The following is a 57,671-nucleotide window of genomic DNA, read 5'->3' as shown; positions in this document are numbered from 1 at the left end:
GGCCGAGGAGGTGCTCCGGGACTTCATCCCGGACGGCTCCGGGCCGGAGATCACCGCCGACCAGATCATGGCGTCGACCGCCGACTACTTCGGCGTCAGCCTCGACGACCTGAAGGGCCACTCGCGGTCCCGGGTGCTCGTCAACGCCCGCCAGGTGGCCATGTACCTGTGCCGCGAGCTGACCGACCTCTCCCTGCCCCGGATCGGGCAGGCGTTCGGCGGCCGCGACCACACCACAGTCATGCATGCAGATCGCAAGATTCGTCAACAGATGGCCGAGCGTCGCTCCCTCTACAACCAGATCGCCGAGCTGACGAACCGGATCAAGCAGACGACCTGAGGCGATCCGTCGTCCCTCGCCGTTCTCCACACCCTGTGGATATCGGCTGGGGACAGCGCTGTGGATGTATTCGATGAGTATCCATCAGGTGACCGCAAAGTGACTTCCATCAGGGCTGATGCGGTGGACAACGGGTGTGGATAACCGTGTGTAACGGTGGACCGAGGGTGGACAGCGTGTTGAAAACTTCTGTGGATAACTCGCCCTGTGGATGGAGAGGGGTCCTATGCACGGGGTTGTACACAGGTCGTCCACCGGCCCCATCAGGCAACGACCTGCATCAACGGCTCTTGTCCACAACATCCACAACACTGATGATGACGATGTTTTGATCTCTTATAGAAAAATCAAAAAACCATCTGTGGGTGGATAACTTCGGGTGTGCCAACCCGAGGGGTCCGTTGCACAGACCGTCCCTCGACGCCCTAAGGTGCGAGGGGCACAATTTGCAGCGAGTGCTCCACGGGGTTGTCGAGGTGCCCGGGGCGTTCCCACCGGCCTTCCGACCCAAACCTTCCCAGTCCCACCGTGACGCTGAGGATCCGCGATGAAGTTCCGAGTCGAGCGCGACGCGTTTGCCGACGCGGTCGCGTGGACCGCGAAGAGCCTGCCCAGCCGGCCGTCGGTGCCGGTCCTGGCGGGTGTCCTGCTGCGGGTGGCCGACAACCGGTTGCAGGTCTCCGGTTTCGACTACGAGGTGTCCAGCCAGGTCACCGTCGACGTCCAGGCCGATGCCGACGGCGCCGCCCTGGTCTCCGGCCGCCTGCTCGCCGAGATCACCAAGTCGCTGCGTGCCCTGCCGATCGACGTCGCCGCGGTGGGCTCGCACGTCGAGCTCACGTGCGGCAGCGCCCGGTTCACGTTGCCGACGATGCCGGTCGAGGACTACCCGTCGCTGCCCGACATGCCGGCCACCGCCGGCACCATCGAGGCCGCCGCGTTCGCCGCCGCCGTGCAGCAGGTGGCCATCGCCGCCGGGCGCGACGACACGCTGCCGGTGCTCACCGGCGTCCGCCTGGAGCTCACCGGCAACACGCTCACCATGCTCGCCACCGACCGCTACCGGCTCGCGATCCGCGACCTGGAGTGGCACCCCGACGACCCGGGCGCCGACATGGCCGCCCTGGTGCCGGCCCGCACCCTGCACGACACCGCGAAGACGCTCGGCCCGCTGGGCGGTTCGGTCACCGTGGCGCTGTCCCGGGGCGGCATCGGCGAGGGCATGATCGGGTTCTCGGCGGGCACCCGGCGCACCACGTCCCGGTTGCTCGACGGCGAGTTCCCGAAGGTCCGGGCGCTGCTGCCCGACACGCACAACGCGCAGGCGCGGGTGCCCGTCTCGGCGCTTACCGAGGTGGTCAAGCGGGTCGCGCTGGTGGCCGAGCGCGCCACCCCGGTGCGGCTGTCGTTCGGCGACGACGGCCTGGTCGTCGAGGCCGGCGGCAGCGAAGACGCGCGGGCCAGCGAGGCGATGGACTGCGAGTACACCGGCGAGCCGATGACGATCGCGTTCAACCACCAGTACCTGCTCGACGGGCTGGCGGCGCTCGACGGGCCGGTGGCCGTCCTGTCGTTCACGGAGCCGAAGAAGCCGGCAATCCTGTCGCCCGCGGGAGAAGATGGGCAGGTGTCGTCGAGTTACCGGTATCTGATCATGCCGGTACGAATCGGCGGCTGAGCCGCGCTGACGGGAGGCCGGCTCGCAGGGCCGGTCGGAAAGGCCGGCGGCCCCGCACGGGGGCTACCGGCGCCGCAGGCCGCCGGGCTCGCAAGAGGAGGAACACCATGCAGCTTGGTCTGGTCGGTCTGGGCAGGATGGGCGGCAACATGCGCGAACGGATTCGCGCTGCCGGCCACGAGGTCGTGGGTTTCTCGAACGATCCGGCCGTGGCCGACGTGAACAGCCTCGCCGCGATGGTCGAGAAGCTCACCGACACCCCGCGGGTGGTCTGGATCATGGTCCCGGTCTCGGCCACCGAGGCACTGGTCGACGAGGTCGGCGCGCTGCTGTCGCCCGGCGACATCGTGGTCGACGGCGGGAACTCCAAGTTCGACGGTGACGGCGCCCGCGCCGAGCGCCTGGGCAAGCGCGGCGTCGGCTACGTCGACGTCGGCGTGTCGGGCGGCATCTGGGGCAAGGACTACGGGTACGCGCTGATGGTCGGCGGCGAGAAGGCCGACGTCGAGCGGGTGAAGCCGGTCTTCGACGCGCTCAAGCCGGCGGGCGAGTTCGGCTACGTGCACGCGGGCGGGCACGGTGCCGGCCACTACGCCAAGATGGTCCACAACGGCATCGAGTACGGCATGATGCACGCCTTCGCCGAGGGCTACGAGCTCATGCGGGCGGCCGAGATCATCGACGACGTGCCCGGCATCATCAAGTCGTGGCGTGAGGGCTCGGTGGTCAAGTCGTGGCTGCTCGACCTGCTCGACAAGGCGCTCGACGAAGACCCCAACCTCGACAAGATCCGTGGCTACGCCGACGACACCGGTGAGGGCCGCTGGACCATCAACGAGGGGGTCCGGCTCGCCGTGCCGATGAACGTGATCGCGGCGTCGGTGTTCGCCCGCTTCGTGTCGCGCCAGGAGGACTCGCCGGCGATCAAGGCGATCGCGGCCCTGCGCAAGCAGTTCGGCGGGCACGCGGTCAAAGACGCGTAGATGTTCGTCCGCCGCCTCGAGCTTGTCGACTTCCGCAGTTACCAGCGGGTGCTCGTCGAGTTCGAGGCGGGTCCGGCCGTCCTGGTCGGCCCCAACGGCGTGGGCAAGACGAACCTGGTCGAGGCGCTGGGCTACCTGGCGACGCTGGGTTCGCACCGGGTGGCCACCGACGCCCCGCTCGTACGCTCCGGCGCCGAGCGGGCGGTGGTCCGGGCCGAGATGGTCAACGAGGGCCGCGAGCTGCTCGTGGAGCTGCAGATCGAGCCGGGCCGGGCGAACAAGGCGCGGCTGGGCCGGGCGCCCGCCTCCCGGGCCCGCGACATCCTCGGCGCGGTGAAGCTGGTGCTGTTCGCACCCGAGGACATCGCGCTGGTGCGGGGCGATCCCGACGGCCGGCGCCGGTTCATCGACGAGCTGCTGGTGGCCCGCCAGCCCCGGATGGCGGCCGTGCGGGCCGACTACGAGCGGGTCGTGAAGCAGCGCAACGCGTTGCTGCGCACGGCCTACCTCACCAAGCGGGTCCGGGGCGCCGGCGGCGACCTGTCCACGCTCGACGTCTGGGACACCCACCTGGCCCAGCACGGCGCGAAGCTGTGGGCGGCGCGGCTGGAGCTGGCGGCGACGCTCGGGCCGCTCGTCACCACCGCGTACGAGGCGGTGGCGGCGGGCCGGGGCGCGGCCGGGCTGGCATACGTCTCGAAAACGCCGGCGCCGGAAGGCGCCGACCTTGAGAAGGCGCTCGCCGAGGCGATCGTGGAGCGGCGGCCGGCCGAGATCGAGCGCGGCGTCACCCTGGTGGGCCCGCACCGCGACGACCTGGCGCTGACCCTGGGCGACCTGCCCGCCAAGGGCTACGCGAGCCACGGCGAGTCCTGGTCGGTCGCGTTGGCGCTGCGGCTGGCCGCGTACGAGTTGCTGCGCGACGGCGGCGCCGAGCCGGTGCTCGTCCTCGACGACGTCTTCGCCGAGCTCGACTCGGGCCGCCGCGAGCGGCTCGCCGACCTGGTGTCCGGCGCCGAACAGGTGCTCGTCACCTGCGCGGTCGACGACGACGTCCCGGTCCGCCTGCGGGGGGCCCGATATCTTGTCCAGGACGGCGAGGTGCGACGTGGCTGAAGAGTCGAAAGACAACAAGGGCGTTCCCGGCGTCCCCGAGGGCCTGGCCGGTCCGGAACTGGCCCGCGCCGCGCTCGACGCGGCGCTCGCGCGGCGCAAGGTTCCGCCGCGCCGCCGGGCCGTCGGTGACGGTGGTTCGAATGGACGCCGGCTGCGCGGCTACTCGGGCCCCGGGCCCGACCCGCGCGATCCCCAGCCGTTCGGAGCGCTGCTCGCGAAGCTGGTCAAGGCCCGGGGCTGGCAGAAGCCGGCCGCCGAGGCGCGGATCTTCGGCGAGTGGGCCACGGTGGTCGGCGCCGACCTGGCCGAGAAGTGCCGGCCGGTGAAGCTGGAGAACGGCGAGCTGACCATCGAGGCGTCCTCGACCTCGTGGGCCACCCAGCTACGGCTGCTGGCCGGGAAGCTGATCAAGACGATCGCCGCCGAGGTCGGCGACGGTGTGGTGCGCAAACTGCACATCCACGGCCCGGTTGCGCCGTCGTGGTCGCGGGGCCCGCGCCGGGTGCGTGGTCGGGGCCCCCGCGACACGTACGGGTGAGATCCGGCCTAGAAATCCGCGTAGACGGCGAAGCCGCGGTCGGCGCACCGCCGGTAGAAGGCGGACAGCACCGTGAGTTCGGTGAGCGTGAAGCTCCACTGCGGCGGTTCGCCCGATTCGTCGCGTAAAGCGTCGAGACGACCGTCGAGCCAGCGCAGCTGCTGCTCGGCGAGCCGGGTGCCCTCCAGGGCCTTGCGCATCACCGCGCCGACCGACTCGAACGTGACCTCCTCGCCGTGGTCACGGTGCCCGGCGAGGAAGCGCTCCAGGCCGCCGGCCACCCAGGCGCACTGGTCGGGGTCGAGCACCGGGTCCTCGTCCTCCGCGCTGGCGTCAGTGGCGTAGAGCACACTGCCGAGCCCGAGCAGGAGGTCGACGAGTTCGCTGTAACCGGTGGCGCGCACCGTGCCGGTCTTGGCGATGTGGTCGGCGAGCGCGGCCGCCGGGCCGGGCATCGTCGGGCTGCTGTCGGCCATGGCCTCGAAGTCGACGAACTCGGCCGGGGCGACAGGATCGTAGAAGCGACCCGTGCGGGGCCACTGAACCGCAACGTTGTCCAGCCCCATCCGCCCGTTCACCTCGCTCTTCGTCCCCATCGTGCACCGTGCGCCGCACGAATGACGCTCACCGCGTCCCCTTAATACGGTCGTGTCCCGTTCAGTGGTACCTGCCCATCCACCGCGCGCGGAATCTACGCTAACGGCGACAGTTTGGCGAGCCGTCCTCCCGGCGCGGGTCCGCCGGCCCCGGCCCCGGGTGCGCAGCGCCTCACGGGCGCCCCGGCTCCCCGGCCCGCGTGGGGGGAGATGCGACGGGGGACTTTCTCCCCGCTACGCGCGCCACAGGTGCCTGCGAGGCGCATTCTGTCGTCCGTACCCAGTAAGATTGACGGAGCACTCCATAAGCGTGCGTCGCGGTCGCCAGTCGGGGCATCCACCAGGATCCGCTACCCGGTACTTCCGCGCGTCCGCCCGACCCTGCCCGGCTCCCGGCCGGGCAAGAAAGCGACCGAGAGTGGCATCGCCGAAGCAGCAGTCCGAGTACACCGCCTCCACGATGACAGCGCTGGAGGGCCTGGAGGCTGTCCGTAAGCGACCAGGTATGTACATCGGCTCCACCGGCGAGCGCGGCCTGCACCACCTCGTGTGGGAGGTCGTCGACAACTCCGTCGACGAGGCGCTGGGCGGCTTCTGCGACAGCATCGACGTCACCATTTTGCCCGACGGCGCGATCCGGGTGATCGACAACGGCCGTGGCATCCCGGTCGACGTCAACGCCAAGACGAAGAAGACCGGTCTGGAGATGGCGCTCACCATGCTCCACGCCGGCGGCAAGTTCGAGGGCAAGGCGTACCAGGTCTCCGGCGGTCTGCACGGTGTCGGTGTCTCGGTGGTGAACGCGCTGTCGGTCAAGGTCGAGGTCGAGATCCGCAAGGACGGCCACGTCTACCGGCAGACCTACCTCAACAGCAAGCCGGCCGCGCCGCTGGAGAAGGGCGAGGCCACCCAGGAAACCGGCACCACGGTCACGTTCTGGCCCGACGACAAGATCTTCGAGACCACGGTCTTCAACTACGAGACGATCTACCGCCGGCTCGAGGAGCGGGCGTTCCTCAACCGCGGCCTCACGATTGCGCTGCGCGACCTGCGCCCTGGCACCGAGGGCGAGGAGCAGAAGGCGCGTGAGGTCACCTTCTGCTACAAGGGCGGCATCGCCGACTTCGTGCGGCACCTGAACAAGACCAAGACCGCGATCCACAAGTCGGTCATCGAGTTCAGCGCCGAGGGCGACGGCATGGCGGTCGAGGTGGCCATGCAGTGGAACGAGTCGTACGGCGAGAGCGTGTTCACATTCGCCAACCTGATCAACACGCACGAGGGCGGCACGCACGAGGAGGGCTTCCGTACCTCGCTCACCGGCATCGTGAACAAGTACGGGTCCGACAAGAAGATCCTCAAGGGCGACGAGAAGCTCTCCGGTGAAGACATCCGCGAGGGGCTCGCGGCGATCATCTCGGTGAAGCTGCGCGAGCCGCAGTTCGAGGGCCAGACCAAGACCAAGCTCGGCAACACCGAGGTTCGCAGCTTCGTGCAGAAAGCCTGCAACGAGTGGCTGGCCGACTGGCTGGAGCGCAACCCAGCCGAGGCCAAGATGATCATTACCAAGGCCACGCAGGCGGCCCGCGCCCGGATCGCGGCGGCACAGGCCCGCAAGTTGGCCCGGCGCAAGTCGCTGCTGGAGTCGGGCTCGATGCCGGGCAAGCTGGCCGACTGCCAGTCCACCGACCCGCGCGTGTCGGAGCTGTTCATCGTCGAGGGCGACTCCGCCGGTGGCTCGGCCAAGCAGGGTCGCGACCCGGTCACCCAGGCGATCCTGCCGATCCGCGGCAAGATCCTGAACGTCGAGAAGGCCCGCATCGACCGGGTGCTGAAGAACAACGAGGTCCAGTCGCTGATCACGGCGCTCGGCACCGGTATCCACGACGAGTTCGACATCGCGAAGCTGCGGTACCACAAGGTCATCCTGATGGCCGACGCCGATGTCGACGGCCAGCACATCCAGACGCTGCTGCTCACCCTGCTGTTCCGGTTCATGCGCCCGCTGGTGGAACTCGGTCACGTCTACCTGGCCGCGCCGCCGCTGTACAAGATCAAGTGGAACAAGAAGGGCGACGACGCCCAGTACGCGTACTCCGACCGCGAGCGCGACGGTCTGATCCGGCTGCGCCAGGAGAAGAAGGCCAACGCCAAGCCCGACGACATCCAGCGGTTCAAGGGTCTCGGCGAGATGAACTACCCGGAGCTGTGGGAGACCACGATGAACCCGGCCACCCGCACGTTGCGTCAGGTCAACCTCGACGACGCCGCAACCGCGGATGAGCTCTTCAGCGTCTTGATGGGTGAAGACGTCGAAGCACGCCGGTCGTTCATCCAGCGCAACGCGAAGGACGTGCGCTTCCTGGACATCTGATCCAGATGCTTACAGCCCCGCCCGGCACCTTCGACAGACGAGTAAGGAAGATCAGTGACAGAGCCTGATGGCGCGCGTCCCGACGACAGTGCGGGCGATGGGGCCACCGATGAGGCCACCGGCGGTCAGTCCGATCCCATGAGCGGGCCGGTCGGCGCCGGTGCCGGCGAGACCCCCACCGAGGCCGGCCTCGTGGGCGCGGCCGCCGGCAACGAGGGCGACGGCACCGGCAGCCGCATCGAGCCGGTCGGCATCGAGGTCGAGATGCAACGCTCGTACCTCGACTACGCGATGAGCGTCATCGTCGGCCGGGCGCTGCCCGACGTCCGCGACGGCCTCAAGCCCGTGCACCGCAAGATCCTGTACGCCATGTTCGACTCCGGCTACCGGCCCGATCGCGGGTACGTGAAGTGTTCCCGGGTCGTCGGCGACGTGATGGGCCAGTTCCACCCGCACGGTGACTCGTCGATCTACGACGCGCTGGTCCGCATGGCGCAGCCGTGGTCGCTGCGCTACCCGCTGGTCGACGGCAACGGCAACTTCGGTTCGCCGGGCAACGACCCGCCGGCGGCCATGCGGTACTGCGTCACCGGCGACACGCTCGTGCGCACCGTCGAGGGCACCGTCCGCATCGGCGACATCGTGCCGGGCGCCGAGCCGAACTCCACCCACGACATCGACCTCAAGGTGCTCGACCGCAGCGCCAACCCGGTGCGGGCCACGAAGTTCTTCCACTCCGGCAGCCACCCGACGCTGACGCTGCGCACGCGCGACGGCTACGAGGTCACCGGTACGCACAACCACCCGGTGCTGGCCCTGGTTCCGGTCGGGGGAGTGCCGACGCTGCTGTGGAAGCTGCTCGAGGAGGTGCGGCCGGGCGACCGGGTGGTCGTCCAGCGCACCCCGGCGGCCGAGGTCGGCCTGGCGGCCGGCAAGGAGCTCGACGCCGCCATCGTGGCCGGCGCGTTCACCGCGGCGGGTTGGGTGTCCGGCGACCACGCCGGGTTCTGCACCACCGACGAGGAGTACTTCACCCGCGTCCTCGCCGCCTACGACTCGGCGGTCGGCACCGGGCGCACGGTCACCGAGCGGCCGGGTGGCCTGTTCGAGATGGACGTCCAGCCGCTGGGTGATCTCGTGGCACCCGACCGGGTGCCCGGCTTCATCTGGGGTGCGGCGCCGGTGGTCAAGGTGGCGTTCCTGCGGGCGCTCTTCGAGGGCGACGGCGTCACGAATGTTTCACGCGAAACCATCCGGGTCTCGTACCCCACCCGGAGCGTCCGGTTGGCCCGTGAGGTGCAGCAGTTGCTGCTGGAGTTCGGGGTCGTCAGCCGGATCAGCCGGCGGGGTGGCACCGGGTTCGCCGTGGTCGTGGGGTACGGCGAGGTGCGCTCATTCGCGTCCAATGTGGGCTTTTTGGGCCGCCGCCAGCGCAAGCTCCAGGCGGAGCTCGGCCGCGCTCGCGGCCGTAGCGCCGCGGTGCGTGGCGCCCGCGTGCCCGGCATGGCCGCGTTCACCCGCGAGCTTTCGGCGCACCTGAGCGAGAGCGACCTGCGGACGGTCACCGAGCCGCTGGCCGACGGCCGGTTCCACTACGCCGAGGTCATCGGGGTGACGCCGGCCGGCACGCAGCCGGTGTTCAGCATCCGGGTCGACACCGACGACCACTCGTTCATCACGAACGGGTTCGTCAGCCACAACACCGAGTCGCGGCTCGACCCGCTGGCGATGGAGATGCTGCGGGACATCGACGAGGACACCGTCGACTTCCAGCCCAACTACGACGGGCGGGCGCAGGAGCCCACGATTCTCCCGTCGCGGATCCCGAACCTGCTGGTGAACGGGTCCGAGGGCATCGCGGTCGGCATGGCCACCAAGATCCCGCCGCACAACCTGCGCGAGATCGCCGCGGCCGTGCAGTGGTGCCTCGAAAACCCGGACGTCGACGAGGCGGCCACGCTCGACCACCTGATCACGATTGTCAAGGGCCCCGACTTCCCGACCTACGGCCTCATCGTCGGCCAGCAGGCCATCAACGACGCCTACCGCACCGGCCGCGGCTCGATCCGCATGCGCGCGGTCGTCGACGTCGACGAGGACCGGCGCGGCCGCGCGACGCTGGTCGTCACCGAGCTGCCCTACCAGGTCAACCCCGACAACCTGGCCGAGCGCATCGCCGAGCTGGTCAAGGAGGGCAAGCTCGCCGGAATCGCCGACATCCGCGACGAGTCGTCCGGCCGCACCGGCATGCGCATCGTGATCGTGCTCAAGCGCGACGCGGTGGCCAAGGTCGTGCTGAACAACCTGTACAAGCACACCCAGTTGCAGGAGACGTTCGGCGCCAACATGCTGGCGCTGGTCGACGGCGTGCCGCGCACGTTGAACCTGGCGCAGTTCGTGCGGTACTACGTGGCGCACCAGGTCGAGGTCATCGTCCGGCGCACCCGGTACCGGCTGCGCAAGGCCGAGGAGCGGGCGCACATCCTGCGCGGTCTGGTCAAGGCGCTCGACGCGCTCGACGAGGTCATCGCGTTGATCCGGCGCTCGCCCACGGTGGAAGAGGCGCGCGGCGGCCTGATCCGGCTGCTCGACATCGACGAGGTGCAGGCCGTCGCGATCCTCGACATGCAGCTGCGCCGGTTGGCCGCACTCGAACGTCAGAAGATCATCGACGAGCTCGGCCGCATCGAGCTGGAGATCGCCGACCTGCAGGACATCCTCGCCAAGCCGGAGCGGCAGCGGAAGATCATCTCCGACGAGCTGGCCGCGATCGTCGAGAAGTGGGGCGACGAGCGCCGCACGCAGATCATTCCGTTCGACGGCGAGGTCTCCATGGAAGACCTCGTCGCCCGGGAAGACGTGGTGGTCACGATCACCCGCACCGGCTACGCCAAGCGCACCAAGGTCGACCTCTACCGCTCGCAGAAGCGCGGCGGCAAGGGTGTCTCCGGCGCCACGCTGCGCCAGGACGACATCGTGAGTCACTTCTTTGTCACCTCGACCCACGACTGGATGCTGTTCTTCACGAACAAGGGCCGGGTGTACCGGGCCAAGGCGTACGAGCTTCCCGAGGCGCAACGGGTGGCCAAGGGCCAGCACGTGGCCAACCTGCTGGCGTTCCAGCCCGAGGAGCACATCGCCCAGGTCATCCAGATCAGCAACTACCAGGTGGCTCCGTACCTCGTGCTGGCCACGAAGAACGGCCTGGTCAAGAAGACCAAACTCGAAGAGTTCGACTCAAACCGGTCAGGCGGCATCATCGCGATCAACTTGCGCGACGATGATGAACTGGTCGGTGCGGCACTGGTCGGCCCGGACGAGGATCTGTTGTTGGTGAGCAAGCACGCGCAGGCGATCCGCTTCACCGCCAACGACGACACTCTCCGGCCGATGGGGCGGGCCACCTCCGGAGTGATCGGAATGCGCTTCACCGACGGTGACGAGTTGCTGTCGATGGAGGTGGTTCGGGACGGTATGGATGTTCTGGTAGCTACAGACGGTGGATTCGCGAAACGAACTCCGATCGAGGAGTATCCGGTACAAGGGCGCGGTGGCAAGGGCGTCCTGACCGCTAAAATCACCTCCCGCCGGGGTGGGCTGGTCGGAGCAGTCGTCATCAATCCAGATGATGAACTGTTCGCGATCACCTCGAACGGGGGAGTGATCAGAACCCCGGTCAAACCTGTACGTCGAACACGAGACCGGAACACAATGGGGGTCAAGCTCATGGACCTGCCCTCGGGCGTGACCCTCATCGCCATAGCCCGCAACGCCGATGAGCCGGACGAACAGGACTAGCCGATGACCGAAACTCAGGCGGCCGCCAACGCACGGGCGGCCGAAGCCGCGGCAGGAAAGGCCGGCACGTCCGACCAGGAACCTCCCACCGCGGCACGCGGCACCGGGTCCGGCGCCTCGCCGGGCGCGGCGTCCGGCGGCTCGCCTGGGTCCGGGCCGGGCAACCGCCCGAGCCTCGCGAAGCCGGAAGACCGGCCGTCCGACGGCGCCCGTTCGGGCCCCCGGCCGGCCGGCCCGGGCGCTCCGCCGCCGTCCTCCGCGCCGCCTGCCGCCCCGCCGCGCAGCGACTTCGGGCGGCCGGTCGGCACGGTGCCAGCCGCTTCCGGGCCGCCCGGCACCGGTCCGATCGCGCCTCCGGTGGCCGGGCCGGTGTTCTTCCCGCCACCACCGGCCGGCGCCGCATCCGGTTCGCCGGCGCCGACGTCCGGGCCGCCGCGCCCGGTGTCCGGTTCCGCGGCCGGTCGGGCCGTCGTCGGTCGGGCGGTCGTCGGTGAAGCTACCGGGTCCGCTCCGGCGTTCACCCGGGCGCCCGGCATGGCACCCCCGCCCGACGTGCTGGTGCCGTCCCAGGGCGGCGACTCCGTGGGCACCCAGGCACTGCCGACGGGCGTCGGTGCGGCCGGCCGTCCCGTCGGGGCGTCGGCACGCGGCGCGGCGAGCGTCGGTGCCCGTCCACCCGGCACCGAGCACGACCGCGAGACCACCGGCCCCATCACGGGCGCCGCCCGGGTCACCGAGGCCGTGCGCGCCGCCCGGGCAACCGTCGCCGGTGCCGCGTCCAGTCGCGCCGGCGCCGGCGGCACCCGACGGGCCCGCCTCCACATCAAGCGGATCGACCCGTGGTCGATGATGAAGTTCTCGTTCGCGGTGTCGCTGGTGCTGTTCTTCGTGGCCGTGGTCGCCACCTCGGTGCTGTACCTGGCCCTCGACGCCATGGGCGTCTTCGACGAGGTCAACAAGGCCCTGGCCGAACTCGTCGGCAACGCGGGCGGCACCGCCGGCGACGGCTTCAAGATCACGGCTAAGGGCGTCGTCGGCGGCTCGGCCCTGCTGGGCGCGGTCAACGTGGTCCTGTTCACGGCACTCGCCACGCTCGGCGCGTTCATCTACAACGTGTGCGCCGACCTGGTCGGCGGCATCGAGCTGACGCTGGCCGAGAAGGATTGACCCCTCGTCGATAGTGAAGGCCCGCCGATCGCGTGGGCCTTCAAGATTGCCGGACGGGATACCGGTTTGAGGCGTGCGGGGGGCGTGCGGTAACCTTGCTCGTCGCTGCTGAGAGTGCTTCGGGGCTATAGCTCAGTCGGTTAGAGCGCAGAGCTGATAACTCTGAGGTCGATGGTTCGATTCCATCTAGCCCCACCAGTTGAATCCTTGAGGAGACACGCCATGCTGAAGAAGCTTCTCATCGTTGCTGGCGTGCTCGGAGTAGCCGCAGTGGTGTTCCGCAAGGTGCGCTCGGCCAACGAGGAGCGCGCCCTCTGGCACGAGGCCACCACCGCTCCCGACCTGCGCTAGTCCGGTTCTCCACTGCCGCAGCGGCCGATTGCCGTTGGGTGGCGGCCGAGCGATCATTGACCGGTAACGGTGCTGGAGTTCTGGCACGGTTGCCACCGGGGGCGTAGCTCAACTGGCAGAGCACTGCCTTTGCAAGGCAGGGGTTAGGGGTTCAAGTCCCCTCGTCTCCACGAGGCGATACTTGGTCTGGTCTAGGGCCGGGTGCAGCCATTCGTACAGCCAAGCCGTCAGGCTGGCTCCTCTCCGAGCAGGCGATCCGTTGCCTCGGCGGCGTTGCGCGCCCGGTGCTGGCAGGACGTGTCCGTAGGTGTCGGCCGTGAGCCGGATCGTGGAGTGGTCTGTCACAGTTTCGTCGTCGCGGTGGCGCTAGCGCCCGCCTGCTCCCTTGCAGGTGGGTCGACGGCAGACAGGACGGTCAGGGTGGAGGAGTGTCACGATCAGCGGGACCTGGCCGATGGGGCCGACCGTTTCGAGGTCACCGAGCACCACCCTGCGTTGATACCGTCTATCTATGAGCCAGCCGTCGTCGGAGCGCACAGAGCCCAGTGCCAGTGCCGAACGCCTGCGTGTCGCGCTGGGGTGGGAACGTTTGCCGGAGACCACTCCAGAGGAGCAGGCGGAGTTCGACGCCGAGCTAGCCCGGCGTGACGAGGAGATCCGCCGCTATTACGGCAAGCCCGCCGCGTGATCGAGACCCGCGTCTTCGACCACACCGCCATCGTCGCTCTCTTCCAAGGCAACACCCCGGCCTTTCGAAGGAGGCCGACGCTGGCCGGCTCAAGCGTGCAGCGAAGGATCAAGATCCCGGACGCGGCGCGTAAGGCGTCGCGACAAGGACGACGCAATACCGGGCACTCACATACGTAATTCGACCGCGATTACGTACCTCCGTGCCCGCCTTGTTGAAGAGGCGCCCGCGATCGTCGTGGATCAGGTCGACGGGATGAGTTGGCCGTAGGACCATCCCGAGATGTCGGCCAGCCTGCCCCGCCAGTACAAGTCTCCGCTCGACGGCACCGGCTGCGGCATGAACACCCGGCAGTTCTTCAGGTGAATGAACGCCGGCTGGGCCAGCGCCTCCTCGTGCTGCTCCGGCGTCAAGTCGGTCGGACCGCGATCGCGGAGGTGGCGGACCCGGTCGCGCTTCTCCTTCAGGATTTCGGCGATCATGGCCTCGGGGGCGCCCGGGTTCAGGTTGGCCTGCTCCTCGAACCATTGCCAGTCGGGGATGATCTGGCCGCTCAGCAGGATGCCGCGTACGAACAGGTTGATGGGTGAGCCGTCCTGGATCGGGTTTACCAGGCTGTTGATTCCCTCGACCATGAGTAGCAGGACAGTGTCCAGCGGTGCCTCGATCTGGGCTTCGGGCTCGGCCAAATATACTGTCATGGCCTCAAAATACCCAAATCGGGCTCGGGTTCGTGCGGATGTCGGGGATCTGCCGGCCGGTGGTCACCGGAGACGCTGAACCAGCGGCCGTGCATGCGCCGTCGACGCATTGGCGGTGATCACCGTCGCTTCATTGACTTCTGCGGCGTCGCCGTGCTGATCGAGTGTGGACGGGGTCGCCTGTGCGCTTGAGGTTTGGCGCCGAACTCGATGTCGCCGATGGAGCACCGGCCGACGAACGGCCGTGGCAATTCGTGCATCGTGATATTTAGACCAAACGGGTCATTCAGTCACCGGGCCGAAGCCATCGATCACCGCAAACCGAGCCGGCCGCGAACAGCATTGAGCATGACAGCTCGCGGCCGGGCGATTACCGTCGAGTGATGGGCTCGGCGCTTGCTTCTCTCCTCGGTCTGATCTTCACCGCAATCGCGCTGTATGGCTTCTACTGGGTGATCCGGTTGGCCGTCCGCGACGGCATGCTCGAAGCCGATCGCCGCCGCCAGCGGCAGGTATCCGTGCCCGAGGACTAGCGCCTGAGCACCACCTGTTCCACGGCCGTCCATGTCACCGACGTCAGCAGATAGACGCCGGCCGCAACCGGCATTACCACCGCCGGCACCACCGTGAGGTACGGCAGTGCCAGCGTCCACCGGGGTTGCCCGGCCCGGAGTGTTCGCAGCGCCGACACCGTGGCCACCGCCAGCAGCCCGCCCACCAGCGCGACGAGCAGCCATCCCGCCGCGAGCCCGTGCGCGGTCAGCGGAATGCCGAACAGCGTCGCCGACAGCAGCGCCCCGGTGCCGGTGAACACGTGGTACAGCACGATGAACGCCGGCGCCTGCAGCAGCGCCGGCAGGAACGGAGCGAGCGGACTGGTGCCCGACTCGGCGTACAGGTTGGTCATTTCGGTGCGCAGCCGGTCCGGCTCCGACCGGTGCTTCTGTTGCAGTTCGCGCAGGCGCGGAAGCAGCGCGGTCTGCGCCTTCTGCGCCCGCACCTGCCGCTTCGACAGCGGCACCAGCGCGAGCCGCACCAGCGCGGTGAACAGCACGATCGCGATCACGGTGGCGGCGCCGCCGTCGATCGGTGAGAGCGCCGCGGTCAGCGCGGCGAGCAGGTCGTAGGCAACGTTGGTGGCCGCGTCGAGCGGCGCGAACGAGGGCATGGTCAAAGACATCGCGAACCTCCGGGTTGTCGGCTGGACAGCACGGGAGGCCGCGCGGCAGGCGCGGTTTTGTCGAGGTCGGGCGGCTGCTACGCGGCCGGGCTCGCGGTGGGCGCGCGCGGCCGCGGCCTTCCGGCCGCGTCCGGATCAGAATGCCGGGGGACGCCGTGCGTCCACCCCGGAGCGACCACCACCGCCGTGCGTGGCCCGTTCGCGTTGCCGCCGACAACGGCGGCCCGGCGCAGAGCGCCGGCGGCCAGGACCGCGAGCACGGCGATGGCCGCGATCGCGGTGAGGGACACCATGTCGTTGGCCGGCCAGCAGCCCGCCACGAGGGTGCTCAATGCCTGGAGCACCCGCCAAGCGTAGCCAACGCTCCTACGGCGTGCGGAGTTCGATGTTGCTGAATCCGACCCGCCCGGCGCCGAGATCACGGGCGACCGCGATGCCGAGCGCCACCCGCCCGTCGGCGAAGGCCGCATCATGGTGCGCGCCGACGAACCTGTCGTCCAGGTACAGGGAGATGTCGCCACCTCGGACCGCCAGCCCGACCACCGACCGCGTGCCGGTGCCCAACTCGTCGATCCGGAACCGGGCAAACTCGGCGATGTTCCCGTCGGCATGATGATGCCCGAGAACCAGTTCGGTGCGGCAGATCTTCAGCACGTAGCTGGAATCCTTGCCACCCTCGTGCGTGCCGCGCCGGAACCAGATGCCGGCGCAGGCCTGCCCGTCGAGCAGGAACACGTCCATCCGCAGGGCGAAGTCGGTGAGCTCGTCGCGCTGGCCGGGGCAGCGGAAAATGCCACCCTTGCGCATATCGATCTCGAGCCGCCCGTTCCGGAAGACACACTCGACCTTCTCGTTCAGATCTGCCGTCGCCGACCAGCCCCGCTGCGTGGCGAGCGAGTCCGCGTACCGCACCGCCCACGTCGGAAACGCCGGCCCGGCCGACGGCGACGTGGCCCCGAACCGGTCCCGCCCGGTCGGCACCGTGACAATCAACGTGACCGCCGCTGCCGCAAGCAACACAACGACCGACAACAGCGCGATCGCCACCCGCGCCCGCCCCCGCCGCGCCGACCGTACCCGCGCCTGGCCCTCCTGTGCCTGGCCTTGCTGTGTCTGGCCTTGCTGTGCCCGCCGTGCCTCGCCCTGTTGTGCCCGGCCCTGCTGTGACTGCTCCTGCTGTGACTGCCCCGGCTGTTCCTGGCCCTCTTGTGCCTGGCCCTGTTGTGCCTGGCCCCGCTGCGCCGACCGCCCTCGCGTCGGTGGCGCCGGCTCGGCCTCGACCGACGCCGCCGCTCGCACCGGCCGCGCCTGCCGCGGCACCACCGGCGGTCCCGGCGGGGCCGGGGGAGCCGACGCTGCAGGCCAGGTCGGGGAGTCCGCCGGGGCCGCGGGGGCGGACGCTGCGGGCCAGGTCGGGGGGTCGGGTGGGGTTGCGGGAGCGGATGCTGCTGGCCAGGTCGGGGGGTCGGGCGGGGCCGGGGGATCCGACGGTGCTGGCCGGGCCGGGGAGTCCGGCGGGGCCGCGGGAGCCGACGCCGCCTGCCAGGCCGGCCAGGCCGGTGAGTCCAGCGCGGCCGGGGGAGCCGACGCCGCCGACGGCGCTGGGGGAGCCGAGGGTGCCATCGGGGCCGATAGAGCCTCCGGGGAGCCGAGCGGGGCCGGGGAGTCCGGCGGGGGAGGCGGCGGCTTTGCGGGCGAGGTGGACTTGCCGCCGGTGCTGGCCGGCCGCTTCTCGGGGGTGCCCGGGTCGTCCCGCGGGGGCGTGAGGCTCGGCCAGTTCCGGTTGGGCGCTGTCGTCGGTCCGAGGCTCATCTGGCGAGCCGGGCCGGCGTTGCGGGGCGTGCCCTGCGTGGCGGGGATCAACCGCGCGGTGTCGGCCGTCGACTCGGGGGTGGCCGCCAACGGATGCGACGCGATGGTGGGCGGCAGCGGTGGCCACAACAATCCGGTCGCCACGCTTGCTTCGCCGGCGCGGGCCTCCGGGATCGTGCCCGGCGGAAGTGCGCTGGCCGGCAGCGTCGCGACCGATGCGGTCCGCAATCGGGCGCTCGGCGCGGCTCCCGGGGACGGTGCCGGCGACGGCGACGGCAATGGTGCCGGCGACAGCGGCGACGGCGCTGATGCTGGTGCGGGCGCGCCGCCCTGGCTGGGCACCGCCGGCAGCACGCTGCGACCGAGCGGCGCGGCCGGTAGCGCGCCGGGAGCCGGTTCGAAGTCGCCGGTGAAGGGTTCGGTGGTCAGGCCGGCGCCGATCGGGAGCACGGTGCTCAGCGCGACCGGGTCGTGGTCGCCCTGGATCAGAGCGGTGGCCGGTGGATTCGGCGGGGGGACGACGGGCGCGAACACGCAGCCCTCGGCCACGACGGTCTCGGGCTGCTCGGTGACCGTCGGCGCGACACCGAATGCCCGGTGCAGCGCCGTCGCCACCAGCGGGATGCGGCTGGACCCGCCCACGAGCAGCACCTGCGCCGCCGTCACCGCGCAGTAGCGGGCCAGGCCCTGTGCAGTGCGGACGGTGCGGTCGATCAGCGGCTGGGTGATCCGCTCGAACTCGGCGAGCGTCAGCGGGATCTCCTGGTCGAGCAGCGGCGGGCGCATCAGCACGGCCGCGGTGCGCGACAGCATCTCCTTGGCGACCCGGGCCTCCGCCCACAGGTCCAGCCGGAGCCGGCGGTCCTCGTCCGACACCGGTCGGGTCAGCCGTTCCCAGGTGGCGTCGTCGTACTGGTCGCGCAGCCAGGCGACCACGGCGGCGTCGACGTCCAGGCCGCCGACGTCGTCGAGGCCGTCGCTGCCGAGGACCTCGAACGAGGAGCCGGCGCGCAGCACGGTGACGTCGAACGTGCCGGCGCCGAGGTCGTAGACGAGCAGGGCGGCGCCCGCCGGCACGCTGCCGCGCAGCACCGACGTGAAGTACATCGCCGCCGCCACCGGTTCCGGCACGAACACCGGCTGCGGCAGCCCCACAGCGTCGGCCGCGTCGCTCAGCGTCAGCCGGCGGACCGGCCCCCAGCCGGCCGGGTGCGACAGCACCAGCGTCTCCGGGCGGTGGCCGGCGACGCGGGTCGCCTCGTCGGCCACCCGGCCGAGCACCGCGCCGACCAGATCGGGCACCGCGCAGCCGACGCCGCTGAGCAGCACGGTTCCGTCGTCGATGCGCCGTTTCGGGTTCGGTTCGAGACCGTCCGGCCGGTGCCGGCCGTGGTGCAGGGCGTCCCGGCCGACGAACAGCGTGCCGTCGGGCGCCGCGAACACGGCCGACGGCAGCACGGGCGTGCCGTCGAAGAGCAACGGAGTGACCCGCCCGTCGGGCCGGCGCAACATCGCGACCGTGTTCGACGTGCCGAAATCGACACCGAGGACAAAACCGTCACCCCCCGTCATGACCCGCACTCTACGTACGCCAGTTGCGCAGTTACAGAGCGTGTCCCTCTTGCGGGTAACGCGGGTAATGCAGCCCACACGGAAACCCGGTGTTGGTCTGTACCACCGGCTGTAAGGATGAACGGATGCGGTGGCGCAGTTACGTCGCGCTCGGCGACAGTTTCACCGAGGGCATGGACGATCCGTATGAAGACGGCCGTGGGTACCGGGGCTGGGCCGACCTGGTGGCAGCTCAGCTGGCCAAGACCGGCGACGAGTTCCGGTACGCCAACCTCGCCGTTCGGGGTCGCCTGTTCCCGCGCGTGGTCGAAGAGCAGGTACCGGCCGCCGTCGCGATGAAGCCCGACCTGATCACGTTCGCCGCCGGTGGCAACGACGCGCTCCGGCGCGGGTTCCAGCCGGAGGTGTTGATCCAGCGGTTCGACGACACCGTCCGCGACCTGCGCGCCACCGGCGCCGACGTGGTCCTGTTCCGGTGGGCCGACATCACCGCCCGCCTTCCCGGCGGTCGCATCGTCGGTCCGCGCGTCGAACTGATGAACCGTGCGGTGTCGGCCACCGCCGAGCGCCACGGTGCGCTGGTGGTCGACCTGTGGGGCGACGAGGCGTTCCGCAACACCCGCATGTGGAGCGTCGACCGGTTGCACCTGTCGGCGGGGGGTCACCGCCGGGTGGCCGCCCACGTCCTCGGTGCGCTCGGTGTGCCGGCGGAACCGGGCTGGCTGGCGGCCGTCCCCCCGCCGGAACGGCTGAGCTGGACGCGGGCGCGGGCCGCCGACGCCCGCTGGGCCACCCGGCACCTGGCGCCGTGGATCAAGCGGCGCCTCACCGGCAGGTCGTCCGGTGACCTGGTGGAGCCGAAGCGGCCGGCCCTTGAACCGCTGGCCTGACCACTCCACGATGAGGGCATGGTCACCCGGCGTGGATTGATAGCCACCTCCGCCCTGATCGCCACCACCACCGCCTGCACCGTCGACAAAGAGAACCGCCCGGGCGCCAATGCCTTGAAGGATCTCGACCCGTCGAGCTGGGCCAGCGTCAAGGCGCAGTTCCCGCTCAGCGGCGCCGACGCGAACTTCGCCGCCTTCGTGTTCGCCAGCCATCCGGCGTCGGTGCGGGAGGCGATCACCGAGTTCGCCGCGAAACTCGACCGCGACCCGGTCGGCTTCCTCGCCAGCGACGAGAGCCGGCTGGAGGCCGAGGTCGCCGAGGCCGCGCACACCTACCTCGGCGGCGACGAGGGCGGAACCGCGTTCACCGACTCCACCACCGCCGGCCTGGGCCTCTTGTACAGCGGCCTCAAGCTCGCACCCGGCGACGAGATCCTCACGACCGAGCACGATTTCTACGCCACCCACGAGACCCTGCGACTGCTCGCCGTCCGCACCGGATGCACCGTGCGCCGCGTCCGGCTCTACCGCGATCCGGCCACCGCCACCGAAGACGAGATCCTGTCCGCGTTGGGCGCGGCGTTGTCGCCGCAGGTCGCGGTCGTCGCTTTGACATGGGTTCATTCGGGGACGGGCGTGCGCCTGCCCGTCGCGGCGATGTCCGACCTGATCCGGTCGCGTACGCGGGCGCTTGTGTGCGTCGACGCGGTGCACGGGTTCGGGGCGCGCCGCGAACGCCCCGGCGACCTGAAGGTCGACTTCTTCGTCTCGGGTGGGCACAAGTGGCTGTTCGGCCCGCGCGGTACCGGCGTGCTGTGGGGGACGAAGGCCGGCTGGGACCGGTACACGCCGGTGGTGCCGTCGTTCAGCCGTGCGGCGATCGGCTCGTGGATCACCGGACGCCCGCAGCCGGTTCCGCCCGGCGACCTGGCCACGCCCGGCGGCTACCACACGTTCGAGTACCGCTGGGCGCTCACCGCCGCGTTCGACCTGCACCGCCGCATCGGCGCCGACCGGATCGCCGACCGCACCGAGCAACTGGCGACCAGACTCAAGGACGGCATCAAGGACCTCGGTCACGTCACCCTGGTGACGCCGCGGTCACCGGCGCTGTCGGCCGGCGTGGTGTGCTGCACCGTCCGTGGCAAGACGGCCGACGCCGCCGTGCGTGAACTGCGCGACCGCCACCGGGTGGTGGCCAGCGTGACCCCCTACCCGACGGCGCTGGTGCGCTTCGGCACCAGCATCGCCACCGACGAGGCCGACGTCGACCGAGCGCTGACCGCCCTGAAGGCGTTCGCCTAGCGCGGCTGGCCAGGCGCGGCGGCCAGGCGCGGCGGCCAGGCGCGGCGGCCAGGCGCGGCGGCGGCCAAGGGGCGCCTAGGCGGCCGGCGCCGCTTTGGCCAGGTCCTCGACGATCTGGGCGCCGGGCAGGTCGGCCAGTGCGGCGCCCGGCAACTCGATCTTGCTGCCGCGGATGCCGCTGCCGATGATCACCCGGGCGGTGGCGGCCACCCGCGAGTCCACCAGGACCGGCCACTCCGCGGGCAGGCCGATGGGCGTGATGCCGCCGTACTCCATGCCGGTCAACTCGACCGCCTCGGCCATCGGCGCGAAGCTGGCCTTGCGGACGTCGAGCATCCGGCGGACGACGCCGTTCACGTCGGCGCGGGTGGTGGCGAGGATGACGCACGCCGCGTACCGCGTCACGCCTTCGCGTTTGCCGGCGACCACGACGCAGTTCGCCGACTCCTCCATCCCGACGTCGTAGGCGGCGCAGAACGCGGCCGTGTCGGCGAGGTCGGGGTCGATCGGCGCGACGAGCACGTCGTCGACGGACCAGGTGGCCAGTGCCTCGACGACGGGTGGCGCGAGCAGGTCGGCGCGGTCGCGGGCGGGTTCGGTGGTGAGCTTTCCGAGCACGCACCCATGTTGCACGTGAAACATCATCCGACGAAATCCGGATCCAGATTCACCCGCGGGGTGACAACCCGTACGGCCGCATAGGACGTCTACTAAATGTGGCCCCGTCGTGTGCGGGGCCACGCCAGACGTCCTTCCCAGTCAGGTAATGCGGAACGGGCCCCGCTCCAGTGAGGCGGGGCCCGTTCCGTTTCTTCCAGGGGGAGGAAGAGCCTCTAGTTGTTCGGGTCGGCGGAGCTGATGCCGCCGAGCACCGATTCCGGGTCGATCCGCTCGGCGAGGTCGCCGATCGACACGACCCCGACGAGCCCCTGGTCGTCGTCGCACACCAGCAGCCGCCGCACCGCGCGGTCGCGCATCAGCAACGCCGCCTGCTGGATCGTGTCCTCTGGACGCACGGTAACCAGTTCGCGCGTCATCACCTCACCGACCGTTGTGGCCTCCGGGTCGCGGCCCTCCGCCACGGCCCGCACCACGAGGTCGCGGTCGGTCACCATGCCGGCGAGGCTGGGCCCGTCTGCCACGACGACGTCGCCGATGTCCTGCTCACGCATGGTGCGAGCCACCTCGGCAATCGGGGTCTCGCTCGGCAGGTAGACGACGCCGGTCGTCATCACATCTTTGACCGTCTGCATGCGGCAACGGTTACCCAGTGAGGTCGGCCACTAATCGAGCGACGGGCACCTCGGCACGGCGTCCGCTCGCCCGGTCGCGCACCTCGACGTCACCCTGATCGAAACCGCGGCCGACCACGACGGTGGCCGGCGCCCCGATCAGCTCGGCGTCGGCGAACCGGACCCCGGCCGAGAGCCCGGGCCGATCGTCGAGAAGAACCCGCAGGCCGGCCCGCTCAAGCTCGGCGGCCAGCGCCGCCGCGGCGTCCAGTTTGTTTTTTCCAAGAACAAGCAGGTGGACGTCCACCGGAGCGGCCGATTTCGGCCACGCCAGCCCGTGCTCGTCGGAGTACACCTCCGCCAGCGCGCCGACCAGCCGCGAGATGCCGATGCCGTACGAGCCCATCGTGATGCGGATCGGCTTGCTATCGGGGCCGAGCGCGTCGAGGCCGAACACGTCGGCGTAGCGGCGGCCGAGCTGGAAGATGTGCCCGAGTTCGACACCGCGGCGCAGCGCGAGCGGGCCGGCGCAGGTGGGGCAGGGGTCGCCGGCGCGCACGTCGGCGGCGTCGATGGTGCCGTCGGGCGCGAAGTCGCGACCGCACACGACGTCGGCCGCGTGCTTTCCGGCCTCGTTGGCGCCGGTGACCCACGCGGTGCCCGGCGCGACGCGCGGGTCGACCAGGTAGCGCAGCTTGATGTCCTGCGGACCGATGTAGCCCTTGACCAGGTCGGGCCGGCTCGCGAAGTCGTCGAACATGGTGACGCGGGCCGGGTGCAGGGCGGCCTCGACGCGCTTGAGGTCGACCTCGCGGTCACCGGGGACGCCGATGGCGAGCAGCTCCGGTTCGCGTCCCGGAGCCTCCACCCGGACCACCACGTTCTTGAGCGTGTCGGCGGCGGCCCAGTCGACGCGGCCCGAGGTCCTCAGCTGGTTGAGCCGGTCGACGAGCGTCTCGATGGTCGGCGTGTCGGGCGTGTCGAGGACCGTCAGCGGACCGTGTTCCGCGGCGGCGGGCGTCGGTGCGGGGACGGCGACCGCCTCGATGTTCGCGGCGTACCCGCACGCGGCGCACGACGCGAACGTGTCCTCGCCGGCGTCGATCGGCAGCAGGAACTCCTCCGACCGGGACCCGCCCATGGCACCGGCCATCGCACTCACCGGGACGACGGGCAGGCCCAGCCGTTCGAAGATCCGCTGGTACGCCTCGCGGTGCAACCGGTAGGAGCGGTCGAGGCCGTCGTCGTCGAGGTCGAACGAGTACGAGTCCTTCATCAGGAACTCGCGGGCGCGCAGCAGGCCGGCGCGGGGCCGCGGCTCGTCGCGGAACTTCCACTGCGTCTGGAACAGGATGACGGGGAAGTCCTTGTAGGACGCCAGCACGTCGCGCACGAGGAGCGTGAACAGCTCCTCGTGCGTGGGCGCGAGCACGAGACTCCGGTCCTTGATCGCGAAGAGGTCGAACTCGTCGGTGCGGCCGGTGGCGTCGTAGACGTCGCGCGGGATGAGCGCCGGGAACAGCACCTCCTGGGCGCCGATCGCGGCCATCTCCTCCTTGACGACCCGGGTGACCCGGTCGAGCACCAGCTTGCCGAGCGGGAGCCAGCTGAAGCCGCCCGGCGCGGCGCGACGGATGTACCCCGCGCGCACCAACAGCCGGTGGCTGCGGATCTCGGCGTCGGCCGGATCCTCGCGGAGGGTACGCACGAACAGTGTGGACATGCGCAACATGCGCCGTACCCTACTTTGTTCAACAAGAATTCAGGCTATGGAATAAATACGACGATTAGGAACAAACGTCGCTACCGTGGACGGGTGGACGGAAAGGTGAGCCCGCAGCTCGGTTACATCTGGGCGGCGCCGGATCCCATCCTGATCGTCGACGCCGACGGCCTGATCGAGTTCGTCAACATGAGCGCGCTGCGGCTGTTCGACTACACCGCGCCCGAACTGATCGGGCAGCCCGTGAAGGTGGTCCTGCCCGACCTGCGCATGCCGCCGTTCGGGCCGCCGGTGTGCGAGCAGCACGCGCTCCGCCGCGACGGGTCGCCGCTGCCGGCCGAGGTCACCGTCAACCAGGGCGACGGCGAGCCGGCGATCGTCGTCGTCCGCGACCGCACCGATCGCAAGCGGGCCGCGGCGGCGGAGGCCCGCCTCGCGCTCATCGTGCGGTCGTCGCACGAGGCGATCATCGCCCGCAACCTCGACGGCATCGTCACCGACTGGAATCCGGGCGCCACCCGCCTCTACGGGTTCCGGCCCGAGGAGGTGATCGGCCGGCGCGGTGCCGACCTGGTCCCCGAGCATCGCCGCGTCGAGGAAGAGACGATCATGGCCGCCGTCGGCCGGGGTCAGGTGATCGACCGGCACCGCGCCGTGCGTCACCGCAAGGACGGCACCCCGATCCAGGTGTCGATCACGATGTCGCCGATCACCGACGACGACGGCGAGATCGTCGGGGTGGCGTCGATCTCGCAGGCGGTCAGCGCCGACGAGCTGGCCGACGCGAAGATCGTCGGGGTGCTGGAAGCGGCGCCGGACGCGATCGTCGTCACCGACGCCAAGGGCTTCATCGTGCTGGTCAACGCGCAGACGTCGCGCCTGTTCGGCTATCACCGCGACGAGCTGGTCGGCCAGCCGGTCGAGATGCTGGTGCCCACCGACCGGCGCCGGGCGCACGTCGCCCACCGGACGAGGTACGTCGCCAGGCCGTTGACCCGGCCGATGGGCGACGGCGACGAGCAGCTGATGGCACAGCGCAAGGACGGCATCCTGGTCCCGGTCGACATCAGCCTGTCGTCGGTGCAGACCGACGACGGCCTGCTGGTGGCCGCGGCGATCCGGGATGCCACCGACCGGCTGACCGCCCGGGCCGAGAACGACCGGCTGACGGCGATCGCCGAGCAGGAGCGGCTGGGCCGGCTCCTGCAACAGAACCAGCGGATGGAGTCCCTGGGTCAGCTGGCCGGTGGGATCGCGCACGACTTCAACAACCTGCTCGCGGTGATCGTCAACTACGCGGCGTTCGTGGCCGAGGCGGTCGGCTCGGCCGGCGAGGCTGAACCGGACCGGTGGGGACCGGTCACCCGCGACGTCGAGCAGCTCCGGAGCGCCGCCGACCGCGGCATCGCGCTGACCCACCAGCTGCTCGCGTTCGGCCGCCGGGAGGTGTCGCGGCCGCGGCCGATGACGGTCAACGCCGTGGTCAACGACGTGTACCGGCTGCTCGGCCGCTCGCTGGGCGAGCATGTCGGGCTCCGCTGCCGCCTCGCCGACGACCTGTGGCTGGTCCGGGCCGACCCGGCGCAGATCGAGCAGGTGCTGGTGAACCTCGCCCTCAACGCCCGCGACGCGATGCCCGGCGGCGGCACGATCACGATCACCACCGAGAACGAGGTGTTCACCGAGCACACCGACGTGGTCTGGCCGGGCCGGTACGTGCGGATCCGGGTGACGGACACCGGCGCCGGCATGCCGCCCGAGGTGATGGCCCGGGCGTTCGAGCCGTTCTTCACCACCAGGCAACGCGGTGAAGGCAGCGGGCTGGGGCTCGCCACCGTGCACGGGATCGTCACCGAGGCGGCCGGGAGCATCCGGATCAGCTCGCGACCGAACAACGGCACGACCGTCACCATCCTGCTGCCGGCCACCGACGAGCCGTTGCGCACCGGGGAGAAGGGCGCCGTCCTGCGCAGCGCCGGCTCCGGCGAAACCGTGCTGATCTGCGAGGACGAGCCGGCGATCCGCGAGGTCGCCCGGCGCATCCTGGCCCGCAACGGTTACGAGGTGATCCTCGCCGACGACGGGCTGCACGCGATCCGGATGGCCAGCGCCCACACCGGTCCGCTGCACCTCCTGCTCACCGACGTGGTGATGCCGCAGGTGCTGGGCAAGGACGTGGCCGGTGCGGTCCGCGCGGTGCGCGGCGACGTCAAGGTGCTGTTCATGTCGGGCTACGCGCGGCCGGTGCTCGCCGGGAGCGGCACGCTGGAGGCGGGGGTCAGCCTGCTGGCGAAGCCGTTCTCCGAGGAGGACCTGCTGGCCGCCGTGCGGGAAGTACTAGACGCCTGACAGCGCCTGCTTCACGGCCTCGGCCAACTGGTCGGGGAGGAACGGCTTCTCGAGCATCGCGCAGTCGGGCGGGACGTTGCCGGCACTCTGCGCGTGCGCGCGACTGTGGCCGGACACGTACAGCACCGGCACGTCGCCCACCTTCTCGTGGACCCGCTCGGCCAGGTCGATGCCGCGACCGTCGGGCATGTTGATGTCGGTGATCAGCAGGTCGGGCGCCGCGGGCATGGTGGCCAGCGCGTCCAGCGCGGCGGTGACCCCGCCGGCCGTGGTCACGGCGTAGCCGCGGCGGCTGAGGATGCGGTCCATGAGGATGCACAGATCAGCCTCGTCGTCGACGGCCAGGATCACCGGATCGCCCATAAGCGAAAATCCTACGCAATCCAGCGGCGTGTCATGCACGGAATAGGGTTCGCGCATGCTCCGGTGTGGCGCGGTCGACGTTTACTACCCGGAAGACGGGGGAGCGACGGCGGCGCTCGTGGTCGCCGCCAGCCCGATCTTCGATCCGATCACCGAAGAGCACGTGATAACGCAGGAGATCGCATTGCCCTACAAACCGGGCGCGTTCTTCGAGCGGGAACTGCCACCGCTGCGGGCGGTGCTGGCCGAGACCGCCGGCCTCGACCTGCTGATCGTCGACGGCTACGTGACCCTGGATCCGGCCGGCCGCCCGGGCCTCGGTGCGCATGTCCGGGCCGCGCTCGGCATCCCCGTGATCGGCGTGGCGAAGACCCCGTTCCAGCCCGCCACCCATGCCGTCGAGGTGTATCGCGGCAGCTCACGACGTCCCCTGTATGTGACCGCCGGTGGCCTCGCGCCGGCCGACGCGGCCGACCTGGTCCGGGCCATGGCCGGACCGCACCGGATGCCCGACGCGCTCAAGCGCGTCGACACGATCAGCCGATCGGGTTCATCCGTTTAGACATGTTTTGTTGTTTTTCAGGTAACAATCTGCCCATGCAACGTGCTGCTGCTCCGACCCGGCTCGGCATCGTCTCCACCTACCTGCCGCGCCGCTGCGGGCTGGCGACCTACACCGCTGACCTGCGGGAAGCCCTGACCGACGGGCTCGACCCGGTCGTCGTCGCCATCGACCGCGACGGCCTGACCTACTCCGACGAGGTCGTCGCGGTGATCGACCAGGACCGCATCGCCAGCTACGTGACCGCCGCCGACGACATCGCCGCCGCCGGCGTCGACGCGGTGCTGATCCAGCACGAGTACGGCATCTTCGGCGGGCCGGACGGCTCGCACGTGCTGCACCTCACCCGCGCGCTCACCCGCCACGGCATTCCGTACCTGGTCACGCTGCACACGCAACTGACCCACCCGACCACCGGGCAGTCGGCGACGCTGTCGGCGCTGTGCGCCGGCGCCGCGCGCGTCACCGTGTTCACGGAAACGGCCCGGCACCTGGCGATCCGGGCCGGCATCGCGACCGGTGAACAGCTCACGGTGGTGCCGCACGGCGCGCCGGAGATCCTGCGCGCGGTGCCGCCGCGCGGCGACCTTCGCGGCCACGTGACCGAGGTGCTCGACCAACTCGGCGACGATCCGGTGCTCACGACGTTCGGGCTGGTCAGCGCCGGCAAAGGGCTGGAGGACGCGATCGGCGCGCTGGCCCGGGTGGTGGAACGCCAACCGGGGACGCGATACGTGATCGCCGGCGCCACCCACCCGGAGATCGTGCGGCACGAGGGCGAGTCGTACCGGCAGAGCCTGCACCACCTGGTGAACCGGCTCGGGCTGGCCGGCAACGTGCACTTCATCGACTCCTTCCTCACCCCGGCCGAACTGTCGGCCCTGCTCCGCCGCACGACGATCTTCGTGACGCCGTACGTGTCGCCGGAGCAGATCTGCTCGGGCGCGCTCACGTTCGCGGTCGCCGCCGGCTGTCCGGTGGTGTCGACCGACTACCACTACGCCAGCGACCTGCTCTCCGACGGGACCGGCGTCCTCGTGCCGTGCCGCGACGTGCCGGGGTTGGCGGCCGGCATCAGCGGCCTGCTCGACTCGCCGCCGGCGCTCGCCGCCACCCGCGCGGCCGCCGACCGTCGCGGTTCGCGCCTGACCTGGCCGGCCGTCGGGCTCCAGGCGGCGGAACTGATCCGGGACGTCGTGCGCGAGGCCCGGGCCCGCGGCAGCGGACGGTCGACGGTGCCACCGGTGCCCGTTCCCCGGCTGCGCCTGCACCACCTCGGCCGGCTCACCGACGAGTTCGGCATCGTGGAGTTCTGCCGGGGCAGCGACCCCGTGCTCGACCACGGGTACAACGTCGACGACGTGTCGCGGCTCGCGATCGTGTCGGCCGGGCTGCTGGACCTTTCGCCGCCGGCGGCGCCGCACGTCACCAACCTGGCCCGGCGGTGGGCCGGAATGTCGGTGCGGTTCCTGGCGGCGGCCGTCCGCGCGGGTGTGATGCACAACCGCATGTCGTACGGCGGCTCGTGGACCGACGACCCGCATCCGGGCGACCACGTCGGCCGGTCGGTGTGGGCGCTCGGGGTGCTGAGCGCGGGTGCGGGAGTTCCGCCGGAGACACGCCGGCAGGCCCGCGCGCTGCTCGCCGGCCTCGCACCCGACACGCCGGCCCTGGCGTCCTGCGGCCTGCGCAGCGTGGCGTACGCGCTGCTCGGGTGCGCCGCCGGCCAGGTCGGTCCGGTCGCCGAGCTCGTGGCGGTTCTGGACCGGGCGCTGGTCGGCTCCGCCGGCGCCGGGTGGTACTGGTTCGAGCCGGAACTCACCTACGACAACGCGCGCCTGCCGCACGCGCTGCTCGCCGGTGCCGAGGTGCTCGGCGACCGCGCCGTCGCCGCCCGCGCGCTCACCGCGCTGGACTGGTACGCCGACCACGCCGGCCTGTCCGCCGGCACGCTGCGCAACGTCGGCAACCGCTGGCACCACCGGGACGCGCCCGACCGCTGGGCCGACGACGGCGACGAGCAGCCGATCGACGCCGCGTCGGCGGTGGAGGCGATGGTCGAGGCGTGGCGGTACACCGGCGACGCCCGGTACGGCAGCCTCGCCGGGGTCGCGTACGAGTGGTTCCACGGGCGCAACCGCATCGGCGTCCCCCTCTATGACGCGCGGACCGGCGCCTGTCACGACGGCCTGGAGCCCGACGGCGTCAACGCGAACCAGGGCGCCGAGTCGACGCTCGCGCACCTCCAGGCGGAGCTCGCGTTGCTGACCGCCGGCCTCGCCGCGCTGCCCGACCGGGTGCCGGTCGAACCGTCGGCGGATGCCCGGGCCGCTGTGGCCAAACCAGAGCGAAAAGGCACATTACTGGCAGCCGACCGGGCAAAATCAAAGCCTGGCCGTCGCGCCGGAACCCGCTCGACCTGGAAGGACCAGCACGATGCATGAGGAAGCCGAGCTGTTCCACCGCCATCCCGGAAACCCCGTGCTCAGCGCGGCCGACTTCCCGTATCCCATGAACAGCGTGTTCAACCCGGGCGCCGCGCTGCTCAACGGCGAGACCGTGCTGCTGGCACGGGTCGAGGACCGGCGCGGCATCTCGCACCTCGCCGTCGCGCGCAGCGAGAACGGCCGCACCGGCTGGCGGGTCGAGCCCAAGCCCCTGATCGCCGACGACCCGGCCGACCCGACCACCTGCTGGGGTGTGGAGGACGCGCGCATCACGCCGCTGCGGGAGCTCGGCGGGTACGCGATCACCTATACCGCCTACGGTCCGAGCGGCCCGTGTGTGGCGCTCGCGGTGACCGAGGACTTCAGGTCGGTCGAGCCGTACGGCGTGATCATGCCGCCGGAGGACAAGAACGCGTCGCTGCTGCCGCGCAAGATCAACGGACAGTACGTGCTGTTCCACCGGCCGGTCTCGGCGACGTCGCACCGGGCCGACGTCTGGCTGTCGCGCTCGGCCGACCTCCGGTCGTGGACGGCGTCGGAACCGGTGCTGCAGAGCCGGACCGGCCCCTGGTGGGACGCCACCCGGATCGGCATGGGCCCGCCCCCGATCGAGACGCCGCACGGCTGGCTGTGCTTCTACCACGGCGTCAAGCAGATGGTGGCGACCTCGATCTACCGCGTCGGCATCATGCTGCTCGACCTGGAGGACCCGACGAAGGTGCTGCGCCGCACGCCCAGTTGGGTGCTCGGCCCGGACGCCTCGTACGAGCGGATCGGCGACGTGCCGAACGTGGTCTTCCCCACCGGGCTGGCCTACGACGAGGAGGCCGACGACCTTCGCCTCTACTACGGCGCGGCCGACAGCACCATCGCCGTGGCGACGGCGAAGTACTCCGAGGTCATGGATTACCTGCTGAACCTCCCCGAGGAGGTCTGAGGGCCGGTCGCTTCACCGGCGCTACGCTGTGCCGATGACTGTGGACGCCGGTACTCCTGCGCGCCGCTCCAGGTCCCGCAGAGACGAGATTCTGCAGATCGCCGTGGTGCTGTTCGCCTCGCGGGGCTACCACGGGGTGTCCATGGACGACATCGGCGCCGCCGCCGGTGTGACCGGCCCCGCCCTCTACCACCACTTTGCCGGCAAGGACGCGATGCTGGTCGCCGCCCTGATCCCGGTGAGCGACCGGCTGCTCACCCGGGGCCGGGAGTGCGTCGACCGGCATCCGGGCGACCCGAAGGCCGCGATCGAGGAGTTGGTGGAGTTCCACGTCGACTTCGCGCTCGACGAGCCGGCCGTGATCGCCCTCCACCTGCACGAGCTCGACCGGCTGCCGGAGGAGCCCCGGCGGAAGATCCGCCGGTTGCAGCGGCTCTACGTCGAGGTGTGGGTCGAGGTGATCAACGCGCTGCATCCGCACCTGACGACGGACGAGGCCCGGGTCCTGGCCCACGCGGCGTTCGGCCTGATGAACTCGACCCCGTTCATCGGTACCGGTGTGGAGCGTATTCGTCGCGCTGCGTTACTACGGACCTCGACGCTCGCGGCGCTCAACCACACGGTCCTGCCCGGCCAGCCGCAGGGGCAGGCTCAGCGGCAGGGAAGCGCGGAGACACCGGGAGAGCCTGCGTGACGGGTTATCCACACCCGGTTAGCACTCAGGTCCACAGTGTTATCCACAGGCTCCCATAGAAGGGCTCCGAATGATCGAGTCGCTCCTCGTCGCCAATCGGGGCGAAATCGCCCGCAGGGTCATACGCACAGCGCGTCGACTGGGAGTACGTACCGTAGCCGTCTACTCCGACGCCGACGCGGATCTTCCCTTTGTCCGGGAAGCGGACATGGCTGTACCCATCGGGTCCGCCAACCCGGCGCAGAGCTACCGTAACGGACAATTAGTACTTAATGCCGCAAAATCCACGAAAGCTCAAGCGATCCATCCCGGGTACGGCTTCCTCTCTGAAAACGCCGAGTTCGCCGAGGCGGTTACGGCCAACGGTCTGATCTGGGTCGGCCCGCCGGCATCGGCGATCGCCGCGATGGGCGACAAGATCCAGGCCCGCAACCTGATGGCCGACGCCGGTGTGCCGGTGGCACCGGGCACCCGCGAGCCGGCCCCCGACGCGACGACCGCGCGGGAGATGGCCGAGGCGATCGGCTACCCGATCATGCTCAAGGCGGCCGCGGGTGGCGGCGGGATGGGCATGGCCGTCGCCGCGGACGCGTCCGAACTCGCGGCGGAGTACGAGAAGGTGCGCGCTTTCGCCGAGCGGATGTTCGGCAGCGGCGACGTGCTGCTGGAGCGCTACTTCCCGACCGTGCGCCACATCGAGGTGCAGATCCTCGGGCTGGCCGACGGCTCGGTGGTCGCGCTCGGCGAGCGGGAGTGCTCGGTGCAGCGGCGCAACCAGAAGGTGGTCGAAGAGTCCCCGTCGCCCGCGCTCGACGACCAGCAGCGGCGCGACCTCCTGGCCGCCGCGGTGCGGGCCGGCCAGGCCGTCGGCTACCGGAACGCGGGGACGGTCGAGTGCCTGTTCGACCCGGCCAGCGGCAACTCGTACTTCATGGAGATGAACACCCGCCTGCAGGTCGAGCACCCGGTCACCGAGGCGGTGTTCGGGCTCGACCTGGTCGAGGAGCAGTTGCGGATCGCATCCGGGCTGGCGCCGACGTTCGGCGCGGTGCCGCCGGCGCCGCGCGGCCACGCGATCGAACTGCGGATCAACGCCGAGGACCCGAGGCGCTTCCTGCCCGGTCCCGGCGCCGTCACCGCCTGGGTGGAGCCGGAAGGTGACGGCGTGCGCGTCGACTCCGGCTATGCGGCCGGAACCACCGTCACGCCCCACTACGACTCCCTGATGGCCAAGCTGATCGTCTCCGGTGCGACCCGCGACGAGGCGATCGAGCGGGCGAAGGCGGCCGTGGCCGCGTTCGAGATCGTCGGGCCGAAGCACAACCTGCCGTTCCTCGCCGAGGTCCTGGAGTTTCCGGAATTCGTGAGCGGTGCCTACGACACCGGCCTGGTGGGCCGGATGCGGCCGGCAAAGCGCAGGTAACCGCGTCTCCTCCGACCCCCGCCCGGCGTTGATCAGATGGCGCCGGGCAACGGTCTGTGCACGAAATGTCCCTTTTGGGTTACATGAGTTGCGTGTCCCCAAGCCAGATGGTTCGTTCCCCATATCGGTACGGTCAGTGACCAAACCGGCGTAACCGGTAACCGAGGGGGTGGACATGACGGGGTATTCCTGCCAGTCTGCCCGGTTCCGATACGCGCGACGACTAAGGACTGCGGCGGTCGGCCAGACGTTGCAGGTCCGATCGGGGCGGCCACGGGGACGCCCGGGTCCACATCTGCCGATGCGGCGATCCGGCCGCGTCCGGTCCCCTGTCTTTCCTGGCTAGCCGTGAGCTCGCCGACCCGTCATGCCACGACGGTCTCGGTGTTGCTGCGCCCGCCATCAGCGACCTGACTCGCTTCATCTCAACTCAGACTCCGAAAGGCACTACCAACACTATGAAGACGTGGGTTCGTAGGTCCCTCAACGTCGGTGTGCTGGGCGCCGGGTTCCTGCTTGTCGGCGGGACGGCGGCTCAGGCCGACATGGTGAGCGGCCCCAACGCCGGTGTTGCCTCCGGCAACCAGCTCAGCAGCGTTCTGCAGATGCCGATCGACATCAGCGGCAACGCCGTGTCGGTTCTCGGCTTCGCCAACGCCCAGAGCATCGGTGGCGCCGGCGCGGTCAACACCGAGAGCGCCTCCACCGAGAGCGCGACGACCGAGGCCGACATGGTCTCGGGCTTCAACGGCGGTCTCCTCAACGGCAACCAGGTCAGCAACGTCGTCCAGGTTCCGGTCAGCGTCTGCGGCAACTCGGTCGCGGTCCTCGGCTTCGCCAACGCCGCGTGCGTCGGTGGCGCGGCCGCGGTGAACGGCGGCGGCGGCTCGGGCTTCGACCGTGGCGGCTGGGACCGTGACCGTGACCGTGACCGTGACTGGGACGACGACGGCCAGGGCTCGGGCGCCGGTGGCTACGGCGGCGGCCAGAGCAACGGTGGCTACGGCGGCGGCCAGAGCAACGGCGGGTACGGCGACGCCGACGCGGCCGACGACGGCTACGGCGGCGGCGGCGGACGCGGCGCCAGCTGGGACGACAACGACGACCGCGACTGGGGCCGTGGACACGGCCGCGGGCACGGACGTGGGCACGGGCGTGACCGTGACTGGAACGACGACCGCGGCTTCGGCCGGGGCAACGACAACCGTGGGCCGTGGGGCGGCGGGCGCGAGCACAGCAACGGCGGCGGCGCGCTGTCCAACGGTGGCGGCGGCATGGTCACCGGGTACAACGCCGGCCTGGCGAACGGCAACCAGGTCAAGAGCGTCGTCCAGGCTCCGATCGACATCAGCGGCAACGCGATCGCGCTGTTCGGCTTCGCCAACGCCCGCAGCATCGGTGGGGCCGGCGCGGTCAACACCGAGAGCGCCACGGCCGGCAGCACCGAGAGCGACATGGTCTCGGGCTTCAACGCCGGTCTCCTGAACGGCAACCAGATCTCCAACGTCGTCCAGGTGCCGATCAGCGTCTGCGGCAACTCGATCGCGGTGCTGGGCTTCGCCGACGCGGCCTGCGTCGGTGGCGCTGCCGCGGTGAACGGCGGCGGCGGCTTCGACCGCGGCCGTGACCGGGACCGTGACTGGGACCGCGACCGGGACCGTGACTGGGACGACGACGACGCCACCCCGTCCGGAAACTACGGCGGACCGTCGGGCATGAACTACGGCGGCAGCCCGTCGTCGGTCGACCCGGTCAAGGCCGACAACAAGGGTGCGCACAAGGCCAACAAGGCCAACAAGGCCAACAAGGTCAAGAAGGTCAAGAAGAACACCAACGAGGGCAGCTGGGCCGGCCGTGGCATGGGCAACAGCCACAGCCACAACGGCGCGGGCAGCAGCTCGGCGGGCTACGGCGGCGGCCAGGCTGCCGGCGGGTACGACGGGTCCGGCATGGGCGCGGGCGACGACGATGACGACCGCGGCTGGGGCCGTGGCCGGGACCGCGACTGGGACCGTGGCCGCAACAACGGCGGCAGCTGCGGTGGCGACATGGTGACCGGGTACAACGCCGGTCTCCTGAACGGCAACCAGCTCTCGAGTGTCGTGCAGCTGCCGGTCGACATCAGCGGCAACTCGATCGCGCTGCTGGGCTTCGCTCAGTCGCGCAGCGTCGGTGGGGCGTCCGCCGTCAACTGCTAAACACCTGAAATACGACAGGGGCCAGCGCATCCGGCGCTGGCCCCTTCGTCGTCCCCCGGCTAAGGTTGGCTGAACGATCGTTCAGGTGATCTTTGGTGCAGCGGGAGGGGCGGAGTGGACGACAGCACCGGGCTGGCGGAGGAACGCAAGCGCATCGCCGCCGGTGGAGCGGAGAAGTACCACGCCGCCAACACCGCCAAGGGTAAGTTGTTCGCCCGTGACCGGGTTGCCCGATTGGTCGACGAGGGCTCCTTCGTCGAAGACGGCATGTACGCCAACGCGCTCGCCGAAGGCCTCCCCGCCGACGGCGTGATCACCGGACAGGCCACCGTCGACGGTCGTCCGGTGTGCCTGATGGCCAACGACTCCACGGTGAAGGCCGGCTCCTGGGGCGCCCGCACGGTCGAGAAGATCATCCGGACCATCGAGCGCGCCTACGCCACCGGCATGCCGATGGTCTACCTGGTCGACTCCGCGGGTGCCCGCATCACCGACCAGGTCGACCTGTTCCCCGGTCGGCGCGGCGCCGGGAAGATCTTCTGGAACCAGGTGCGCGCGTCGGGCAGCATCCCGCAGGCGTGCGCGCTGTTCGGGCCGAGCGCCGCGGGCGGCGCCTACATTCCCGCGTTCTGCGACGTCGTCGCGATGGTCGACGGCAACGCCAGCATGTACCTCGGGTCCGACCGGATGGTCGAGATGGTCACCGGCGAGAAGACCACGCTCGAGGCGATGGGTGGCGCGAAGGTCCACTGTGAACAGTCGGGCGTCGGGCACTTCCTGTGCAAGACCGAAGACGAGGCGATCGAGACGATCCGGCGGTACCTCTCGTACCTGCCGGGCAACTACCGGGAGGACCCGCCGGTCGGGGCCGCCGTCGAGGCGCCGGTGACGGATCTCGCCGCGCTCGTCCCGGCGAACGAACGCCAGGCCTTCGACATGCGCAAGTTCGTGCGCGGCCTGGTCGACGACGGCACCTTCTTCGAGATCCACGCGCGCTGGGCGCGCGAACTCACCGTCGGGTTCGCGCGGCTGAATGGACGCGTTGTGGGCGTGGTCGCGAACAACTCGCTGTTCAAGGGCGGCGTGCTGTTCGTCGACTCGGCCGACAAGGCGACGCGTTTCGTGCAGCTGTGCGACGCGTTCAACGTCCCGTTGCTTTTCCTTTCCGACGTGCCCGGGTTCATGGTGGGCAGCGCGGTGGAGAAGCAGGGGATCATCCGCCACGGCGCCAAGATGATCAGCGCGATCAGCGAGGCCACCGTCCCGAAGATCTGCGTCGTGGTGCGCAAGGCGTACGGCGCCGGGCTGTACGCGATGGCCGGCCCGGGCTTCGAGCCCGACGCCACGATCGCGCTGCCCACCGCGAAGATCGCCGTGATGGGGGCCGAGGCGGCGGTGAACGCCGTCTACGCCAACAAGATCGCCGCTCTTCCGGAAGACGAGCGGGCCGCGTTCGTGGCCGCCAAGCGCGCCGAGTACGAGCAGGACATCGACATCCTGCGCCTGGCCTCCGAGCTCGTGATCGACACCATCGTCGACGCCGACGCGCTGCGCGGCGAACTGGTCCGCCGGTTCGCGGCGGCCGCCGGCAAGGACCGTCATTTCTCGCGACGCCGGCACGGCGTCACCCCAGTATGAAGGGTTGCTCCATGCTCAACGACGAGTACGAAGCGCTCCGCCAGGCCGTCCGGGAGTTCGCCGTCGAGGTGGTCGCGCCGGTCATCGGCGACTACTACGAGCGGCACGCGTTCCCGTACGACCTGATCCGCCAGATGGGCAAGATGGGCCTGTTCGGCCTGCCGTTCCCCACCGGGCACGGCGGCGAGGGCGGCGACTACTTCGCGCTGTGCATCGCGCTCGAGGAGTTGGCCCGGGTCGACTCCAGCGTCGCGATCACGCTGGAGGCCGCGGTGTCGCTGGGCGCGATGCCGATCTACCGGTTCGGCTCCGACGAGCAGAAGGAGCGCTGGCTGCCGGCGCTGTGCCGGGGCGAGGCGCTGGCCGCGTTCGGTCTCACCGAGCCCGGATTCGGCTCCGACGCCGGCGGCACGCAGACCCGTGCGGTGCTCGACGGCGACGAATGGGTGATCACCGGTTCGAAGGCGTTCATCACGAACTCCGGCACCGACATCACGTCGTTGGTGACGGTCACCGCCGTCACGGGGGAGAACCCCGACGGTTCGAAGGAACTGTCGACGATCATCGTGCCCTCGGGTACGCCGGGATTCACCGTGCTGCCCGGCTACTCGAAGGTCGGCTGGTGCGCGTCCGACACCCATGAACTGGCGTTCGACGGCGTGCGCGTGCCGGCCGCCAACCTGCTCGGCGAGCGGGGTCGCGGCTTCGCGCAGTTCCTGCGCATCCTCGACGAGGGCCGCATCGCGATCGCCGCGCTGTCGGTCGGCCTGGCGCAGGGCTGCGTCGACGAGTCGGTGAAGTACGCGAAGGAGCGGCACGCGTTCGGCGGCCCGATCAGCAAGTTCCAGGCCGTCCAATTCAAGATCGCCGACATGGAGGCGCGGGCGCACGTCGCGCGGCTGGCCTACCACGACGCGGCCGGACGCCTGCTCCGCGGCGAGCCGTTCAAGCGGCAGGCCGCGATCGCGAAGCTCACCGCGAGCGAGACGGCGATGGACAACGCCCGCGAGGCCACCCAGGTGCACGGCGGCTACGGGTTCATGAACGAGTTCCCGGTGGCGCGCTTCTACCGCGACGCCAAGATCCTGGAGATCGGCGAGGGAACGAGCGAGATCCAGCGGCTGGTGATCGCGCGGGATCTCGGTCTCTAGCCCTTGTTGGTGCCCGCGGTCGCTCCCGGGCGTACCGCGTCGCGGACCTTGCGCAGCGCCGACAGCATGGCCTCGAGTTCGGCCGGCTCGAGCAGGCCGCTGAACCACTCCTCGATCAGCGCGATGTGACCGGGCAGCACCTCGGCGATCCGCTGCCGACCGGCCTCGGTGAGCGTGGCCAGCAGGCCGCGCCGGTCGGACGGGCAGGCCCGCCGGCACAGCAGGCCCGAGCGCTCCAGCCGGTCGACCAGCCGGGTGATGCCGCTGGTGGTGAGCGAGGTCTGCGCCGCGAGGTCGCTCATTCGCAACTCGCCGCCGGGTGAGCGGCTCAGCCGCAGCAGTACCTCGAACTCCGCCATCGCCAGGTTGTGCTCGGCGAACTGGGCGGAGAACTTGGCCGAGAGCCCGGTGAAGGCCTCGGTGAACAGTCCGACCGCGGTGATCCGCGGATCGCTGAAGATCGATTCTTCGACGCCGCTCGCGGCGGGGCGATCGGCCCCGCCGGCCGGGTCGAGGGGACCCGCCGAGCGGTCGCCCGCGTTCCCACCTGCCACTTGTGTCGCTGTCACGGGTACAAGAATACTTGCTTCGTCAACTACTTGACGGCGCAACTACTTTGAGGCATAGTTGCGTAGGCAGAAGTTGGTAGAACGAATTGATCCTTTCAGGAGACCTGCGATGACCGCACCAGCCCTGGACACCCGCACCTTCGACGGGGTCACCATTCCCACGCCGGGCACCTTTGCTCTCGACGCGTCCCACTCCGAGGTCGCCGCGGTGGCCCGCCACCTCGTCGTCAGCAAGGTCCGCGGCACGTTCGCGAACGTTACCGGCACCATCGTGGTGGCCGAGGACCCGCTGCAGTCCAGCGTGACCGCCTCCATCCCGGCGGAGACCATCAACACCAACAGCGCGGACCGCGACAACCACCTGCGCAGCGCCGACTTCCTCGACGTCGAGAACCACCCGACGCTGGACTTCCGCAGCACCAGCGTGGTCAAGCACTCGGGCACCGAGTTCGTGCTCCGGGGCGACCTGACGATCCGTGGCGTCACCCGCGAGGTCGACCTCAAGGTCGAGTACGACGGCGTGGCCAAGTCGCCGTGGGGCCAGGAGGTCGTGGCGTTCTCGGCGTCCTTCGACTTCGACCGCGAGGACTTCGGCATCACCTGGAACCAGGCGCTGGAGACCGGTGGCGTGCTCGTGAGCAAGAAGATCGCCGTGCACATCAGCGCCGAGGCGATCCGCCAGTAACTCACCCTGTGGCACCTGGTTCTTACAGAATGTCTGCCTGATCGCAAGCCACCTGGCTGTGGGAAATATGGCATGCGGCGCGGCCCCGAGCCTCCTTGCTCGGGGTCGCGCTTTGTCATGACATGAGTACCCTTCAGGACATCATGATTGCTAAACGCACCCCATTACCTACTCTGCGCAAGACACGTGTCCGGTTTGTCCCTGGCCCGATGGCGCGGCCCGCTCGTAACCTATGGACCCCGAAAGGTGGTTGAGGCCCATGGGGATGGACGTTTCGCCGTCCGCGTTCAGTAGGGAAGACCGGGCGCGGTACCGGCGAAAGGTCCGACGCTGCCTCGACGTCTTCGCGTTGATGCTGGACGATTTCACGTTCGACGCCGACCGTCCGACCACCGGCCTGGAGATCGAGCTCAACCTCATCGATCCCGACTGCGATCCGGCGATGCGCAATGCCGAGGTGCTCGCCGACATCGCCGATCCGACGTTCCAGACCGAACTCGGCCAGTTCAACCTCGAACTGAACGTGCCGCCGCGGCTGATCGCCGACAACGGGTTCGCCGCGTACGAGCATCAGGTCCGGGGCGCGTTGCAGCACGCCGACGAGCGGGCGCAGAAGTCCGACGCGCGGGTCGTGCTCATCGGCACGCTGCCGACGCTCACCCAGTCGCACACGATCCTCGACAACATCTCGACCAACCCGCGCTACCGGCTGCTCAACGAGCAGATCCTCGGCGCGCGCGGCGAGGACATGGAGCTCGACATCCGGGGCGTCGAACGGCTACGGGCCTGGAACGACTCGATCGCGCCCGAGGCGGGCTGCACCAGCGTCCAGTTCCACCTGCAGGTCGCGCCGGAGGCGTTCGCCGCGTACTGGAACGCGGCGCAGGTCATCTCGGCACCCCAGGTGGCCCTCGGCGCCAACTCGCCGTTCCTGTTCGGCCGCCGCCTCTGGGACGAGACCCGGATCGCCCTGTTCGAGCAGGCCACCGACACCCGTCCGGACGAGTTGAAGGCGCAGGGTGTGCGCCCGCGCGTGTGGTTCGGCGAGCGCTGGATCACGTCGATCTTCGACCTCTTCGAGGAGAACGTCCGCTACTTCCCGCCGCTGCTACCGATTCTGGAGGACGAGGAGCCGATGGAGGTGCTGCGGGCCGGCGGCACCCCGAGGCTCGCCGAGTTACGGCTCCACAACGGCACCATCTACCGCTGGAACCGGCCCGTGTACGACGTCATGAACGGCCGTCCCCACCTGCGCGTCGAGAACCGCGTGCTGCCGGCCGGCCCGACCGTCGTCGACATCCTGGCCAACGCCGCGTTCTACTTCGGCCTGGTGCGGGCGATGGCCGAGGCCGACCGTCCACTGTGGACCCAGATGACGTTCTCGGTGGCCGAGGAGAACTTCCACACCGCCGCCCGCGACGGCATCGGCGCCCGGATCTGGTGGCCGCGGCTGGGCGAGGTCAGCGTCACCGATCTCGTGTGCGAGGTCCTGCTGCCGCTGGCCCACGAGGGCCTCGACCGGTTCGGCGTCGCCCCGGTACACCGCGACCACCTGCTCGGCATCATCGAGGCCCGCTGCCGCCTCCGCCGCAACGGCGCCGTCTGGCAGTCCGACATGGTCCGCCACCTGGAGGACACGAGAAACTTCGACCGGCCGACCGCGTTACGCGAGATGCTCCGCCGCTACAGCGGCCACCTCCACGACAACGACCCCGTGCACACCTGGCCGATCCGCTAGAGGTGGCGGTGACTTCAGCGCTTGGGGCGGCGGGTGCGGGGCCGGCCGGGGTTGTCGGGGTCGTTGTCGCCGCCGTCGCGGTCGGCGGCGGTGGATTGGACGGGCCACAGCGGGGGCTTCGGGCCGGGACGTTCGGTGGTGGGCCGGTCTGCGGCCGACGTGGGTTCGGGCTCGACCGTTTCGCTGACGTACGCCTTGGCGTCCGGGTCGGTGCCGCGGCCGGTGCCGCGGTAGGCGCGGGCCGGGGCGTAGGCGTCGTCGGCCAGGTCGTCGTCGGGATCGGCGGTTGCGGTGGTGCCGGTGGAGGTGCGGACCCGGGTGGACTTGTCCTCCAGCGTCGACGGCCAGTCCACCAGGTCGTCGTCGGGGTTTTTGCCGAGCGTCGGCGCCGCTTCGGTCTTGGTGGCCGGCTTCGACTTTCCTTGGGCCTTGGCCTCGGCGGCGGCCTGCTTCTCCGCGGTCCGCGCCTCGGCGGCCGCCTGCTTCTGAGCGGCCCGCGTCTCGGTGGCGCGCTGTTTCTCCGCGGCCCGGGCCTCGGCGGCGGCCTTTCGTTCCGCCTCGCGGGCGACGTGGCGTTCGGCGGCCAGCGTCTGGCGTTCGGCCTTCTCCTCCGCGGTGAGCGGCGGGCCGATCGCGGCGACGAGCACCGATCCGGCCAGGCCGGCGATCACCGCGTACGGCGCGAACATCGCCGCCGACCACTGCGAGATGTCGACGTTGTCTTCGCCGGCGAACTGCGGCGCCGCCAGCAGGTAGGCGACGGCCACCAGCAGCGGACCGACCGCACCGGAGATCGCGACGCCCACCCGGCTGTCGCCCCGCCGGCCGGCCCGCCACGCGGCCAGGAAACCGATCGCCGCGGCCATCAACAGCATCACGACGACGCCGGGCAGGTAGAACCCGCGCACCTCCGGGCCGCCGTTGAACTCCCAGAACGCCAGCTGGGCGACCACCGGGTCGTCGCCCTGGCGCAGGCTGTCGATCACCGCGAACACGGCGAGCAGCCAGACGTACCCGACCGACGCGACGACGTTCGCCGCGACCGCGCGGGCGGTCAACGCGCCGACCGCGACCACCAGGCCGATGATCAGCCCGAGCACCACGTAGCCGACCGCGGTCCACTCCGGCGCGAAGTTGTCGGGTGTCTCCGCGACGCGCGCGGGCACCGCCACCAGCGGGATCACGATCAGGGCACCGATCGCGGCGGCGAACACGAGCGCGGCCCGCCAGGCGCCGAGAGTCCAGCCGTCGAGCGACCCCGGACCCGGCGTGTCGCCCCGGCCGGCGAGCATGTGCGCGGTGACCGCACCGAGCACTGTGGACGTCGCGGCGATCCAGACCACCCAGGCGAGGCTGGCCAGCCAGGGCACCCGTCCATCGTCAGGGTTCGAATCGGGCAGCCAGACGACGATGCCCAGGCCGTAGCCGATTCCGAGTTGCGCGGCACCGGCCCCGGCCGCCACCGCGGCCGCGGTTATCGATGATCCGGCCCAACTTCGTGCCGCCATGCCGCGCAGCGTACGCGTTACCGACAAAGTCAGCGATCCGTGGAACGGCAATACGCACCATACCGCCGGAAATTGCCGCAACCTCGACGGTGGCGCCGGCGTTTCCAGAGGCGTCGGATCGGGAACGGCAACCGCGATGGGACCGCATATGGGCGACGACCGCAGGCAACCACCGGATCGAACCGCGCCGATGGGTCGGTTCGACGACGAGACGCAGATCCGCCCTGCGGGAACATCCGATGGGACGCGCATGCTGCCGCCCGTCGACGACGAGCCCGACGGGCAACCCAGGTGGGAGGCGCGCGCGGCCGTGCCGCCACCCGCCGCCCGGCCGGCCACCGGATACGAGTACTACGAGGAGCCCGCCCCGCCGCCCGACGATCGCAACTGGTTGAAGCCGCTGCTGTTCGGGGTCATCGGGCTGGTTCTGCTGATCGTCCTGCTCACCGGCGTCTGGTTGATCTTCACCGCCGACGACGAGCCGCCGGCGCCGGAAGCCAGCGCGCCCCCGACGGCGACCGCGCCGGCCACGGTGGCGACGACGGCGCCGCCGGCGGCCACGAGCGCGCCGCCGACCACGGCGGAACCGGAGACGGTGAAGGTGCCGGACGACCTGATCGGGATCGACGAGGCCGAGGCGCGGCAGAAGCTCGCCGACGCCGGCCTGCGGGTGCAGGTGACGCGTCGGGAGGACGCCACGATGGCGCCCGGCACGGTGATCGAGGTCCAGCCGGGACCCGGAAGTGATGTGGAGCCGAACTCGGTTGTGCGGATCGTGGTAGCCAGCGCGCCCAAGCCGTCGGCGTCGCGGTCACAGGACAACGACGGCGACGGCTGAGCCGCACCGGATCACAAACGCCCGATCCGGGCTGGCGCCCCCGCCGGGCGCCAGCCCGGATTCAGCCGACGGTGGTGCGGAACCGGGTCTGCGCCGGGACCGCGCCGACCCTGCCGTACGTAAGACCCGCCAGTTGGACGAAGATCGACCTTCGGGCGACGGCATCACCAGCCGCGTTGAGCTGGTATCCGTCGAGCCAGGCCCAGCCGTCGTACGTCGGCCAGTCATGCATCCGGATGACCCGGAACAGCATGGGCTCGAGGAACTGGACGCTCGCCTTGTTTGTCACCCGCAGCACATCACCGGATTTGGGTAACACGGTGGGTATCTCCTCGAAGTCGGCGCGGGCCCGTTGCCTGGCCCGACTGCTCATCCGGCGGCGCGATGTCATTTGCGACACCACACAGATGCCGGATCGTTAAAGGGAACGGGCTCGGCCCCGCTCGGCATCGCTTGATTGTGACGATATGCGGCTCATCGACATAACTGCCCCGCGTTTGGTAAACGGTCAGTGAACCCAGTCACACGAACAGCTTGCCCCACTTGGCATGATCATTGCAACTTGCAATTTCTTGACCCGAGAGTAGCTTCTCGTTCAGGTTCCGTGACTTCTTCACCGCACGCGGTGTCGGGTTGATGGAAAACCCCCGGAAAGGCACACTGAACCGGATTCGGGTATTGATCGATTAGCCGGAGGTGCTCCGTGGCGGGCCGACGGGGCAGCCCGACGCTACGGCGTCGTCAGCTCGGGCAGGAACTTCGCAGGCTGCGGGAAGCTGCCGGCACCACCATCGATCACGTGGCCGAGCGAATGGAGTGTTCCGCCTCGAAGGTCTCCCGCATCGAAACGGGCCAGTCCGGGGTCAGTTCGCGCGACATCCGAAAGATTCTCGCCGCCTATGAGGTGGCGGGACCTAAGGCCGAAGAGCTCGTCGAGATGGCCCGCGAGGCGAAACAGCGCGGTTGGTGGCAGCTCTACGGCACCGTTCTCACCGGTGCCTACGTCGGAATGGAACAGGCCGCCACCGAGCTTCACTCGTTCGAACCGCTGGTGATTCCTGGCCTGTTGCAGACCGAGGAGTACGCGCGGGCGATGGTGCTGGCCGGTTGGCCAACAGCTTCCACCGAAGAGGTTGAGCAGCGCATCCGTGTCCGGATGAAGCGTCAGTCGTTGCTCAATCAGGATGACCCGCTCCGACTATCGATCGTGCTGGACGAAGCTGCCCTGCGTCGTCCGGTCGGGGGGATCGACGTGATGCGTCGGCAGCTGGCCCGCCTCATGGAGGCCGGTGAGCTGCCGCATGTCACGCTTCAGGTGCTGCCGCTCGCGGCTGGTGCGCACGGGGGGATGGACGGTGCGTTCACCATCCTGCTGTTCGACGAACCGGCCAACCAGAACCTGGTCTTCGCGGCCAACGGCGCTGGCGGTCTGTTCCTGGAGAAAGATGAAGAACTAGCTCGGTATGCGGCCATCTTCGACGGGCTACGGAACGAAGCGCTGTCGCCACCACAGTCGGCCAAGATGATCGCGACATTGGCAAAGGAGCCGTAGTGGAGATCGAGACCAAGGGTCTGCGCGTCAACCTCGCCAGCGCCGTGTGGCAGAAGAGCACCCGGAGCGGGCCCGTTTCCGACAACTGCGTGGAGATCGCGTTCGTCGACGGCGCCATCGCGATGCGCGACTCCAAGCACCCCGAGGGGCCGGTGCTTCTGTTCACCGCGGAGGAGTGGGACGCGTTCGTCGAGGGCGCGAAGGACGGCGAGTTCGACGTCTGACTGATCCGGCCTTCACGAGCAGCTCCTGGGCTTCCGAGTACGCCATCGGAAGCCCAGATCTGTCTGCGCAGATCTTTAGGAAGCCGGGCGTCGCCCTGCTTACGTCTGTTCGTTGTACCAGGTGGTGTGGCAATGGCCGCGCCAACACGCGGCCACGACGAAGGCAGGCGACACCCGATATGACCACTGGCCCCGACAACCTGGGCAACGGCGTGGCCAAGACCGAGGACCGGTTTGCCGGCCAGCTCGGTTACCGGCCGCGCGGTGCTCTCGACGGCGGGTCGTTGCCCGCAGGCCGCCCCACCAACGGCGCCACCCGCAACGGATCGACGCTGAACGGCAGCTCCCTGAGCAACCCGCTCGATCCGGGCCCGCTGGGCCGCCCGCTCGACGGCGCGGGCCTTGCGGATAACCCGATCGCATCGACGCTCACCGAACCGAAACTCGCCGATCCGGACCCGTCCGAATCGGACCTCTCGTTCCGGGATCCGGCCAATCTGATCAGCTCGGATTCGTGGCTGGAATCAGCCGGGAAAGACGTCGTTGATCATCCGCTGCTGCGCGGACTCCTTCTCGAACTGCCTCCCAAAGGATCAACCATGCAGGTCCAGTGGCTGGACCGGTGGTTCGAGGCGGCCCGGTCGATCCTCGAACTTCTCTACCGGTTCGAGGGCAAACGGGACTGACCGGCAAATCCCTAAGTAGACATCCTCCGATCTAGGACTTCAATACCTATCAATCGTTAAGGCGGCTGAATAGGCTCTTCTCCAATCGACGACCATCGTGTCCTGCGGTGTCACGAGCACCGGCACGAATCGGTCGTCCGTAGGGGAGGAGAAGGTATGGAACCTTCGGAAGTCCGGCGCCGCGGGCTGCAACTGCTCGCCGCGGCAGCGGTGGCCGTCACCGCGGGTGCGATGTTCGCCGGTTCGCCGGCGTCGGCAGCACCGGCTGAGGGCCAGATTCTCAGCGCGGGCTCGGCAGATGTCGTGCCCGGCAGCTACATCGTCGCTTACAAGGCCAATGCGGTGCGCACCTCGGCGCAGTCGCTGGCCGGCAAGTACGGCGGCGCCGTCACGCACACGTACAGCCGCGCGCTGAACGGCTTCTCGGCCACCATGAGCGAGACACAGGCCAAGCGGCTGGCGGCCGACCCGTCGGTCGAGTACGTGCAGGCCGACGGCATCTACACGATCAGCGGCACCCAGCCGAACCCGCCCTCGTGGGGTCTGGACCGCATCGACCAGCGTGACCTGCCGCTGAACCAGACGTACAACTATCCCGACGTCACCCCGGTGGTGACGGCGTACGTGATCGACACCGGCATCCTGACGACGCACAGCACGTTCGGTACCCGGGCCAGGTGGGGCACCAACTCCACGGGCGACGGCAACAACTCCGACTGTCACGGGCACGGCACGCACGTCGCCGGCACGATCGGTGGCACCCAGTACGGCGTCGCGAAGACGACCAACCTGGTCGCGGTCAAGGTGCTCAACTGCTCCGGCAGCGGCTCCGGCTCCGGCATCGCCGCCGGGATCGACTGGGCCATCGGCGACGCCGCGGGCAAGCTCGCTGTCGCCAACATGAGCCTCGGTGGCCTCGGCACCGACACGACGATGAACAACGCGGTCGGCCGGGCGATCAACGCCGGCATCACCTTCGCGATCGCCGCGGGTAACAGCAACGCGAACGCGTGCAACTACTCGCCGGCAATGGTCGGCGCGGCGATCACCGTCGGCGCCACTGGTGGCTCGTCGGGGTCGAGCGACGCGCGTGCGTCGTTCTCGAACTTCGGCACCTGCCTCGACATCTTCGCGCCCGGCGTCAGCATCACCTCGTCGTGGAACAACGGTGGCACGAACTCGATCAGCGGCACCTCGATGGCGTCGCCGCACGTGGCCGGCGCCGCCGCACTGCTGAAGGCGCAGAACCCGACGTGGACCCCGGCGCAGATCCGGGACGCCATGGTGGCCAACGCCACGCCGAGCAAGGTGACCAGCCCGGGCACCGGTTCCCCGAACCTGCTGCTCTACACCGGGACCGGCACGGTCGAGCCACCGCCTCCGGGCTGCTCGGGCACCAACGCCAACGACGTTGCCATCCCCGACAACACGACGGTGTTCAGCGACATCACCATCAGTGGCTGCGGCCACGCCACGTCGACGTCCGCCACGGTGGAGGTGCACATCGTGCACACCTACCGCGGTGACCTCGTCGTGTCGCTGATCGCGCCGGACGGCTCCGCCTACGTCATGCAGAGCCGTAGCGGCGGCAGCGCCGACAACATCGACTCGACGTTCACGGTGAGCCTGTCGTCGGAGTCGACCAACGGCACCTGGCGCCTCCGGGTCCAGGACGCCGCGTCGATCGACACCGGCCGCATCGACACCTGGACACTGACCGTCTGATCCCCAGCTAGCCGTCGATCTTGCAGTTGTGGCAACACGACTGCAAGATCGACTTTTGTGCGTATCAGGTCGACCGGTGGCGCCTCTGTGTTGGAGAGGCCGAGCCAGGGGGGATCGGGATCGGGCTTACACGGGGAAGTTGGTGAGTGGCTCCGCCGCGGGGGGTGGCGGAGCCGCTTTCCATACCCGGGTCTTCTGGCCGGCGAGCCGGGCGAGGTAGGCCGGGTTCAGGATCAGGTAGCGGCGCCACAGCCGCTTCGGCTCCAGGCCGAGCCGCCACAGCCACTCCAGGCCGCGCTTCTGCATCCACGGCGGCGGGTTCTTCAACTGGCCGGCGTGGTAGTCGAACGCGGCGCCCACGGCCAGCATCGGCGCGTCGATCAGCGGGCGCATCGCGTACACGAACTGCTCCTGGCGCGGGCACCCCAGCCCGACCAGCACGATGCGCGCGCCCGAGGCACGGATCCGGCCTGCGATCTGCTCCGGCTCGCCGTCGGCGGCCCGCCGGAACTTCGACGGCTCGGAACCGGCGATCTTCAAACCGGGCAGTTTCACGTGCAACGCCGCGATGAGCCGTTCGAGCGTCGGCTCGGTGGAGCCGTACAGATATACCGGTAGGCCCTCGTCGGCCGCCTTGATGAGCACCCGCATGGTGAGCTCCGGCCCGTACACCCGGTCGGCGAGCGCGGCCTTGTGCAGCGAGTTGAGCGCCCACCGCACCGGCTGGCCGTCGGGTGTCACCAGATCGAAGGAATTCAGGCGGGACCCGTGGGCGCGGTCCTGCACACCGGTCATCACGCCGTGCACGGCCAGTGCGGTGACGGCGAGCGGGCGGCCCTCACGCGCGGCGGCGAGCACCCTGGTGGTGGCGGCGTCGTAGTCGATCGCGTTGACCATGACACCGAGCACGCTGCCCTTGCCCTTGTCGATCACGGTTGCCACCGGTCGACGTTGGCCTCGTAGATCTCCTGCATGATCGCCGGCACGTCGTAGACCTGCTTCCACTCCGGGTAGTCGGCCTCGAACGCCGCGTTGGACCCGATCCACCAGATGTGGTCGCCGACGCGGTTCGTCTCGACGTACTCGGTCTGCATCTCGACACCGCTGATCTTCTCGGCGAGCGCGAACGCCTCCATGTGCGACGAGTTCGCGAACCGCCCGCCACCGAGGTTGTAGACGGCGGCCGAGCGCGGCGCCCGGAAGAACGCCTCGAACGCGGTGAGCACGTCGTGGCTGTGGATCGAGTCGCGGACCATCTTGCCCTTGTAGCCGAAGATCTTGTACGTACGGCGCTCCATGTTGCAGCGCATCAGGTAGCTGAGGTAGCCGTGCAGCTCGGTGCCGCTGTGCGCCGGCCCGGTGAGCGTGCCGCCGCGGAAGCACGCCGTCTTCATCCCGAAGTAGCGGCCGTACTCCTGCACCATCACGTCGGCGGCCACCTTCGACGCGCCGAACACGGAGTGCAGGCAGGCGTCGATCGGCATGTCCTCGGCGATGCCGTTCGCGTACGGGTGGGCCGGGTCGATCTCCCAGCGCGTCTCCTGCTCGGTGAGCGGCAGCGAGTTCGGCCGGTCGCCGTACACCTTGTTGGTGGAACAGTGGATGACCGGCGCCTCGATGCAGTGCTCGCGCACGTTCTGCAGCACGTTGAGGGTGCCGCCGGCGTTGATGTCGAAGTCGGTGTACGGGTCGCGCACCGCCCAGTCGTGGCTGGGTTGCGCGGCCGTGTGGATCACGACGGCGACGTCTTTGCCGTACTTCGCGAAGATCTTTGCTAGTTCGTCCCGGTTGCGGATGTCGACGCTGTGGTGGGAGTAAGAATTTCCCAGTTCACTGGTCAACCGGACGACGTTCCACGCCGTCGACGCCTCCGCCCCGAAGAACTCGCGGCGCATGTCGTTGTCGATACCGACCACGTCGAGCCCGAGACCGGCGAAGTGGCGCACCGCCTCCGAGCCGATCAGACCGGCCGACCCGGTCACTACCGCAACACTCATGTCGCCCCTGTTCCCAATCGTGGGGTTTCAGGGGGCTCGGCCCCCTGAGCAAACATAACGAAGGGCCTCTGGTCCGCGCTTTCTGCGGACAGAGGCCCTTCGGCCGCTTTGTGGGGAAGGGGGGAGTTGAACCCCCACGCCCTTTCGGGCACACGGACCTGAACCGTGCGCGTCTGCCATTCCGCCACTTCCCCGGGGGACCCGCAGCCACTGTTATAGCACTGTTGCGACACTGGATTTCGCGCCGCTCAGCACCTCAAATTCGCGCTTTCGCGCTACCGTGGCCGCTGACGCCTCGGAAGAGTAGCACGAGGGGGCCGTCTGCCGTGCAGCCCGCAGTGCGGTCGACGGATACCATCATGTCCTCGGGACCCGAGGAGGAGCCGGTGAGTGTGCTACAGCGCTTCGAGAAGCGCCTGGAAGGCCTGGTCGAGGGGGCCTTCGCCAAAGTCTTCAAGGGGGTTGTCCACCCTGTGGAGATCCTCAACGCCATGCAACGGGAGGCGGAGGCGCACAAAGCCATCCTCGCCGGTGGTCGAACGTTAGTTCCGAACAGGTACGTCATTGATCTGTCGCCGTACGACCACAGCCGGTTGGCGCCGTACGCGGCCGCCCTCGCCCAGGAGCTCGCCCAGTCGCAGGCCGAGTTCATCGGTGAGCAGGGGTGGACCGTCTACGGCGACGTCATCGTCGAGATCGAGCGCGGCGAAGGGCTCGACACCGGCATGTTCCGGGTGACCGCCGAGGTCTACACGGGTGGCGACGTCGCGCCGGTGCAGGCCGGTGCCGGCGGGGGCTACGACCCCGGGTACGGCCAGGGCCCCGGCTTCCCCGGTGGGGCGCCGGCCGGTCCGGGTGGGCCGGCCCGTAACGTGAGGCTGATGTCTAGCGACGGGCGCGCATACCCGCTCTCGATCGGCTCCACGGTCATCGGCCGGGGCGATCAGGCCAACCTGCGGCTGCCCGACGTCGGGATCTCGCGCCGGCACGCCCGGCTCGACTTCGACGGGTCCCAGGTCGTGCTGACCGATCTGGGGTCCACGAACGGCACGATGGTCAACGGCCAGCGCGTATCGGCCGTGGCGCTCAACGGCGGTGACGTGGTGCAGCTCGGCACCACGACTTTGACCTTCCGGCTGGACTGACGGTGTTCATTCACCCGGTGTCCAACGGGCCGGCGTCCATCACATTGGTGTCCGAAACATTGATGTCCAGAGTCGCGGTGACCATCCACGCGGTGTCCCACCCCACCCAGGGATAGGCGGTCCATGCCGGAGTTCGTCTTCACCGTGGCGCGGTACGGCTTCCTCGTGCTGCTGTGGATCTTCGTGTTCACCGTGGTCGGTGTGATCCGGCGCGACATGTTCGCCGGCTCGCGCGCCAGTCGCATCGTGGCCGCCCCGCGCGGCGTCGGTGCGCCTGCCGCGCCGCCGGCGGGTCGCCCGGCTCGCACCCGCCGCGGCAAGGTCGCGCGCCAGTTGGTCGTCACGGCCGGTGCGCTGGCCGGCACCCGCATCACCCTGAGCGAGGCCACCATCTCGATCGGGCGGGCGGAAGATTCCACCCTGGTCATCACCGACGACTACGCGTCGTCACACCATGCCCGGCTGGTCCCCCGGGCCGGGCAGTGGTACATCGAAGACCTCGGCTCCACCAACGGCACCTACCTCGACCGTGGCAAGGTCACCAACCCCACCCCCGTCCCCCTCGGCGTGCCGATCCGGATCGGCCGCACATCACTCGAGTTACGGCCATGACACTTACTCTGCGGTACGCGGCGCGCAGTGACCGCGGCCTCATTCGGAGTGGCAATCAGGACTCCGTATATGCAGGCCCGCGGCTGCTCGCCGTTGCCGACGGCATGGGTGGCATGGCCGCCGGTGACGTCGCGAGCAACATAGTCATCGGCACCATGGCGCCGCTCGACGAAGACGTGCCCGGTGGCGCGCTTCTCGACTCGTTGCGTGGCGTCGTCGATTCCGCCAACCAGCAGCTGCGGGACACCGTCGACGCGAACCCGGCGATGGAGGGCATGGGCACGACGCTCACCGCCATGCTCTTCTCGGGTCGCAAGATCGGCATGGTGCACATCGGCGACTCCCGGGCGTACATGCTCCGAGACGGCGAGTTCGGCCAGATCACGAAGGACGACACGTACGTCCAGATGCTGATCGACGAGGGCCGGATCACGCCGGAGGAGGCCGACAGCCACCCTCAACGGCATCTCCTCTACCGGGCCCTCGACGGCCGCGACGCGGAGCCGGAGTACTCGGTGCGCGAGGCGCATCCCGGCGACCGTTACCTCATCTGCAGCGACGGCCTCTCGGGCGTCGTGAGCGCCGACACGATCGCGGCGACCATGCGCGAGTACGTCGACGCGAACCAGTGCGCCGAGCGGCTGGTGCAGTTGGCGCTGCGCGGTGGCGGTCCCGACAACATCACCGTGATCGTCGCAGACGTCACCGACGGTGACATCACCGAGTCGGTGCCGATCGTCGGTGGCGCCGCCGCGCGTGACCGGGGCATGGCCACCTCCGCCGACCAGACGATGGCCGCCGCCCGCGCGTCCGCCGTCACCGCGCCCCGCTCACCGGTGCCCGACGACGAGCCCGCCCACGACTCCGACGATGACGACGACCGGCCCCGCCGCCACCCGCTGCGTGCGCTGGCGCTCACCGCCGTGCTCGTGGTGCTCCTCGCCGGCGGCCTGTACGGGGGCTATTACTACACGCAGACCCGGTACTACGTCGGTGTAACGGAAGACGGTACGGTCGCCGTCTTCCAGGGTGTGCCCGCAGAGATCGCCGGGCTCCACTTCAACTCGGAACACAAGCGCAGCGACACGAACATCGAGGATCTCACCGACGTCGCGCAGGACGCCGTGCGCAAGGGCATCGCGGCGAACAGCGAGGCCGACGCCGAGAAGAAGATGGACGACCTGACCACCGACCAGTTGAAGGCCTGTCCGCCCGGCCCGACGCCATCCGGCCCGGATCCTGATCCGAATGACTATCCGTCGAGTTCGGCGTCGTCGGCACCGCCGTCGAGTTCGGCCGGCGCGCTGAACGTCTCGGGCTCGCCGTCGACCACACCGGACCCGTCGACGGCCTCGGCCTCGGCTTCCGCCAGCGGCCAGCCCAGCCCGACGCCGTCCAATTGCCGTAACCCGTGAACCATCGAGCCCCGACGTACGTCGAATGATCTGTCCCGTGACGAAAGACCGAAGGAACTGACGTGACCGCCCCCGCCGCACCGGCTCCCCTGCCGCCGCCCGCGAGCAATGCTCCCGGGCCGGCCGGCCAGTCGGCGTCGCCCGGGCGCCGGCCGCGCACCCGTCGCAACGTCGAACTGGCGCTCCTCGGGTTCTCGCTGCTCCTGCTCCTCGGGTACTCGGCCGCGATGGAGGCCGGCGCACTCGACGAGATCACCAAGGACTTCTGGATTCCGACGGCCATTCTCGGGGCCATCTTCCTCGGCGCACACCTGGTGATCCGGTTCTTCGCCCCGTACGCCGACCCGGTGCTCCTGCCGACCGTCGTGCTGATCAACGGCATCGGCGTCACCTACCTTCGCCGGGTCGACCTGCTCGGATCCGAGTCGTCGGCCAAGGCCGACCCGTCGATCTTCAGCGGGTGGGGCGGCAAGCAGTTGCTGTGGACGCTCATCGCGGTGGTCCTGGCGATGGTGGTGCTCGTGGTGGTCCGCGACCACCGCACGCTGTCCCGGTACGCCTACACCCTCGGCCTCGGCGGTGTGGTGCTGGTGATGATCCCGGTCGTGCTGCCGGCGAAGTTCTCCGAGATCAACGGCGCCAAGCTGTGGATCAAGGTGGGCGGCTTCAGCCTCCAGCCGGGTGAGTTCGCCAAGGTGATGCTGCTCGTCTTCTTCGCGGTGTACCTCGTGCGCAAACGCGAGGTGCTGTCGTTGGCCAGCAAGCGGTTCATGGGCATCGACTTCCCCCGCGGGCGCGACCTCGGCCCGGTGGTCACCGTGTGGCTGCTGAGCCTGATGGTCCTCGTCGTCTCGAAGGACCTCGGCACCTCGCTGATGTACTTCGGCATGTTCGTGGTGACGCTGTACATCGCCACCGAACGCGGCAGCTGGCTGATCATCGGCCTCGGCATGTTCTTCGGCGGGGTGTTCGCGGCGTACTTCCTCGGTGCCGCCATCGGCGGGCCGTTCGCCAACTTCTACCAGCGCGCCGAGATCTGGCTCGACCCGTTCTCCGGCGACCGTCCGTACGACGACGGTTACCAGTTGGTGCAGTCGCTGCTCGGCCTCGGTACCGGTGGCCTCTTCGGTGCGGGTCCCGGCAAGGGCTACCCCGACGAGATCCCCGAGGTGCACAGCGACCTGATCTTCGCCGGTGTCGGCGAGGAGATCGGCCTCTTCGGGCTCACCGCGCTGCTGGTGCTGTACCTGTTGGTGGTCGAGCGGGGCCTGCGGGCGGCGCTCGGCGTGCGTGACTCCTTCGGCAAGCTGTTCGCCGGCGGCCTGGCGTTCACGGTGGCCTTGCAGCTGTTCGTCATCATCGGAGGCATCACGAGGCTGATCCCACTGACCGGCCAGACCACACCGTTCATGTCTGCCGGAGGATCGTCCCTGATGTCGAACTGGATCCTGATCGCGCTGCTGTTGCGGATCTCCGCGGCGGCACGCAATCCCGCGTCCACGAGTGCCACCGTCGGCGTGTCCGCCGGCCGCGGCAACCCACCGGCGAGACTGCACGAGGCCCCCACGGAGATGATCAGATGAACGCGCCACTTCGGCGGGTCGGTGTCGTGGTGCTGGTCCTGTTCGGCCTGCTCTTCGCGAACCTGAACTGGGTGCAGGGCGTCCGCGCCAAGGAGTACCGCACCAGCGACTACAACGGTCGCGTCCTGCAGAGCGAGTACGAGGTCGAGCGCGGCAAGGTCATCGTCGGCGGTGAGGCGGTGGCCCAGAGCGTGGCGACCACCGGCGACCTGAAGTTCCGGCGCACGTATCCGAAGGGTGCCCCGTACGCCCACCTGGTCGGGTACAAGAGCGTCACGCTCGGTGCGACCGCCATCGAGAAGCTCGAGAACGACTACCTGAACGGCAACGCCGACTCCCAGGTCGCCGACCGGATCAGCGAGATGTTCACGGGTGACAAGCCGAACGGCAACGTCGTCATGAGCCTGTCGAAGGCGGCCCAGGAGACCGCCTACAACGAGCTGCTCAACAACAAGAACAAGGTGCCGAAGGCGGCCGCGGTCGCCATCGACCCGAAGACCGGCGCGATCCTGGCGGCCGCGTCGATCCCGAGCTACGACCCGAACCTGGTGACGACGAACGACCGCACCGCGGCGTTCAACGCGCAGACCGCGCTCGACAAGGACCCGAACAAGCCGCTGCGCAACCGCGCGTTCTCCGAGCGGTACCCGCCGGGCTCGACGTTCAAGGTGGTCATGTCGGCCGCGATGCTCGAGAACGGCGAGACGCCGAACAGCGTCCTGCCGGCCGGGCCGCGGTACGAACCGCCGCAGACCGGGGGGTTCTTCATCAAGAACGCCAGCCCGAGCATCTGCCCCGAGGCGACCACCACGCTGATCCAGGCGCTCACCGAGTCGTGCAACACCGCGTTCGCCCGGTACGGCGCCGAGCGCCTCGGCGCCGACAAGATCCGCGCGATGGCGACCAAGTTCGGGTTCGAGTCGACGCCGACCATCGACCGTGACGAGAAGAACTCCTGCTTCCTTGTTGCGTCGAGCACGGTCGGATCGATGACCAATACACCGGGCAAAGCCGACCCGGCGGCGACGGCCCAGTCGTCGATCGGCCAGTTCGAGGTGGTCATGACCCCGTTGCAGGGCGCGATGATCGCGGCGAGTGTCGCGAACAACGGCTCCCAGATGCGGCCGTACCTGGTGCAGCAGTTGAAGGCGGCCGACCTGACGACCGTCCACTACACCGCGCAGCCCAAGGAGCTCCGGCGCAGCGTCAGCCAGCAGCAGGCCAAGGACATCCAGACCATGATGATCAGCGTGGTGGACAACGGCAGCGGCAAGAACGCCAAGATCAACGGCTTCCAGGTGGGCGGCAAGACCGGTACCGCCGAGAACGCCACCGACGAGGAGTCGCACGGCTGGTTCATCTCGTTCGCGTTGAAGAACGGCGAGCCGGTGATCGCCACCGCGGTGTTCCTGGAGAACGCGGGCAAGGGCGGCAGCGCCGAGGCGGCGCGGATCGCCGGCCAGATCATGAAGGCATACATCGGCGAGAAGGGTCTCGCGCGATGAACGTGACCAGCAACGGACGCCGAGGCGCCAGAAAGACCGGACGGAGATCATCATGCTGAGTCCAGGCACGATGTTGGGCGGTCGGTACCGCCTGGACGAGCGCATCGCCGGTGGCGGCATGGGCGACGTCTGGCGCGCGACCGACGAGGTGCTCGGCCGCACCGTGGCGGTCAAGGTGCTGCTGCAGGCGCTCGTGGAGGAGCCCGGCTTCGCCGAGCGGTTCCGCGGTGAGGCCCGCACCATGGCCACGATCAACCACCCGGGCGTCGTCGACATCTACGACTACGGCAACGAGAACGACACCGCGTTCCTGGTGATGGAGTACATCGAGGGTGACGCGCTGTCGCGCACGTTGTCGCGGGTGGGTCGGCTGACCCCGGCCCGCACGATGGCGCTGATGGCGCAGGCGGCCGACGCGCTGCACGCCGCCCACGAGAAGGGCATCGTGCACCGCGACGTGAAGCCGGGCAACCTGCTCGTGCGTCCGAACGGCACGCTCGTGCTCACCGACTTCGGGATCGCCCGCTCGGCCATGGTCGGCCAGTTGACGGCGGCCGGCTCGGTGCTGGGTACGGCGTCCTACATCTCGCCGGAGCAGGCCTCCGGACAGGGCGCCACCCCGCTCTCCGACGTGTACGCGCTCGGCGTGGTCGCCTACCAGTGCCTCAGCGGCCGGCGTCCGTTCGAGGGGGACAACCCGCTCGAGATCGCGATGCGGCACGTGCGGGACAACCCGCCGCCGCTGCCACCGGACATTCCGGGCCCGGCGCGGCAGGTCGTCGAAACGGCGATGTCGAAGGACCCGAGCCAGCGGTACCCGAGTGCCGCCACGCTCGGGCAGATCGCCCGTCGCGCGGCCGGGCAACTGGCCGCGGCGAACACCGCCGCGCGTCCCGCGGTGCCGCCCAGCGGCATGCCCGGTTCGCCGATCGTGGCGCCCGGTTCGCCGGTCGGTGCGCCGGTGTCCGGTCCCGGCTTCGGCGGCCCGGTCTCCGGCGTGCCCGGTGCGCCGATGTCCGGCTCCGGCTACGGGAGCCCGGTCTCCGGTGCGCCCGGTGGCCCCGGAGCGCCCGGCCCGGTGTCCGGTGCACCCGGAAGCAGCTTCCAGCCGGGTCCGGCGGGCGCGCCGGTCGGCATGCAGGCCGGCCCGACGTCCGGGCCGCCCGGCTACCAGCCGGGGCCCACGTCCGGTCCGCCGGCCGGGTTCCCGCCGCCGAGCTCGGGTGCTCCGTACGAGGAGGGCCCGAAGCCGGGCGAGGGTGGCCCCGGTGAGATGGGTGCGAGCGGCACCCGGGTGATGCCCGCCGGCGGGCTGACCGGTCCGGTTCCGTCGGGTCCCCCCGCCGGTCCCGGAGGCCCGCCACCGCCGCCCGGGCAGTTCGCCCGCGGCGCGGCCGGTGTGCCACCACCACCCCAGCAGGCATCCGATACGGGGTACACGTACGTACAGACAAGTATGGTGCCCGGTGGTCAGCCGCAGGCGCCCGCCGGCGGCGGGGCGCCCAACCAGCGCAACCCCCGCCTGATCGCGCTGATCGCGGGCATCGGTGTGCTGGTGCTGGTGCTGTGCATCGGCGGCGGCGTGGTCCTGGCCAACTTCCTGGGCGACGACGACAAGCCGACGGGTAACCCGACGGCCACGTCGACGACCAGCGCGGCGCCGACCGGGCCGACCGAGCTCGTCGACTGCGAGGGAATGCGCGGAAAACCGTTCACCGGAGTCCGCAACCATTTGGAGAACGTCGACGGTTTCAGGGTGAAGGAGACGCCGGTCGACGACAGCTCCCGCGCCGGAACGGTGGTCGACGTGAGCCCGTGCGGCCAGCAACCGAAGGGAAGCGAGATCGAGGTGAAGGTGAGCAACGGAAAGGGCACCGCAGGTGGTGGCCCGTCCGGCGGCACCAACCCGACGTGTAACAGCGGCGGCTTCCCGTTCGGCTGTCAGTCCCGCCGGTGACAACGGCTGACAAGGTGGCTGAGCAGGCGGTTGTTCTCCGGTAGGTGATGAGCGTGGCACGCAGGGTCGACCGGTGCCGACGGGCGGAAAGTACTGTGGCAGGGTTAGAGACGATGACCGAAGGAC

The 57,671-nt window shown here is 69.8% G+C and carries 45 protein-coding genes, 3 tRNA genes and 6 pseudogenes (1 of these 54 running past the window's edge); 39 read left to right on the top strand and 15 right to left on the bottom strand.

Going from position 1 to position 57,671, the window contains the following annotated elements:
- The 5 genes from dnaA to Vau01_RS35745 form a co-directional block, all read left to right on the top strand.
- Nucleotides 1-340, top strand: partial view of a chromosomal replication initiator protein DnaA gene (gene dnaA / locus Vau01_RS35765; protein WP_204002480.1) — the final stretch only. 1,634 nt of this gene lie to the left of the window's left edge; 340 of the gene's 1,974 nt are visible here — the last part of the coding sequence; its start codon lies beyond the left edge, outside the window; the stop codon is at nucleotides 338-340.
- A gap of 547 nt (nucleotides 341-887) precedes the next feature.
- Nucleotides 888-2,018 (top strand): DNA polymerase III subunit beta, encoded by a 1,131-nt coding sequence (gene dnaN / locus Vau01_RS35760; RefSeq protein ID WP_204002478.1) that lies wholly within the window; start codon nucleotides 888-890, stop codon nucleotides 2,016-2,018.
- Nucleotides 2,019-2,125: 107 nt separating this feature from the next.
- Nucleotides 2,126-3,001, top strand: coding sequence for a phosphogluconate dehydrogenase (NAD(+)-dependent, decarboxylating) (gene gnd / locus Vau01_RS35755; RefSeq protein ID WP_204002469.1), 876 nt, complete (start codon nucleotides 2,126-2,128; stop codon nucleotides 2,999-3,001).
- On the top strand, nucleotides 3,002-4,117 hold the full coding sequence (gene recF, locus Vau01_RS35750; protein ID WP_204002468.1) for a DNA replication/repair protein RecF: 1,116 nt from the start codon (nucleotides 3,002-3,004) through the stop codon (nucleotides 4,115-4,117). It begins immediately after the preceding gene.
- The gene (locus Vau01_RS35745) at nucleotides 4,110-4,655 is read left to right on the top strand and encodes a DciA family protein (protein WP_239152120.1); all 546 of its coding nucleotides are present in this window, start codon (nucleotides 4,110-4,112) and stop codon (nucleotides 4,653-4,655) included. The genes recF and Vau01_RS35745 overlap by 8 nt, the downstream gene beginning before the upstream one ends.
- 8 nt (nucleotides 4,656-4,663) lie before the next feature.
- Here the strand turns inward: Vau01_RS35745 and Vau01_RS35740 are convergent, their stop codons facing one another.
- The gene (locus tag Vau01_RS35740; protein ID WP_204003016.1) at nucleotides 4,664-5,221 is read right to left on the bottom strand and encodes a hypothetical protein; all 558 of its coding nucleotides are present in this window, start codon (nucleotides 5,219-5,221) and stop codon (nucleotides 4,664-4,666) included.
- 448 nt (nucleotides 5,222-5,669) lie between these two features.
- On the opposite strand from Vau01_RS35740, the gene gyrB reads away from it, so the two are divergent.
- The 9 genes and pseudogenes from gyrB (at nucleotide 5,670) to Vau01_RS35710 (ending at nucleotide 13,629) form a co-directional block, all read left to right on the top strand.
- Entirely contained in the window at nucleotides 5,670-7,625 is a 1,956-nt protein-coding gene (gene gyrB, locus Vau01_RS35735) for a DNA topoisomerase (ATP-hydrolyzing) subunit B (protein WP_204002466.1), read from the top strand.
- A gap of 264 nt (nucleotides 7,626-7,889) precedes the next feature.
- Nucleotides 7,890-9,078: pseudogene (locus Vau01_RS65375) on the top strand (DNA gyrase subunit A); the annotation flags it as partial.
- A gap of 50 nt (nucleotides 9,079-9,128) precedes the next feature.
- Nucleotides 9,129-9,320 (top strand): annotated as a pseudogene (locus tag Vau01_RS65715) (hypothetical protein); the annotation flags it as partial.
- Nucleotides 9,321-9,326: 6 nt separating this feature from the next.
- Nucleotides 9,327-11,423 (top strand): annotated as a pseudogene (gene gyrA / locus Vau01_RS65370) (DNA gyrase subunit A); the annotation flags it as partial.
- 369 nt (nucleotides 11,424-11,792) lie between these two features.
- On the top strand, nucleotides 11,793-12,590 hold the full coding sequence (locus Vau01_RS35725) for a DUF3566 domain-containing protein (RefSeq protein ID WP_373320351.1): 798 nt from the start codon (nucleotides 11,793-11,795) through the stop codon (nucleotides 12,588-12,590).
- Between the two features lie 121 nt (nucleotides 12,591-12,711).
- A tRNA-Ile gene (locus Vau01_RS35720) sits at nucleotides 12,712-12,788 on the top strand.
- A 24-nt stretch (nucleotides 12,789-12,812) separates the two neighbouring features.
- A complete protein-coding gene (locus tag Vau01_RS63775) occupies nucleotides 12,813-12,941 on the top strand; it encodes a DLW-39 family protein (protein WP_239152118.1) in 129 nt (42 codons plus the stop codon).
- A gap of 97 nt (nucleotides 12,942-13,038) precedes the next feature.
- A tRNA-Ala gene (locus Vau01_RS35715) sits at nucleotides 13,039-13,111 on the top strand.
- A gap of 341 nt (nucleotides 13,112-13,452) precedes the next feature.
- Nucleotides 13,453-13,629: a hypothetical protein gene (locus Vau01_RS35710; RefSeq protein ID WP_204002463.1), complete on the top strand. Its 177-nt coding sequence runs from the start codon at nucleotides 13,453-13,455 to the stop codon at nucleotides 13,627-13,629.
- 242 nt (nucleotides 13,630-13,871) lie between these two features.
- Here Vau01_RS35710 and Vau01_RS35705 read toward each other — a convergent pair whose 3' ends face one another.
- Nucleotides 13,872-14,318 carry a GvpU-like protein gene (locus tag Vau01_RS35705; protein ID WP_204002460.1) on the bottom strand — a complete coding sequence of 149 codons (447 nt, stop codon included), beginning with the start codon at nucleotides 14,316-14,318 and terminating at the stop codon, nucleotides 13,872-13,874.
- Nucleotides 14,319-14,713: 395 nt separating this feature from the next.
- Between Vau01_RS35705 and Vau01_RS35700 the strand changes: the two genes are divergently transcribed.
- On the top strand, nucleotides 14,714-14,863 hold the full coding sequence (locus Vau01_RS35700) for a hypothetical protein (protein ID WP_204002457.1): 150 nt from the start codon (nucleotides 14,714-14,716) through the stop codon (nucleotides 14,861-14,863).
- Here the strand turns inward: Vau01_RS35700 and Vau01_RS35695 are convergent.
- The 3 genes from Vau01_RS35695 to Vau01_RS35685 form a co-directional block, all read right to left on the bottom strand.
- Nucleotides 14,860-15,510, bottom strand: coding sequence for a YidC/Oxa1 family membrane protein insertase (locus Vau01_RS35695; RefSeq protein WP_239152117.1), 651 nt, complete (start codon nucleotides 15,508-15,510; stop codon nucleotides 14,860-14,862). The genes Vau01_RS35700 and Vau01_RS35695 overlap by 4 nt on opposite strands.
- Before the next feature lie 77 nt (nucleotides 15,511-15,587).
- Nucleotides 15,588-15,854, bottom strand: a complete 267-nt coding sequence (locus Vau01_RS35690) for a DUF6412 domain-containing protein (RefSeq protein WP_204002455.1) — start codon at nucleotides 15,852-15,854, stop codon at nucleotides 15,588-15,590.
- A gap of 22 nt (nucleotides 15,855-15,876) precedes the next feature.
- Nucleotides 15,877-18,894, bottom strand: coding sequence for an Hsp70 family protein (locus Vau01_RS35685; protein ID WP_204002453.1), 3,018 nt, complete (start codon nucleotides 18,892-18,894; stop codon nucleotides 15,877-15,879).
- 125 nt (nucleotides 18,895-19,019) lie between these two features.
- On the opposite strand from Vau01_RS35685, the gene Vau01_RS35680 reads away from it, so the two are divergent.
- A complete protein-coding gene (locus tag Vau01_RS35680; protein WP_204002451.1) occupies nucleotides 19,020-19,784 on the top strand; it encodes an SGNH/GDSL hydrolase family protein in 765 nt (254 codons plus the stop codon).
- Nucleotides 19,785-19,802: 18 nt separating this feature from the next.
- Nucleotides 19,803-21,089 carry an aminotransferase class V-fold PLP-dependent enzyme gene (locus Vau01_RS35675; RefSeq protein ID WP_204002449.1) on the top strand — a complete coding sequence of 429 codons (1,287 nt, stop codon included), beginning with the start codon at nucleotides 19,803-19,805 and terminating at the stop codon, nucleotides 21,087-21,089.
- Nucleotides 21,090-21,164: 75 nt separating this feature from the next.
- Here the strand turns inward: Vau01_RS35675 and Vau01_RS35670 are convergent, their stop codons facing one another.
- The 3 genes from Vau01_RS35670 to Vau01_RS35660 form a co-directional block, all read right to left on the bottom strand.
- Entirely contained in the window at nucleotides 21,165-21,734 is a 570-nt protein-coding gene (locus Vau01_RS35670) for a YbaK/EbsC family protein (protein WP_444546048.1), read from the bottom strand.
- Nucleotides 21,735-21,922: 188 nt separating this feature from the next.
- The gene (locus Vau01_RS35665; protein WP_204002445.1) at nucleotides 21,923-22,342 is read right to left on the bottom strand and encodes a CBS domain-containing protein; all 420 of its coding nucleotides are present in this window, start codon (nucleotides 22,340-22,342) and stop codon (nucleotides 21,923-21,925) included.
- Nucleotides 22,343-22,352: 10 nt separating this feature from the next.
- Entirely contained in the window at nucleotides 22,353-24,053 is a 1,701-nt protein-coding gene (locus Vau01_RS35660; protein WP_204002442.1) for a proline--tRNA ligase, read from the bottom strand.
- 84 nt (nucleotides 24,054-24,137) lie between these two features.
- Here Vau01_RS35660 and Vau01_RS35655 point away from each other — a divergent pair, with 84 nt between their 5' ends.
- The gene (locus Vau01_RS35655; RefSeq protein ID WP_204002439.1) at nucleotides 24,138-26,393 is read left to right on the top strand and encodes a PAS domain S-box protein; all 2,256 of its coding nucleotides are present in this window, start codon (nucleotides 24,138-24,140) and stop codon (nucleotides 26,391-26,393) included.
- Here the strand turns inward: Vau01_RS35655 and Vau01_RS35650 are convergent.
- Nucleotides 26,382-26,756 (bottom strand): response regulator, encoded by a 375-nt coding sequence (locus Vau01_RS35650; protein ID WP_204002436.1) that lies wholly within the window; start codon nucleotides 26,754-26,756, stop codon nucleotides 26,382-26,384. The two genes, Vau01_RS35655 and Vau01_RS35650, sit on opposite strands and share 12 nt — an antisense overlap.
- Before the next feature lie 55 nt (nucleotides 26,757-26,811).
- Between Vau01_RS35650 and Vau01_RS35645 the strand changes: the two genes are divergently transcribed.
- From Vau01_RS35645 to Vau01_RS35610, 8 genes and pseudogenes are all read left to right on the top strand, one after another.
- Nucleotides 26,812-27,318: an endonuclease V gene (locus Vau01_RS35645; RefSeq protein WP_204002433.1), complete on the top strand. Its 507-nt coding sequence runs from the start codon at nucleotides 26,812-26,814 to the stop codon at nucleotides 27,316-27,318.
- Nucleotides 27,319-27,353: 35 nt separating this feature from the next.
- Nucleotides 27,354-29,762: a glycosyltransferase gene (locus Vau01_RS35640; RefSeq protein WP_204002426.1), complete on the top strand. Its 2,409-nt coding sequence runs from the start codon at nucleotides 27,354-27,356 to the stop codon at nucleotides 29,760-29,762.
- Nucleotides 29,755-30,702, top strand: a complete 948-nt coding sequence (locus Vau01_RS35635; protein ID WP_204002425.1) for a glycoside hydrolase family 130 protein — start codon at nucleotides 29,755-29,757, stop codon at nucleotides 30,700-30,702. Before Vau01_RS35640 ends, Vau01_RS35635 begins: the two co-directional genes overlap by 8 nt.
- Before the next feature lie 34 nt (nucleotides 30,703-30,736).
- Nucleotides 30,737-31,315, top strand: a pseudogene (locus Vau01_RS35630) (TetR/AcrR family transcriptional regulator); the annotation flags it as partial.
- Between the two features lie 151 nt (nucleotides 31,316-31,466).
- A complete protein-coding gene (locus Vau01_RS35625) occupies nucleotides 31,467-32,819 on the top strand; it encodes an acetyl-CoA carboxylase biotin carboxylase subunit (RefSeq protein ID WP_204002423.1) in 1,353 nt (450 codons plus the stop codon).
- A gap of 458 nt (nucleotides 32,820-33,277) precedes the next feature.
- Nucleotides 33,278-35,017 carry a chaplin family protein gene (locus Vau01_RS35620; protein ID WP_204002420.1) on the top strand — a complete coding sequence of 580 codons (1,740 nt, stop codon included), beginning with the start codon at nucleotides 33,278-33,280 and terminating at the stop codon, nucleotides 35,015-35,017.
- A gap of 114 nt (nucleotides 35,018-35,131) precedes the next feature.
- Complete coding sequence (locus Vau01_RS35615) at nucleotides 35,132-36,655, top strand: acyl-CoA carboxylase subunit beta (protein ID WP_204002404.1); 1,524 nt, start codon at nucleotides 35,132-35,134, stop codon at nucleotides 36,653-36,655.
- Nucleotides 36,656-36,666: 11 nt separating this feature from the next.
- Nucleotides 36,667-37,806: an acyl-CoA dehydrogenase family protein gene (locus tag Vau01_RS35610; RefSeq protein ID WP_204002401.1), complete on the top strand. Its 1,140-nt coding sequence runs from the start codon at nucleotides 36,667-36,669 to the stop codon at nucleotides 37,804-37,806.
- Here the strand turns inward: Vau01_RS35610 and Vau01_RS35605 are convergent.
- Entirely contained in the window at nucleotides 37,803-38,267 is a 465-nt protein-coding gene (locus tag Vau01_RS35605) for a MarR family winged helix-turn-helix transcriptional regulator (protein ID WP_239152139.1), read from the bottom strand. The two genes, Vau01_RS35610 and Vau01_RS35605, sit on opposite strands and share 4 nt — an antisense overlap.
- Before the next feature lie 217 nt (nucleotides 38,268-38,484).
- Between Vau01_RS35605 and Vau01_RS35600 the strand changes: the two genes are divergently transcribed.
- Both Vau01_RS35600 and Vau01_RS35595 read left to right on the top strand, forming a co-directional pair.
- A complete protein-coding gene (locus tag Vau01_RS35600) occupies nucleotides 38,485-39,060 on the top strand; it encodes a YceI family protein (protein WP_204002389.1) in 576 nt (191 codons plus the stop codon).
- 259 nt (nucleotides 39,061-39,319) lie between these two features.
- Nucleotides 39,320-40,798: a glutamate-cysteine ligase family protein gene (locus tag Vau01_RS35595; RefSeq protein WP_204002387.1), complete on the top strand. Its 1,479-nt coding sequence runs from the start codon at nucleotides 39,320-39,322 to the stop codon at nucleotides 40,796-40,798.
- 14 nt (nucleotides 40,799-40,812) lie between these two features.
- On the opposite strand, the gene Vau01_RS35590 is transcribed toward Vau01_RS35595, so the two are convergent.
- Complete coding sequence (locus Vau01_RS35590) at nucleotides 40,813-42,306, bottom strand: hypothetical protein (protein ID WP_204002385.1); 1,494 nt, start codon at nucleotides 42,304-42,306, stop codon at nucleotides 40,813-40,815.
- A 250-nt stretch (nucleotides 42,307-42,556) separates the two neighbouring features.
- On the opposite strand from Vau01_RS35590, the gene Vau01_RS35585 reads away from it, so the two are divergent.
- On the top strand, nucleotides 42,557-43,144 hold the full coding sequence (locus Vau01_RS35585) for a PASTA domain-containing protein (RefSeq protein WP_204002382.1): 588 nt from the start codon (nucleotides 42,557-42,559) through the stop codon (nucleotides 43,142-43,144).
- An 11-nt stretch (nucleotides 43,145-43,155) separates the two neighbouring features.
- Here the strand turns inward: Vau01_RS35585 and Vau01_RS35580 are convergent.
- Nucleotides 43,156-43,463: pseudogene (locus Vau01_RS35580) on the bottom strand (hypothetical protein).
- Nucleotides 43,464-43,847: 384 nt separating this feature from the next.
- Here Vau01_RS35580 and Vau01_RS35575 point away from each other — a divergent pair.
- From Vau01_RS35575 to Vau01_RS35560, 4 genes are all read left to right on the top strand, one after another.
- Complete coding sequence (locus tag Vau01_RS35575) at nucleotides 43,848-44,696, top strand: helix-turn-helix domain-containing protein (RefSeq protein WP_204002379.1); 849 nt, start codon at nucleotides 43,848-43,850, stop codon at nucleotides 44,694-44,696.
- A complete protein-coding gene (locus tag Vau01_RS35570) occupies nucleotides 44,696-44,920 on the top strand; it encodes a DUF397 domain-containing protein (RefSeq protein ID WP_204002377.1) in 225 nt (74 codons plus the stop codon). The genes Vau01_RS35575 and Vau01_RS35570 overlap by 1 nt, the downstream gene beginning before the upstream one ends.
- A 179-nt stretch (nucleotides 44,921-45,099) precedes the next feature.
- The gene (locus Vau01_RS35565) at nucleotides 45,100-45,606 is read left to right on the top strand and encodes a hypothetical protein (protein WP_204003003.1); all 507 of its coding nucleotides are present in this window, start codon (nucleotides 45,100-45,102) and stop codon (nucleotides 45,604-45,606) included.
- Between the two features lie 231 nt (nucleotides 45,607-45,837).
- A complete protein-coding gene (locus Vau01_RS35560) occupies nucleotides 45,838-47,331 on the top strand; it encodes a S8 family peptidase (protein WP_239152138.1) in 1,494 nt (497 codons plus the stop codon).
- 126 nt (nucleotides 47,332-47,457) lie between these two features.
- Here the strand turns inward: Vau01_RS35560 and Vau01_RS35555 are convergent, their stop codons facing one another.
- From Vau01_RS35555 to Vau01_RS35545, 3 genes are all read right to left on the bottom strand, one after another.
- Nucleotides 47,458-48,264 (bottom strand): WecB/TagA/CpsF family glycosyltransferase, encoded by an 807-nt coding sequence (locus Vau01_RS35555; protein WP_239152137.1) that lies wholly within the window; start codon nucleotides 48,262-48,264, stop codon nucleotides 47,458-47,460.
- Nucleotides 48,261-49,328, bottom strand: a complete 1,068-nt coding sequence (locus Vau01_RS35550; protein ID WP_204002373.1) for an NAD-dependent epimerase/dehydratase family protein — start codon at nucleotides 49,326-49,328, stop codon at nucleotides 48,261-48,263. Before Vau01_RS35550 ends, Vau01_RS35555 begins: the two co-directional genes overlap by 4 nt.
- A gap of 111 nt (nucleotides 49,329-49,439) precedes the next feature.
- A tRNA-Leu gene (locus Vau01_RS35545) sits at nucleotides 49,440-49,522 on the bottom strand.
- Nucleotides 49,523-49,714: 192 nt separating this feature from the next.
- Between Vau01_RS35545 and Vau01_RS35540 the strand changes: the two genes are divergently transcribed.
- From Vau01_RS35540 to Vau01_RS63770, 6 genes and pseudogenes are all read left to right on the top strand, one after another.
- Nucleotides 49,715-50,473, top strand: coding sequence for an FHA domain-containing protein (locus Vau01_RS35540; RefSeq protein WP_204002371.1), 759 nt, complete (start codon nucleotides 49,715-49,717; stop codon nucleotides 50,471-50,473).
- A gap of 123 nt (nucleotides 50,474-50,596) precedes the next feature.
- Nucleotides 50,597-51,085, top strand: a complete 489-nt coding sequence (locus Vau01_RS35535) for an FHA domain-containing protein FhaB/FipA (protein ID WP_204002369.1) — start codon at nucleotides 50,597-50,599, stop codon at nucleotides 51,083-51,085.
- Complete coding sequence (locus tag Vau01_RS35530; protein WP_204002368.1) at nucleotides 51,082-52,500, top strand: PP2C family protein-serine/threonine phosphatase; 1,419 nt, start codon at nucleotides 51,082-51,084, stop codon at nucleotides 52,498-52,500. Before Vau01_RS35535 ends, Vau01_RS35530 begins: the two co-directional genes overlap by 4 nt.
- A gap of 89 nt (nucleotides 52,501-52,589) precedes the next feature.
- Nucleotides 52,590-54,083, top strand: coding sequence for an FtsW/RodA/SpoVE family cell cycle protein (locus tag Vau01_RS35525; protein WP_373320350.1), 1,494 nt, complete (start codon nucleotides 52,590-52,592; stop codon nucleotides 54,081-54,083).
- On the top strand, nucleotides 54,080-55,588 hold the full coding sequence (locus Vau01_RS35520; RefSeq protein ID WP_204002364.1) for a peptidoglycan D,D-transpeptidase FtsI family protein: 1,509 nt from the start codon (nucleotides 54,080-54,082) through the stop codon (nucleotides 55,586-55,588). Before Vau01_RS35525 ends, Vau01_RS35520 begins: the two co-directional genes overlap by 4 nt.
- 52 nt (nucleotides 55,589-55,640) lie before the next feature.
- A pseudogene (locus Vau01_RS63770) lies at nucleotides 55,641-56,801 on the top strand (serine/threonine-protein kinase); the annotation flags it as partial.
- Between the last annotated feature and the right edge of the window lie 870 nt (nucleotides 56,802-57,671).

Origin of the sequence: Virgisporangium aurantiacum (assembly GCF_016863635.1) — a bacterium.
Lineage (GTDB): Bacteria > Actinomycetota > Actinomycetes > Mycobacteriales > Micromonosporaceae > Virgisporangium > Virgisporangium aurantiacum.
This window is presented reverse-complemented; position numbering and strand designations above follow the sequence as displayed.

Excerpts from the sequence above, each read along its gene's own strand:
- dnaN (WP_204002478.1), top strand. The coding sequence starts at position 888 with ATGAAGTTCCGAGTCGAGCGCGACGCGTTTGCCGACGCGGTCGCGTGG.
- gnd (WP_204002469.1), top strand. The coding sequence starts at position 2,126 with ATGCAGCTTGGTCTGGTCGGTCTGGGCAGGATGGGCGGCAACATGCGC.
- recF (WP_204002468.1), top strand. The coding sequence starts at position 3,002 with ATGTTCGTCCGCCGCCTCGAGCTTGTCGACTTCCGCAGTTACCAGCGG.
- Vau01_RS35740 (WP_204003016.1), bottom strand. The coding sequence starts at position 5,221 with ATGGGGCTGGACAACGTTGCGGTTCAGTGGCCCCGCACGGGTCGCTTC.
- Vau01_RS63775 (WP_239152118.1), top strand. The coding sequence starts at position 12,813 with ATGCTGAAGAAGCTTCTCATCGTTGCTGGCGTGCTCGGAGTAGCCGCA.
- Vau01_RS35710 (WP_204002463.1), top strand. The coding sequence starts at position 13,453 with ATGAGCCAGCCGTCGTCGGAGCGCACAGAGCCCAGTGCCAGTGCCGAA.
- Vau01_RS35700 (WP_204002457.1), top strand. The coding sequence starts at position 14,714 with ATGGGCTCGGCGCTTGCTTCTCTCCTCGGTCTGATCTTCACCGCAATC.
- Vau01_RS35695 (WP_239152117.1), bottom strand. The coding sequence starts at position 15,510 with ATGTCTTTGACCATGCCCTCGTTCGCGCCGCTCGACGCGGCCACCAAC.
- Vau01_RS35685 (WP_204002453.1), bottom strand. The coding sequence starts at position 18,894 with ATGACGGGGGGTGACGGTTTTGTCCTCGGTGTCGATTTCGGCACGTCG.
- Vau01_RS35680 (WP_204002451.1), top strand. The coding sequence starts at position 19,020 with ATGCGGTGGCGCAGTTACGTCGCGCTCGGCGACAGTTTCACCGAGGGC.
- Vau01_RS35675 (WP_204002449.1), top strand. The coding sequence starts at position 19,803 with ATGGTCACCCGGCGTGGATTGATAGCCACCTCCGCCCTGATCGCCACC.
- Vau01_RS35670 (WP_444546048.1), bottom strand. The coding sequence starts at position 21,734 with ATGATGTTTCACGTGCAACATGGGTGCGTGCTCGGAAAGCTCACCACC.
- Vau01_RS35665 (WP_204002445.1), bottom strand. The coding sequence starts at position 22,342 with ATGCAGACGGTCAAAGATGTGATGACGACCGGCGTCGTCTACCTGCCG.
- Vau01_RS35660 (WP_204002442.1), bottom strand. The coding sequence starts at position 24,053 with ATGTTGCGCATGTCCACACTGTTCGTGCGTACCCTCCGCGAGGATCCG.
- Vau01_RS35650 (WP_204002436.1), bottom strand. The coding sequence starts at position 26,756 with ATGGGCGATCCGGTGATCCTGGCCGTCGACGACGAGGCTGATCTGTGC.
- Vau01_RS35645 (WP_204002433.1), top strand. The coding sequence starts at position 26,812 with ATGCTCCGGTGTGGCGCGGTCGACGTTTACTACCCGGAAGACGGGGGA.
- Vau01_RS35640 (WP_204002426.1), top strand. The coding sequence starts at position 27,354 with ATGCAACGTGCTGCTGCTCCGACCCGGCTCGGCATCGTCTCCACCTAC.
- Vau01_RS35635 (WP_204002425.1), top strand. The coding sequence starts at position 29,755 with ATGCATGAGGAAGCCGAGCTGTTCCACCGCCATCCCGGAAACCCCGTG.
- Vau01_RS35625 (WP_204002423.1), top strand. The coding sequence starts at position 31,467 with ATGATCGAGTCGCTCCTCGTCGCCAATCGGGGCGAAATCGCCCGCAGG.
- Vau01_RS35620 (WP_204002420.1), top strand. The coding sequence starts at position 33,278 with ATGAAGACGTGGGTTCGTAGGTCCCTCAACGTCGGTGTGCTGGGCGCC.
- Vau01_RS35610 (WP_204002401.1), top strand. The coding sequence starts at position 36,667 with ATGCTCAACGACGAGTACGAAGCGCTCCGCCAGGCCGTCCGGGAGTTC.
- Vau01_RS35600 (WP_204002389.1), top strand. The coding sequence starts at position 38,485 with ATGACCGCACCAGCCCTGGACACCCGCACCTTCGACGGGGTCACCATT.
- Vau01_RS35595 (WP_204002387.1), top strand. The coding sequence starts at position 39,320 with ATGGGGATGGACGTTTCGCCGTCCGCGTTCAGTAGGGAAGACCGGGCG.
- Vau01_RS35590 (WP_204002385.1), bottom strand. The coding sequence starts at position 42,306 with ATGGCGGCACGAAGTTGGGCCGGATCATCGATAACCGCGGCCGCGGTG.
- Vau01_RS35585 (WP_204002382.1), top strand. The coding sequence starts at position 42,557 with ATGCTGCCGCCCGTCGACGACGAGCCCGACGGGCAACCCAGGTGGGAG.
- Vau01_RS35565 (WP_204003003.1), top strand. The coding sequence starts at position 45,100 with ATGACCACTGGCCCCGACAACCTGGGCAACGGCGTGGCCAAGACCGAG.
- Vau01_RS35560 (WP_239152138.1), top strand. The coding sequence starts at position 45,838 with ATGTTCGCCGGTTCGCCGGCGTCGGCAGCACCGGCTGAGGGCCAGATT.
- Vau01_RS35550 (WP_204002373.1), bottom strand. The coding sequence starts at position 49,328 with ATGAGTGTTGCGGTAGTGACCGGGTCGGCCGGTCTGATCGGCTCGGAG.
- Vau01_RS35535 (WP_204002369.1), top strand. The coding sequence starts at position 50,597 with ATGCCGGAGTTCGTCTTCACCGTGGCGCGGTACGGCTTCCTCGTGCTG.
- Vau01_RS35530 (WP_204002368.1), top strand. The coding sequence starts at position 51,082 with ATGACACTTACTCTGCGGTACGCGGCGCGCAGTGACCGCGGCCTCATT.
- Vau01_RS35520 (WP_204002364.1), top strand. The coding sequence starts at position 54,080 with ATGAACGCGCCACTTCGGCGGGTCGGTGTCGTGGTGCTGGTCCTGTTC.